The 56,751-nt window shown below is 47.8% G+C and carries 62 protein-coding genes (1 of these 62 only partly in view); 30 read left to right on the top strand and 32 right to left on the bottom strand.

Annotation, left to right across the window (positions count from 1 at the left end; all coding sequences use genetic code 11):
- The 10 genes from motB to ACNA7P_RS02510 form a co-directional block, all read right to left on the bottom strand.
- Positions 1-515, bottom strand: the 5' portion of a protein-coding gene (gene motB, locus ACNA7P_RS02555) for a flagellar motor protein MotB (protein ID WP_416257038.1). 424 nt of this gene lie to the left of the window's left edge; the window shows 515 of its 939 coding nt (coding positions 1-515); the start codon lies at positions 513-515; its stop codon lies beyond the left edge, outside the window.
- Between the two features lie 2 nt (positions 516-517).
- Complete coding sequence (gene motA, locus ACNA7P_RS02550) at positions 518-1,384, bottom strand: flagellar motor stator protein MotA (RefSeq protein ID WP_416257037.1); 867 nt, start codon at positions 1,382-1,384, stop codon at positions 518-520.
- A gap of 158 nt (positions 1,385-1,542) precedes the next feature.
- On the bottom strand, positions 1,543-2,082 hold the full coding sequence (gene flhC / locus ACNA7P_RS02545; protein WP_416257036.1) for a flagellar transcriptional regulator FlhC: 540 nt from the start codon (positions 2,080-2,082) through the stop codon (positions 1,543-1,545).
- Positions 2,083-2,155: 73 nt separating this feature from the next.
- The gene (locus ACNA7P_RS02540; RefSeq protein ID WP_416257035.1) at positions 2,156-2,458 is read right to left on the bottom strand and encodes a flagellar transcriptional regulator FlhD; all 303 of its coding nucleotides are present in this window, start codon (positions 2,456-2,458) and stop codon (positions 2,156-2,158) included.
- A 349-nt stretch (positions 2,459-2,807) separates the two neighbouring features.
- Positions 2,808-3,086 carry an EscU/YscU/HrcU family type III secretion system export apparatus switch protein gene (locus ACNA7P_RS02535; protein ID WP_416257034.1) on the bottom strand — a complete coding sequence of 93 codons (279 nt, stop codon included), beginning with the start codon at positions 3,084-3,086 and terminating at the stop codon, positions 2,808-2,810.
- Entirely contained in the window at positions 3,079-4,050 is a 972-nt protein-coding gene (locus tag ACNA7P_RS02530; protein WP_416257033.1) for a flagellar hook-length control protein FliK, read from the bottom strand. Before ACNA7P_RS02530 ends, ACNA7P_RS02535 begins: the two co-directional genes overlap by 8 nt.
- An 81-nt stretch (positions 4,051-4,131) precedes the next feature.
- Positions 4,132-4,485, bottom strand: coding sequence for a flagellar protein FliT (fliT, locus tag ACNA7P_RS02525; RefSeq protein WP_416257032.1), 354 nt, complete (start codon positions 4,483-4,485; stop codon positions 4,132-4,134).
- A gap of 2 nt (positions 4,486-4,487) precedes the next feature.
- Positions 4,488-4,898 carry a flagellar export chaperone FliS gene (fliS, locus tag ACNA7P_RS02520; RefSeq protein ID WP_416257031.1) on the bottom strand — a complete coding sequence of 137 codons (411 nt, stop codon included), beginning with the start codon at positions 4,896-4,898 and terminating at the stop codon, positions 4,488-4,490.
- Between the two features lie 83 nt (positions 4,899-4,981).
- On the bottom strand, positions 4,982-6,331 hold the full coding sequence (gene fliD, locus ACNA7P_RS02515) for a flagellar filament capping protein FliD (protein ID WP_416257030.1): 1,350 nt from the start codon (positions 6,329-6,331) through the stop codon (positions 4,982-4,984).
- A 197-nt stretch (positions 6,332-6,528) separates the two neighbouring features.
- Positions 6,529-8,283 (bottom strand): HD domain-containing phosphohydrolase, encoded by a 1,755-nt coding sequence (locus ACNA7P_RS02510; protein WP_416257029.1) that lies wholly within the window; start codon positions 8,281-8,283, stop codon positions 6,529-6,531.
- 216 nt (positions 8,284-8,499) lie between these two features.
- Between ACNA7P_RS02510 and ACNA7P_RS02505 the strand changes: the two genes are divergently transcribed.
- The 3 genes from ACNA7P_RS02505 to ACNA7P_RS02495 all read left to right on the top strand — a co-directional run bounded on the left by ACNA7P_RS02505 (position 8,500) and on the right by ACNA7P_RS02495 (position 10,806).
- Positions 8,500-9,297: a flagellin gene (locus ACNA7P_RS02505; protein ID WP_416257028.1), complete on the top strand. Its 798-nt coding sequence runs from the start codon at positions 8,500-8,502 to the stop codon at positions 9,295-9,297.
- 182 nt (positions 9,298-9,479) lie between these two features.
- Positions 9,480-10,370, top strand: a complete 891-nt coding sequence (locus ACNA7P_RS02500) for a DMT family transporter (protein WP_416257027.1) — start codon at positions 9,480-9,482, stop codon at positions 10,368-10,370.
- Between the two features lie 91 nt (positions 10,371-10,461).
- Positions 10,462-10,806: a flagellar protein FlaG gene (locus ACNA7P_RS02495; RefSeq protein WP_416257026.1), complete on the top strand. Its 345-nt coding sequence runs from the start codon at positions 10,462-10,464 to the stop codon at positions 10,804-10,806.
- Positions 10,807-10,837: 31 nt separating this feature from the next.
- Here ACNA7P_RS02495 and fliE read toward each other — a convergent pair whose 3' ends face one another.
- On the bottom strand, positions 10,838-11,173 hold the full coding sequence (fliE, locus tag ACNA7P_RS02490; protein WP_416257025.1) for a flagellar hook-basal body complex protein FliE: 336 nt from the start codon (positions 11,171-11,173) through the stop codon (positions 10,838-10,840).
- 173 nt (positions 11,174-11,346) lie between these two features.
- Between fliE and fliF the strand changes: the two genes are divergently transcribed.
- The 13 genes from fliF to fliR all read left to right on the top strand — a co-directional run bounded on the left by fliF (position 11,347) and on the right by fliR (position 22,603).
- A complete protein-coding gene (gene fliF, locus ACNA7P_RS02485; RefSeq protein ID WP_416257024.1) occupies positions 11,347-13,098 on the top strand; it encodes a flagellar basal-body MS-ring/collar protein FliF in 1,752 nt (583 codons plus the stop codon).
- Complete coding sequence (gene fliG, locus ACNA7P_RS02480) at positions 13,085-14,116, top strand: flagellar motor switch protein FliG (RefSeq protein ID WP_416257023.1); 1,032 nt, start codon at positions 13,085-13,087, stop codon at positions 14,114-14,116. Before fliF ends, fliG begins: the two co-directional genes overlap by 14 nt.
- Positions 14,109-14,864, top strand: coding sequence for a flagellar assembly protein FliH (locus tag ACNA7P_RS02475; RefSeq protein ID WP_416257022.1), 756 nt, complete (start codon positions 14,109-14,111; stop codon positions 14,862-14,864). Before fliG ends, ACNA7P_RS02475 begins: the two co-directional genes overlap by 8 nt.
- A 44-nt stretch (positions 14,865-14,908) precedes the next feature.
- The gene (fliI, locus tag ACNA7P_RS02470; RefSeq protein ID WP_416257061.1) at positions 14,909-16,276 is read left to right on the top strand and encodes a flagellar protein export ATPase FliI; all 1,368 of its coding nucleotides are present in this window, start codon (positions 14,909-14,911) and stop codon (positions 16,274-16,276) included.
- Entirely contained in the window at positions 16,276-16,755 is a 480-nt protein-coding gene (gene fliJ, locus ACNA7P_RS02465) for a flagellar export protein FliJ (RefSeq protein ID WP_416257021.1), read from the top strand. Before fliI ends, fliJ begins: the two co-directional genes overlap by 1 nt.
- 3 nt (positions 16,756-16,758) lie before the next feature.
- On the top strand, positions 16,759-18,081 hold the full coding sequence (locus ACNA7P_RS02460; RefSeq protein ID WP_416257020.1) for a flagellar hook-length control protein FliK: 1,323 nt from the start codon (positions 16,759-16,761) through the stop codon (positions 18,079-18,081).
- Between the two features lie 129 nt (positions 18,082-18,210).
- On the top strand, positions 18,211-18,705 hold the full coding sequence (fliL, locus tag ACNA7P_RS02455) for a flagellar basal body-associated protein FliL (protein WP_416257019.1): 495 nt from the start codon (positions 18,211-18,213) through the stop codon (positions 18,703-18,705).
- A 22-nt stretch (positions 18,706-18,727) separates the two neighbouring features.
- Positions 18,728-19,816 carry a flagellar motor switch protein FliM gene (gene fliM / locus ACNA7P_RS02450; protein ID WP_416257018.1) on the top strand — a complete coding sequence of 363 codons (1,089 nt, stop codon included), beginning with the start codon at positions 18,728-18,730 and terminating at the stop codon, positions 19,814-19,816.
- Positions 19,809-20,276: a flagellar motor switch protein FliN gene (fliN, locus tag ACNA7P_RS02445; RefSeq protein WP_416257017.1), complete on the top strand. Its 468-nt coding sequence runs from the start codon at positions 19,809-19,811 to the stop codon at positions 20,274-20,276. The genes fliM and fliN overlap by 8 nt, the downstream gene beginning before the upstream one ends.
- Positions 20,273-20,743, top strand: a complete 471-nt coding sequence (fliO, locus tag ACNA7P_RS02440) for a flagellar biosynthetic protein FliO (protein ID WP_416257016.1) — start codon at positions 20,273-20,275, stop codon at positions 20,741-20,743. Before fliN ends, fliO begins: the two co-directional genes overlap by 4 nt.
- Positions 20,740-21,498, top strand: a complete 759-nt coding sequence (gene fliP, locus ACNA7P_RS02435) for a flagellar type III secretion system pore protein FliP (RefSeq protein ID WP_416257015.1) — start codon at positions 20,740-20,742, stop codon at positions 21,496-21,498. Before fliO ends, fliP begins: the two co-directional genes overlap by 4 nt.
- A gap of 14 nt (positions 21,499-21,512) precedes the next feature.
- Positions 21,513-21,782 (top strand): flagellar biosynthesis protein FliQ, encoded by a 270-nt coding sequence (fliQ, locus tag ACNA7P_RS02430; RefSeq protein ID WP_416257014.1) that lies wholly within the window; start codon positions 21,513-21,515, stop codon positions 21,780-21,782.
- Positions 21,783-21,811: 29 nt separating this feature from the next.
- The gene (gene fliR, locus ACNA7P_RS02425) at positions 21,812-22,603 is read left to right on the top strand and encodes a flagellar biosynthetic protein FliR (RefSeq protein ID WP_416257013.1); all 792 of its coding nucleotides are present in this window, start codon (positions 21,812-21,814) and stop codon (positions 22,601-22,603) included.
- A gap of 79 nt (positions 22,604-22,682) precedes the next feature.
- On the opposite strand, the gene flgL is transcribed toward fliR, so the two are convergent.
- The 11 genes from flgL to flgB form a co-directional block, all read right to left on the bottom strand.
- Positions 22,683-23,636, bottom strand: coding sequence for a flagellar hook-associated protein FlgL (gene flgL / locus ACNA7P_RS02420; protein ID WP_416257012.1), 954 nt, complete (start codon positions 23,634-23,636; stop codon positions 22,683-22,685).
- 21 nt (positions 23,637-23,657) lie between these two features.
- Complete coding sequence (gene flgK, locus ACNA7P_RS02415; RefSeq protein WP_416257011.1) at positions 23,658-25,262, bottom strand: flagellar hook-associated protein FlgK; 1,605 nt, start codon at positions 25,260-25,262, stop codon at positions 23,658-23,660.
- A gap of 61 nt (positions 25,263-25,323) precedes the next feature.
- The gene (locus ACNA7P_RS02410) at positions 25,324-25,659 is read right to left on the bottom strand and encodes a rod-binding protein (protein ID WP_416257010.1); all 336 of its coding nucleotides are present in this window, start codon (positions 25,657-25,659) and stop codon (positions 25,324-25,326) included.
- On the bottom strand, positions 25,659-26,765 hold the full coding sequence (locus tag ACNA7P_RS02405) for a flagellar basal body P-ring protein FlgI (RefSeq protein ID WP_416257009.1): 1,107 nt from the start codon (positions 26,763-26,765) through the stop codon (positions 25,659-25,661). The genes ACNA7P_RS02410 and ACNA7P_RS02405 overlap by 1 nt, the downstream gene beginning before the upstream one ends.
- Positions 26,766-26,773: 8 nt before the next feature.
- Positions 26,774-27,460 carry a flagellar basal body L-ring protein FlgH gene (locus tag ACNA7P_RS02400; protein WP_416257008.1) on the bottom strand — a complete coding sequence of 229 codons (687 nt, stop codon included), beginning with the start codon at positions 27,458-27,460 and terminating at the stop codon, positions 26,774-26,776.
- 53 nt (positions 27,461-27,513) lie between these two features.
- On the bottom strand, positions 27,514-28,296 hold the full coding sequence (gene flgG / locus ACNA7P_RS02395; RefSeq protein WP_416257007.1) for a flagellar basal-body rod protein FlgG: 783 nt from the start codon (positions 28,294-28,296) through the stop codon (positions 27,514-27,516).
- Positions 28,297-28,310: 14 nt separating this feature from the next.
- On the bottom strand, positions 28,311-29,054 hold the full coding sequence (locus ACNA7P_RS02390; RefSeq protein WP_416257006.1) for a flagellar basal body rod protein FlgF: 744 nt from the start codon (positions 29,052-29,054) through the stop codon (positions 28,311-28,313).
- Between the two features lie 52 nt (positions 29,055-29,106).
- Entirely contained in the window at positions 29,107-30,291 is a 1,185-nt protein-coding gene (gene flgE / locus ACNA7P_RS02385) for a flagellar hook protein FlgE (protein WP_416257005.1), read from the bottom strand.
- A 39-nt stretch (positions 30,292-30,330) separates the two neighbouring features.
- Positions 30,331-30,996 carry a flagellar hook assembly protein FlgD gene (flgD, locus tag ACNA7P_RS02380; protein ID WP_416257004.1) on the bottom strand — a complete coding sequence of 222 codons (666 nt, stop codon included), beginning with the start codon at positions 30,994-30,996 and terminating at the stop codon, positions 30,331-30,333.
- Positions 30,997-31,010: 14 nt separating this feature from the next.
- A complete protein-coding gene (gene flgC / locus ACNA7P_RS02375) occupies positions 31,011-31,418 on the bottom strand; it encodes a flagellar basal body rod protein FlgC (protein WP_416257003.1) in 408 nt (135 codons plus the stop codon).
- Between the two features lie 75 nt (positions 31,419-31,493).
- Positions 31,494-31,904 carry a flagellar basal body rod protein FlgB gene (gene flgB / locus ACNA7P_RS02370; protein ID WP_416257002.1) on the bottom strand — a complete coding sequence of 137 codons (411 nt, stop codon included), beginning with the start codon at positions 31,902-31,904 and terminating at the stop codon, positions 31,494-31,496.
- A 236-nt stretch (positions 31,905-32,140) separates the two neighbouring features.
- On the opposite strand from flgB, the gene flgA reads away from it, so the two are divergent.
- The 4 genes from flgA to ACNA7P_RS02350 all read left to right on the top strand — a co-directional run bounded on the left by flgA (position 32,141) and on the right by ACNA7P_RS02350 (position 34,390).
- Positions 32,141-32,848 (top strand): flagellar basal body P-ring formation chaperone FlgA, encoded by a 708-nt coding sequence (flgA, locus tag ACNA7P_RS02365; RefSeq protein ID WP_416257001.1) that lies wholly within the window; start codon positions 32,141-32,143, stop codon positions 32,846-32,848.
- Positions 32,849-33,013: 165 nt separating this feature from the next.
- Positions 33,014-33,292 carry a flagellar biosynthesis anti-sigma factor FlgM gene (gene flgM / locus ACNA7P_RS02360; RefSeq protein ID WP_416257000.1) on the top strand — a complete coding sequence of 93 codons (279 nt, stop codon included), beginning with the start codon at positions 33,014-33,016 and terminating at the stop codon, positions 33,290-33,292.
- Between the two features lie 65 nt (positions 33,293-33,357).
- Positions 33,358-33,807, top strand: a complete 450-nt coding sequence (locus ACNA7P_RS02355; protein ID WP_416256999.1) for a flagella synthesis protein FlgN — start codon at positions 33,358-33,360, stop codon at positions 33,805-33,807.
- 13 nt (positions 33,808-33,820) lie between these two features.
- Entirely contained in the window at positions 33,821-34,390 is a 570-nt protein-coding gene (locus ACNA7P_RS02350) for a hydrolase (RefSeq protein ID WP_416256998.1), read from the top strand.
- Here the strand turns inward: ACNA7P_RS02350 and ACNA7P_RS02345 are convergent.
- Complete coding sequence (locus ACNA7P_RS02345; protein WP_416256997.1) at positions 34,387-35,238, bottom strand: ion transporter; 852 nt, start codon at positions 35,236-35,238, stop codon at positions 34,387-34,389. The genes ACNA7P_RS02350 and ACNA7P_RS02345 overlap by 4 nt on opposite strands.
- 236 nt (positions 35,239-35,474) lie before the next feature.
- On the opposite strand from ACNA7P_RS02345, the gene ACNA7P_RS02340 reads away from it, so the two are divergent.
- Genes ACNA7P_RS02340 through mnhG form a run of 7 tightly spaced genes read left to right on the top strand, consistent with a single transcriptional unit; the run spans position 35,475 to position 41,490 of the window.
- On the top strand, positions 35,475-38,003 hold the full coding sequence (locus tag ACNA7P_RS02340; protein ID WP_416256996.1) for a putative monovalent cation/H+ antiporter subunit A: 2,529 nt from the start codon (positions 35,475-35,477) through the stop codon (positions 38,001-38,003).
- The gene (locus ACNA7P_RS02335; protein ID WP_416256995.1) at positions 38,000-38,431 is read left to right on the top strand and encodes a Na+/H+ antiporter subunit B; all 432 of its coding nucleotides are present in this window, start codon (positions 38,000-38,002) and stop codon (positions 38,429-38,431) included. Before ACNA7P_RS02340 ends, ACNA7P_RS02335 begins: the two co-directional genes overlap by 4 nt.
- A gap of 11 nt (positions 38,432-38,442) precedes the next feature.
- Positions 38,443-38,790, top strand: a complete 348-nt coding sequence (locus ACNA7P_RS02330; RefSeq protein ID WP_416256994.1) for a Na+/H+ antiporter subunit C — start codon at positions 38,443-38,445, stop codon at positions 38,788-38,790.
- On the top strand, positions 38,787-40,295 hold the full coding sequence (locus ACNA7P_RS02325; RefSeq protein WP_416256993.1) for a Na+/H+ antiporter subunit D: 1,509 nt from the start codon (positions 38,787-38,789) through the stop codon (positions 40,293-40,295). The genes ACNA7P_RS02330 and ACNA7P_RS02325 overlap by 4 nt, the downstream gene beginning before the upstream one ends.
- Entirely contained in the window at positions 40,292-40,765 is a 474-nt protein-coding gene (locus ACNA7P_RS02320) for a Na+/H+ antiporter subunit E (RefSeq protein ID WP_416256992.1), read from the top strand. Before ACNA7P_RS02325 ends, ACNA7P_RS02320 begins: the two co-directional genes overlap by 4 nt.
- Positions 40,766-40,784: 19 nt before the next feature.
- On the top strand, positions 40,785-41,054 hold the full coding sequence (locus tag ACNA7P_RS02315; protein ID WP_416256991.1) for a monovalent cation/H+ antiporter complex subunit F: 270 nt from the start codon (positions 40,785-40,787) through the stop codon (positions 41,052-41,054).
- Positions 41,047-41,490, top strand: coding sequence for a monovalent cation/H(+) antiporter subunit G (gene mnhG, locus ACNA7P_RS02310; RefSeq protein ID WP_416256990.1), 444 nt, complete (start codon positions 41,047-41,049; stop codon positions 41,488-41,490). The genes ACNA7P_RS02315 and mnhG overlap by 8 nt, the downstream gene beginning before the upstream one ends.
- A gap of 103 nt (positions 41,491-41,593) precedes the next feature.
- On the opposite strand, the gene cysK is transcribed toward mnhG, so the two are convergent.
- Complete coding sequence (cysK, locus tag ACNA7P_RS02305) at positions 41,594-42,607, bottom strand: cysteine synthase A (protein WP_416256989.1); 1,014 nt, start codon at positions 42,605-42,607, stop codon at positions 41,594-41,596.
- A gap of 8 nt (positions 42,608-42,615) precedes the next feature.
- Entirely contained in the window at positions 42,616-43,509 is an 894-nt protein-coding gene (gene cysE, locus ACNA7P_RS02300; RefSeq protein ID WP_416256988.1) for a serine O-acetyltransferase, read from the bottom strand.
- Between the two features lie 174 nt (positions 43,510-43,683).
- Here cysE and ACNA7P_RS02295 point away from each other — a divergent pair, with 174 nt between their 5' ends.
- Positions 43,684-44,985, top strand: a complete 1,302-nt coding sequence (locus ACNA7P_RS02295) for an amidohydrolase family protein (RefSeq protein ID WP_416256987.1) — start codon at positions 43,684-43,686, stop codon at positions 44,983-44,985.
- 65 nt (positions 44,986-45,050) lie between these two features.
- On the opposite strand, the gene ACNA7P_RS02290 is transcribed toward ACNA7P_RS02295, so the two are convergent.
- Positions 45,051-45,512 (bottom strand): DUF2489 domain-containing protein, encoded by a 462-nt coding sequence (locus ACNA7P_RS02290; protein ID WP_416256986.1) that lies wholly within the window; start codon positions 45,510-45,512, stop codon positions 45,051-45,053.
- 58 nt (positions 45,513-45,570) lie between these two features.
- Positions 45,571-46,053, bottom strand: a complete 483-nt coding sequence (gene yihI, locus ACNA7P_RS02285) for a Der GTPase-activating protein YihI (RefSeq protein WP_416256985.1) — start codon at positions 46,051-46,053, stop codon at positions 45,571-45,573.
- A 798-nt stretch (positions 46,054-46,851) separates the two neighbouring features.
- Here yihI and ACNA7P_RS02280 point away from each other — a divergent pair.
- Positions 46,852-48,612, top strand: a complete 1,761-nt coding sequence (locus ACNA7P_RS02280) for a DUF885 domain-containing protein (protein WP_416256984.1) — start codon at positions 46,852-46,854, stop codon at positions 48,610-48,612.
- Positions 48,613-48,632: 20 nt separating this feature from the next.
- Here ACNA7P_RS02280 and ACNA7P_RS02275 read toward each other — a convergent pair whose 3' ends face one another.
- A complete protein-coding gene (locus ACNA7P_RS02275) occupies positions 48,633-49,556 on the bottom strand; it encodes a DMT family transporter (protein WP_416256983.1) in 924 nt (307 codons plus the stop codon).
- Positions 49,556-50,218: a ribosome biogenesis GTP-binding protein YihA/YsxC gene (gene yihA, locus ACNA7P_RS02270; protein WP_416256982.1), complete on the bottom strand. Its 663-nt coding sequence runs from the start codon at positions 50,216-50,218 to the stop codon at positions 49,556-49,558. The genes ACNA7P_RS02275 and yihA overlap by 1 nt, the downstream gene beginning before the upstream one ends.
- 174 nt (positions 50,219-50,392) lie before the next feature.
- Between yihA and ACNA7P_RS02265 the strand changes: the two genes are divergently transcribed.
- Positions 50,393-51,037 carry a c-type cytochrome gene (locus ACNA7P_RS02265; RefSeq protein ID WP_416256981.1) on the top strand — a complete coding sequence of 215 codons (645 nt, stop codon included), beginning with the start codon at positions 50,393-50,395 and terminating at the stop codon, positions 51,035-51,037.
- A 264-nt stretch (positions 51,038-51,301) separates the two neighbouring features.
- Here the strand turns inward: ACNA7P_RS02265 and polA are convergent, their stop codons facing one another.
- From polA to ACNA7P_RS02250, 3 genes are all read right to left on the bottom strand, one after another.
- Complete coding sequence (polA, locus tag ACNA7P_RS02260) at positions 51,302-54,127, bottom strand: DNA polymerase I (protein WP_416256980.1); 2,826 nt, start codon at positions 54,125-54,127, stop codon at positions 51,302-51,304.
- 604 nt (positions 54,128-54,731) lie between these two features.
- Positions 54,732-55,955, bottom strand: a complete 1,224-nt coding sequence (locus tag ACNA7P_RS02255) for a DUF945 family protein (RefSeq protein WP_416256979.1) — start codon at positions 55,953-55,955, stop codon at positions 54,732-54,734.
- Between the two features lie 70 nt (positions 55,956-56,025).
- Positions 56,026-56,751: SLC13 family permease (locus ACNA7P_RS02250; RefSeq protein ID WP_416256978.1), on the bottom strand; the 726-nt coding region annotated here is incomplete at its 5' end.

Here is a 56,751-nt window from a genome sequence, read left to right as displayed (position 1 = left end):
CGGCCCATATAAGGGGCTACAGTAGGAGAGCCAATCTCAAACATTGGCCGTTGATCGGTATCCATCATTTGAATGCGCAAGCCTTCGCGGGTTAAATCTAAGCGCATTTGTGCTTGTAACTGCCGCAAAGCTGGATCTGCTTGAATAGCGCGTTCAATTTGCCGTTGGATATTTTGGAAATGCCTACGCACATCGGCCGGCCGCGTTTGCATGCGATAATCGATGCGCATTTGCTCGCCGTCTTGGTGGGCACGATCTGGGCCACCGCCGGGAATAACTCGGCTTGGCGAACCATCTCTAGGCCCACCCATAATCGCCACAGATAAAGGGGTTTGGAAATACTCAGCTACTGCTGCTCGCTGCTCATCATCAGCCATGGAAAGAATCCACATTACCAAAAATAACGCCATCAACGCTGTCATAAAATCGGCCAGCGCAATTTTCCATGCCCCACCATGATGGGCATGAACTACTTTTTTTCGGCGAATTATTATCGGACGATGATCTTCAGCCATACCTACGACTCCGTTGGCTTAGTACCGCGAACATATTCTTCTAGCTCAATAAATGATGGGCGTTCAACTAAATCCAGAGCTTTACGGCCGAACTCAACTGCAAGCTGCGGCGCATAACCGTTCATGCTCGCAAGCAAAGTAACCCGCACACACTGAAGTGATTTTAAGCCCTCGGCAATTTGCCGCTCAATTCGTGTTGCCAGTGGGCTAATAAAACCATAACCCAATAAGATACCAAGAAAGGTTCCGATTAACGCATGAGCAATCATTTCACCCATCACATCTGCCGAGGCATCTGCATAAGTTAGTGCTTTTACTACACCTAATACGGCGGCAACGATACCAAATGCTGGCATCGCATCACCTACTTTAGCGATCGCATCTGCGGGCACATGGGCTTCTATTTCAAAGGATTCAATTTCGTGCAGCATAAGCTCATCGAGCTCATGAGGGTTCATGTTGCCGCTAATCATTAAACGCAAATAATCGGTAATGAAGTTACGCAACATATCATCACTTAATACGGCAGGATGCTCTTGAAACAACGCACTTTCTTGTGGTTCTTCAATATCACGCTCAACGGCTAACATACCATCACGGCGCATTTTATTAAGTAGCTTGTAAAGCAGCGCCATTAAATCCATGTACACCGCTTTGTTGTACTTGGTGGTGGCTTTTAATTTCTTGGTTATGTTAAACGTAGCTTTAATGGCTTTACCGTTATTCGCCGCAATAAATGCACCAACACCGGCACCACCAATCATTAAAATTTCTAGTGGCTGCCAAATCGGCCCAAGTTGACCGCCGGCGAGAGCAAAACCGCCGAATACGGAAAAAATAACAACTAAAAACCCCAACGCGATGAGCACAGGCTACCCCTCAATTATCTACTTCTTTTGCTGTTAACAGGCATTACTACAATGCTAATACTCACCTAATTCCAGCAGCAATTATGATTGTTCTCAGTTTATCGGCGGCGCGCCAGAAAACTTAAGTGCTTATTCACCATTATTCGAGGGTACTTTGCCTACTTGCGCGGGTTTTTTAGCTTGGCTTTACCGGGTTTTCCTGCACGAGAAGGAGGTTGGCAGATACCACACACATAATCTGTATCTGGGGTGTGGGCATGATTAACAAACTGCAATTGGCATTGGTTACACGTAGAAAGTTGAAACATATTGCTTTCAAAAAACCTTAGTAATGTCCAAGCACGGGTTAAACCTAACACTTGCTCGCCACCGGTAGATTCAACATGCTCGTTATATAGGCGATATGCTTTGGTAAACGCAGCCATGCGATCCAGCTCGGGGTGCTCAGCTAAATTCATATAAATTGAGTAGAATAGGGACGAGTGGATATTGGGTAACCATGTCATAAACCAATCGGTTGAGAAAGGGAGTAAACCTTTCGGGGGCGATTCGCCTTTTACTTCTTTATACAGCCGAACCAACCTACCACGGTTCAATTCCACTTCAGATTCTAAAACCTGCAAGCGCGCCCCGAGCTCAATTAGCTCGATGGCCAGCTGTACTTGGTTCATTTCATCTAATAGTTTTTTTTCTGACACGGCTTTTTTACCCTACGCAAGCTTACCTGCAAAAATAGCGGCTAGGCATGCTTAATGCGCATACTTAAACTGGCTAGCGCGTAGATGCCATTAACATTGCTAAGTGAGTTTGCGTAAGCCCTGTTTCACGCTTACTACGCAAAACATGTTGCAGCTGTTCAGCATTATCTGCACACGGGCGAAGCACAAATTGACCTTGAGTAGCCAACCAAGTGATTTCACGAACAGACATCGATGACAATAAATCAGCCATTTCAGAGCCTAGTTTCAACCGAAACATTGCCGCATCTCGATCTTCAGTAAGCATTTTCTGTATGAGTAGTAAATACGCAAGGTTGAGTTCTTGGAACTCTTCCAAAGTTTTTGTGGTTTCCAAAATGCCGATCTCCCGTGTTTCTCGTTAAGAGAAATGGTGAAGCGTGATATGTTTTTTGCAATCATCGCAGGATTAACGTGCTACTTATTATTATTGTTGTTAACCATTTGTTATTGATAACGCGATTCAGTTTGTTCGTCAAGACATGACGCAGCAACTATTTCCATCATCTTTACGCTAACTTTATAAAGCATCGTATCCGATGTGTATGTAGGTGGAAACCCCTGAAAAACGTAAAGATCGTAGGCAATCACTTAAGTTACTGAACCTTTAGTCTTTTCGCCTGTTTGTTTTTTGAGCTAACGAAATCTACAGAGCCGCGATAATAACAGCTTGCAGGCGTTCTGTTCTAGTTTTCGTCTGAATGCGCCACTTCTTGCAACCATATCAATAGTTCAACCAACACTTCGCGTAACGAATCAGGTAAATAATCATCTGGGTTTAAATGCATTAAGAGGCCAACGAGTTCTGGTGCATCATGCACATAAATGTCATGTTTTTTTGCTTCAGCAATAATTCGTTCAGCAAATTCACCATAACCTTGCGCTAAAATTTCTGGTTGTGTTCCCCCAGTTCCATAACCTAAGGCAACAGCACCTCGCCGCTTGTGCCAATCTTGCTTACTCATCGTTTGGCTCCTCACGATTGCGAGTTTCTACGTTCACTTCCGTTAAACCTAGCTTGCTAAGCCGCTCACGCAAAATACTCTCTTTGCCGGCGAGCTTGTGGATCACGCTCTCATCGGCCACGAACAACAAATGCAGCTGTTTCTCGTGTAAATGCACACCCACAGATAAATCACCAAGCCCCTGTACGGAAAGTTCTAGTTCCGAGCGCCAGCTCTTCGCCGATTTCGCTTGGGTTTGCTCACTTTGCTGTCCGGCGCGCGGATCGGCCATCATGGGTTGCAAAAAAAGCGCCATAAAAATGCCTTGCCAGATATCGCCTTCCCAACGCAGCACCGGCGTACTCAACATTTCCAGCTGTTGCCGCACAATGGGCTGCAAAGGCTCCGGCACTGGTGCGCCTATTCCACGTTCGCCGCCGCGCGCAGCGTTATCCGCTTGGCTCGCATGAAATTGCATTTGTGGTTGCTGCTGCAAACGATGCAGTGGTGCTTCGCCACGAAACCATTTACTGAGGGTGGTTTCATAAAACACGCCGCTATTGCGAATGCTTTGCTCAAGCCGCTCATTCAACAAGGAAGGGGTAATTGCCTCACCGGGAAGTAGCAACGGTTGGCCGGGCCGAATCGCCGAGCCCGGCGCTGGATATTGCATAAGCACATCGGCAATCGCTCGGCCAGCATTGGAAAGTGCCGTATAAGTAGAAGTATTTGCTGGGGGTAATGGTTGTAGTTGCTGATAGCTCGCTTGCGCTAATTTGCCACCAGTGCGCAATTGCGGCTGAGTGGCATGAGCTTGCGAGTTGGCTCTTGCATCAAGCCGAGAATCGCTTTGTAGTGCACGCGGCCCTTCACCTGGGTCTACTGCACGCACTGGTTGATTGAGGTTTTTTTGCGCTGTTAAATCGCCTTTGGGGCCCAACACTTGGTGCAGGAGCGTATCGAGCAGAGGGGTAATACCGCTCATATTCTACCTCCTCACATTATCAGTACTGAGTGTGTGCCTTGTTAGCCCGCTGTGCTCATAACATCGTACAATAAGCAAGCGTTATGATAAGTAAGCGTTGTCTACTTTACGTTTTTTAGATGCTGCAGAAAGCATTTTTTCAAGCTCGCTGCGCCGCTGCGTAAGCCGCTCGCGAATCTCTTGATCTTGTTGTAAAAGCGTTGCAAGCAGTTGCAATTTCTGTTGTTGCTGATGCTCTGTTAACATGGCGTCAAGCTCATGTTGCTGCAAACGCTCTACTTCACGAACGTAGGCAACTTCGCTATCAATCAACTTGGTCCAATCGTCTTCACGAGCGTGCGTGAGCATTTCCGCAGAAAAACTCAATAACCGCTTATAGGCTGCAACCACTTCGGTTCCCTCCATTACTGGTTTCAAATACGCCCGCACACCCATCTTTAAGCTCCCTGCCTCGCTGCCGCGGCTTGCTGACCAATTTCTTTCCATGCTGATCCTATATTTTCTAAAAGCGTTGCAGCTTCATCTAGTTTTTGTTCATCATTGTGTAAATTAGCCTTTAAAAGCAACGACGCAACATAGCCATATAGCCCTTCTAAACGCTCGGCTAACTCGCCACCTTTATCTTTATCGAGTGCTGCCAATAAACCGCTATTCACAATATCTAACGCTTTCGATATCGCTTTGCCTTTTTCTGCCATGTTGCCGTTCTGCATGTGCAATTTGGCGGCCTTTATGGCTGCTTGTGCACCATCGAACAACATCGAGATCAGCTGATGCGGGCTTGCCGAAAGCACATTGCTCTCAACACTAACGCGGCCATAGGCTGCTGCTCCTCGCATTGCATACATAACTGCTCTCCTATCTGTGCTTATTCATTTGGCTGTATGGTTCAGGTTCGTGTGCAAGCCAGCAAACCAACTCCGCTCACTTATTAATTACGGCCCAATTGCGCGTTCAAAATATCGAACTGCTGGGTTAAATACATACTGGTTGAGTTCATATTGGCCACCATTGAATCTAGGCGTGCAAACTGAGTGCGGAAGCGATCAATGGTTTTATCAATACTCTCTTCCATGCGCATAAAACGATCATCTAACCTACGCATGCTATCTTGCAGGCCTTTTGTGGTGTTCTTTATTGGGCCATTATCTTGTAATAATTGCTTAATACTTACATCAATTTTACCGCTTAAGCCGCCCTCAGCACTGGTACCAGCAAAAAACGTTGCTAAATCGGTCATGTTGCTGCCGGCGAGCTCCGCCAACTTGCTTTCATTCAGAGTAAGCTTGCCATCCAGGCCTAAATCGATTCCTACATCACGCAGCATGCGCATGTTGCCGTCTTCAACACCCGAACCCATAATGCTGCGCATCCGCGATTGCACGGTACGAAGGGTTGAATCACCTAATAACGAACCATTCGTGCCGCCCTCACCACCAAATCGGGTTAAATCGCCAATCACGGTTTGCAGATTGTTGTATTTCTCCACAAACTCTTTAATCGCCGTTTCGGTTAGTTCTGCATCGCGGGTTATAGAAACCGTGCTCGAGCCTTGTTCTTGTAAATCTAAGGTAACGCCTTGAATGGCGCCTTCAACTCGGTTGCTCTGACTAGTAATGTTAATGCCATTCACATTCAGCATGGCGTTTTGAGCTTCTTGCTCGGTGGCTAAATCAAGAGTTAACTCACCACCTAGCGCACCAAAATCAATATTGGTGATGCCGGCATCTGTGCCCGTTGCCGTTGAGCTCATTACCAAGCGATACGGAGTACCGCTACCATCGTTTACGATTGAAGCTTGCACACCACCATTGGCATTGTTAATGGCGTTACGAATATCCACTAATGAGCTTTGTTCCGGATCGATAGCAACATCGAGCGTATCGCCATTGCCCAAAGTAAAGGAAAGATTACCGCCACCTAAATTAGCGTTTTGATCGGCTACACCAGTGGTTGCTACGCTGTATGCTTCCGCGCGATCAAGTACATTTACTGTATACGTGCCAATAGGGGCTGTAGGGCTTGCGGCTACTGTTACTGCAGAACCAGAAGCGGTACTGGCAACCCCCTGAAACGTTGCCGCTTTATTCAGTTTAGCGGCAGCTTCTTGAAAACTTGATAGTGCGTTCTCAATCCGCCCGTAAGCGGAGATCTTCGCCTGCTGTAATTGCTTCTGCTGCGTAATAGGCTGCAGCTTCTGACGCTCAGCTGCTGCCAACTGATCGAGAAGCCCATTAAGGTCCATTCCTGAACCGATACCTAATGCTGAAATTGAAGCCATTGCGTTACCTTCTAACTAATGTGGGTGTTGTTAACTTTTCGATTTCACAAACGGAATTTCATTAACGCACGTGCAATCAACAGTATAGTTATTTCTACAACACTCTATTTATATTGTCAGCTTTTGCACAAAGTAATTGCTAAAAAAGCTATGCAAAATACAGCTTATTCAATTTATCGGCGCCGTTCGCAAAAACTTTAGAAGTCTGTTTCTAGAACTTCTACCAACTCGCCAAGTGCTTCTAATGCTGAGCCTTCGAGTGGTGCGGGCATATCAAATTGCGGCGGGCCTTCATTCTCAGTAAGTACTACTTGGCGGATATTGCGCCGATCATCCAAACCGGTTACCCAAGCCAATTGATTATCGTTACTGAAGCGCACTAACGAACCCACCGGAATCATGCCGAAATGGCGAATGTAGCGCTCAACCCATTCGTAATCGAACTGGGTTAGATTGTTCAACAGATAGCGATATGCCGTTTCTGCGGTTTGCCCCGCCCGATCGGCTCGAGGCCTACACATCGCATCTACCGCATCGATTACCGCCCCCATCCGTGAAAGCTGCCCGAGATCGGCCGCCTTTAAGCCGTTCGGATACCCGGTGCCATCAAGGCGTTCGTTAATCCGTTCTATTATCCCTTCTTTCACCGCGGCCGCCAGCCATTTACAACCATCCATTTGATGCAGCAATAGTGCTACATGCGATTGCATGCGAATATAGGAATCACGGCTTAACGTACTCGCCTTCCAGAGCGAACTTGGCAGCATGCCCTTGCCCAGATCATGAATCATAGCCGAAGCCACCATTGCCTTCTCTAAATCACGCGGCAGCTTCGTTTGGCTATGCGCCAAATCAATCATACGCACCGCCACACTTAAGCCATGAGTTACCCATTGTGATTCGCGGTGCATACAGCGTAAGGCGAATAAAGAACCTTCGCGGTCGTCTTTTATAATGTCGAGTAATTTATCAGCATGCGCAGAAAGCTGGCTGGAGTTCACCTGCTGGCCTTGCCGCAGAGCTACCATTTGGCTATCCAAGTAGCCAGCAATGCGCGCCATGCGCCTAGCAATTGGTGTGGCATATTTCTCACCTTGCCGCCTACCTAATAAAGCCGCACTTTCTTCTTTCATTTCAAATAGTGGTGAAGGTGTTTTTGAACTGCCCTCGCCAGCATTGCGGGAAGCTTCCCGCTCAATCTCCCGCACAAAGCTCCATAATTGCTTTTCTTGAGCCTTGCTTACATTAGTAAACTCGATACCTACAGTAAGAACCTGCCGATCAGGATCGGTTTTTATATGGCGCACTTCGCCTTCAATTGGGAATTGCGTGCCATCTGGAAAACAAAGATCTAATTGCGATTGCATGCTATTAATTACTTTCGATGCACCATCTAAAGCTGAAAATTCAACCAACGCACCCGTTGCAGAAAGATCTTTTAAATCGCCAATCAACTCTACCGTATGGGTTTCTGTTTCTTCTTGCGCATCTTCTGCTTGTACATCTACCGCTTCAGGTTTGCTGCGTTTTTTAACCGCTTGTTCTGCTCGTAAGCGCACACCTACATCCATACCAATGCGTAAATGTGCTCGGAATGCTGCTCTACGCTGCCGTAAATCCAGGCCGGTGGGCCATGGTGATTTACTAAGCAAACGCCCTTCTTTATCCGTAAATTCGTTCATTTTCATCGGTGTTGAACGAATCATTCCAGCGTGGCTTTGCCCAAGCAGTAAAAACTCCACCCCGCGGCGCAATTTCGGCGCCAGCTCACGAATAGCCGTTAAATCAAACTCCAGATATTCATTTTCTGCCAAGTTTAATAGCACAACCGGAAATGGCTTCGCCTCAGCAGCATTTAATTTAATCTGCGCCGCTCCAGGCTGGGTCATTGTTTCTAGTAAGGCCGCAACCTCCATCTCACTCGAAACCGGCGAATACTCTTCTTCTTGCACGCGTTATCTTCCTTTTTCCATACAGCGCAATTTATGGTTGTGCGCGTTATGTTAATTCTATCGGCATTCGCAAGTAAAACTATAGCTGCGCGGCAGAAAACTTAGCTTTTGAAAGTTTTTTTTAAACTGCGCTAAAGTTTTTTTCCCCAGCACCGATAACTAGGATTGACGGCAGGCAGCACGCCGGCCATTTTTGAAAACAGAAGGAAAAAGACTATGTCAGTAATTAATACCAACATGACCTCGCTGATTGGTCAGCAAAACCTACAGAAGTCTCAGTCTGCACTGCAAACTTCTATGGAGCGTCTGTCTTCAGGCCTGCGTATTAACAGCGCCAAAGACGATGCTGCTGGTCAAGCAATTGCCAACAAAATGACTGCGCAAATCCGTGGCTTAACCCAAGCACAACGGAACGCGAACGACGGTATCTCTTTAGCACAAACAGCTGAAGGTAACCTAAACCAAGTAAACGACAACTTGCAACGTATTCGTGAGTTGGCCGTGCAAGCACAAAACAGCACAAACTCTGCTACTGATATCGCTTCTTTGCAAGCAGAAGTAGACGAGCGTTTAGCTGAAATCACGCGTGTTGTTGAACAAGCTGAATTCAACGGTATCTCGTTGTTTGACCCAGCAGAAGACTTCACCTTACAAGTTGGCGCCAACGATGGACAAACAATTACCATCGCATCTGCTGATTTAGCTTCAGCTGCATTTGATATCGCTGCTTACGATTTAGAAACTGGCGATCTTGCAACGCTTGATACTGCAATCTCAGCAGTTGACGAAACGCGTTCTAAGTTAGGTGCGGTGCAAAACCGTCTTGAATCTGCAATCGACAACATTGCAACTACTGTTACTAACTTATCAGCTGCTCGTTCACGTATCGAAGATGCAGACTACGCAGTAGAAGTTTCTAACATGACCCGTGCACAGATTTTGCAACAGGCTGGTACTTCAGTACTTGCGCAAGCAAACCAGGTGCCACAGTCAGTTCTTTCTTTACTGGGTTAATTTTCTCTTTAAAGCATACAAAAGCGCCTACGGGCGCTTTTTTGTTGCCTGCAAGCCAAGTTCTTTCGCGCAGCCACTTTGCATCTCGTTAGTAAAACTTATCTGCCTTGCTAGCCCTTCTGCAATTGCTTCCACAGCCCCACTCTTTATAATCGGTACAAAGCCTTTACTTCCGAGTACCTATGCCTAAGCAACACCTGCATGCAGCATCTGAACATATCAGCCGCGGTACTATTTTTATGCTACTGGCAGTATTTTGCTTTGCCTTAATGGATGTGGCAATGAAGCAACTCGCTGGGCACATGAGTTCGATGCAAGTGGCATTCTTTCGTGGGGCTACTTCACTGCCATTTGTGCTGGTGTGGGTAATAATGAATAATCGCTTACAGCGCATTAAACCGAATCGCTGGAAGCTCCATGTGCTGCGCGGTGCGGTGAGTATTTTGTTCTTAATTTTAACCGTTATTACCCTACGAGAACTGCCGCTGGCAAATGCCTACGCCATCTTTTTTGTGGCCCCGCTCATTATTACCTTACTATCAGTGCCACTGTTAAAAGAAAAAGTGGGCATTCACCGTTACAGTGCTGTTGCGGTTGGTTTTATTGGCGTACTGGTAATGCTGAACCCAAATGCCATGGGCTTTCTATCCTACGGGGTAATCACCGGCCTGGCGGCCACTTTGGGCTACAGCATAGTAATGATTCTCGTGCGCATTATGCACCGTACTGAGCATTCGGAATCACTCATGTTTTTCTTTGTATTAAGCCTCACCATTGGCTGCGGGTTCTTTGCGCTGTTCGATTGGCGCCCCATTACTTTAAGCGATATGCCTTGGTTATTTGCCCTTGGGTTTTCCGGCGCTATTGCCCAGTATCTGCTAACGGAGGCCTATCGATTGGCCCCGCCTTCGGTGCTATCTTCGTTTGAATACACAGCCATGATTTGGGCCTTGTTGCTTGGCTATTGGCTGTGGGGTGAGTGGCCTGGTGCGGGTGTATTAGTAGGTGCCGCAATTGTAATTGCCAGTGGTATCTATATCAGCCATAGGGAAGCACGGCGCAAGCAGCATTAAGAAACGGTTATAAATTGTGCTAAAGTTATTTTGCTTGCTACCGATAATAACTCTAATAACCGCGTTTTCGTGCGCAACAGGGGCATTTATTATGACAAATCCAATCGGCGAATTATCCAACAATTGGGCGGCATCATTTGCCGCCTCCGAAAAGCAACGCTCTGATAAAGTAATGCAAAACTTGCCTGCGCAGAAAGGCGAAGTTGCTGCGCGCGAAGTATCTGAGCAAGAATTAGTGCCGCCACTGCAACAGATTAATGAAGTGCTAAACCCGTATGGCGTGCAGTTCGAGGTTTCGCAGGGCCAGCCTGTAGTAGTGCAGATTATCGATACCAAATCCGGTGATGTGATTCGGCAAATTCCTTCTGAAGAAGTGTTGCGCGCTGCCGAGCAGCTAGCAGATTTTCGCGGTGTGTTGTTTAACAGCGAAGCCTAAAGCGGCTTCGCTAGTTTTATGAATGTGTAGGCTACACATTCATATTCATGATTTCTTTATACGCATTCACCATACGATTCCGCACCTGCACACCCATCTCAAAGGCAATTCCTGCTTTTTGCGAATCAACCATCACATCATTTAACGAAACCCGCGGATCACCCATTTGAAAGGCTTCTGTTTTCGCAGCTGAAATTTGCTGCAAATCATTGATGCGATTAATAGATGCTTTTAATTCATTGGCAAAGCCTGTGGGCTGGGCACCATTATTTGCTGCAATTGGCTTTGTATTCGCGGCCTGCCCCGCAGCTTGGGTTTGCAACGCCTGCATTTGTTGTAAAGCTGATTGTATTCCGGCAACACTCATTGAAAACTCCTACCCATACTTGATTGGCACAAAGAATAGCAACCTGTGGCAAATTCGAATGCTTTAAATAAAGCAAAAAAAGTGCCTTTTTTGCTCCTTTGTTTGCGAAATAGCCCGCCATAATGTCATCCATGAAAAAACCCTTTAACGCACACTAATTACGCAAAGAGCCCATGGAATCGACATTGAACCCGCAAAGTAACGCCGCAGCAGCTGCACCAGCGCAACAAAATCAGCTGGATAAGTTGTTGGGCTTAATCCGTGGCAATTCACTGCTGCCCATATTAATTGGTGGCGCGGCGTTTATTGCCGTAGTGGTTGCCTTAATCATGTGGGCCTCTACCCCTGAATATCGCGTTTTATATAGCAACTTAAGCGAAGCCGATGGCGGCCGCATTGTTGCAGAGTTAGAAACGCAACGCGTGCCTTATCAACTATCCGCTGGTGGTACGAGCATCTTAGTACCTAGCAATCAAGTGCATCGCATTCGTTTGGGTATGGCCGAGCAAGGCTTACCCCATGGCGGCAATGTTGGCTTTTCTATCATGGATAGCCAAGCGTTCGGCATTAGCCAATTTGCCGAACAAGTAAACTTTCAGCGAGCATTAGAAGGCGAATTAGCCAGTTCCATGGAATCGCTTGGCCCCGTGAATCGGGCGCGGGTACATTTAGCCATGGCCAAGCCTTCGGTGTTCGTGCGGGATCGGGAACCGGCCAAAGCATCGGTTATCTTGAATTTGCATACAGGCCGTTCGTTAGGCGAAGGCCAAGTGAACGCCATTGTGCATATGGTTTCCAGTTCGGTACCAGAGCTCACCGCAGAGAATGTTACCGTAGTTGATCAACAAGGCAATTTGCTTTCAAACAGTGGCCAAACAAGTGATTTGAGCGGCACTGAATTAAGTTACACAGAAGAAATAGAAGGCACCTATCAACGCCGCATCGAAGAAATTTTAGCGCCAATCTTAGGCCGCCAAAATATTAGCGCCCGCATTACTGCACAAATCGATTTCTCACGTGTTGAAGAAACCTCTGAGCGTTATAGCCCGAATCAAACTCCCGAGGCTGCTGCCGTACGCAGTATCCAAAGCAACCTTTCCTATCAAGGTGAAGGGGAGTTTATTGGCGGCGTGCCAGGTGCACTATCAAATACACCACCCGGCATTGTTACCGCACCTATTGAAACACCTGCTGAAGGCGAAGAGGCCGGCAACGGCGCCACAAATAACGGCAACCGCAATGTGCGGCAAGATAATATTGTGAACTATGAGGTAGATCGCAATATCGCCCATATCCAGCACCAGCGCGGCCGCTTGCAACGCTTATCAGCGGCGGTAGTGGTGAATAATCGTTCTGGCATAGATGAAGAAGGTAATCCGATTACCATTCCGCTCGATGAAAATGAACTTGCCCAAATTGATCGGTTGGTTCGCCAAGCCATGGGCTTTAACGCCGAACGGGGTGATCAACTCGAAGTAGTGAATAGCCTCTTTATCGCCAGCGCCGATCCATTAGCAATCGAGCCACGCGAATGGTGGCAAGAACCGGATATGCAGCAACTTTTAATAAGTGTTGGCCGTTACGTGCTTGCAGCACTGGGTATTTTGCTAGCGTATTTATTGGTATTACGGCCCATGATTAAGCGCCGTTTCGTGAAGGTAAGTGAAGAGCAGGCAGCCGCGGAACTCGCTGAAGAGAAACAAACCCGCCGATTACGCGCAGTAGTTGGCGACGACGATGATGCTATTGAGAAAGGCAAAGACGAAGACGTTGATACCATGACCTTTAACTGGCCGAAGAAGAAAAATCTTACCGCCTATGATGAAGCATTGAAGAAAACTCAAGAAATAGCACGCCAGAAGCCTCGCCAAGTAGCGCGTATTGTGCAGAACTGGTTACAGGAGGATGAGCATGTCCGAGATTGATCGCGCCACTGAAGAGCGTAACAACTTCGAGAACATGACCGGCTTGCGGAAAAGTTCGATTATGTTGCTAGCGCTGGATGAAGATACTGCGGTAGAGGTGTTTAAACACTTTACGCCGCAACAAATTCAACGCATCAGTAAAGAAATGACACGCTTGCAGAATGTTTCTCGCAATGAAATACGCTGGGTGCTGGAGCAATTCCATGAGGATTTATCCAATGCACCACCCGTGGATGAATACGATGGCTACATCCGTTCTGTGCTTACCAAAGCGTTAGGCAGCGAGCGTGCCTCTACATTAATTGAAGATGTACTGGATCAGAAAGCCGGTAACTACGGTATTGATGCGCTGAACTTAATGGATGTGCCAGAAGTTGCTGAACTGATTCGCGATGAGCATCCGCAGATTATTGCTACCATTCTTATTCACCTCGATCGCCAGCAAGCGGCTGGAGTGTTGGAGCTCTTTGAAGAGCGCTTACGCAATGATGTTGTTTTACGGGTAGCCACATTTACCGGCGTTCAGCCGGCCGCGTTACAAGAACTTACCGAAGTACTTGGCGGTATGTTGGATGGCCAGAACTTGAAGCGCAGCAAAATGGGTGGCGTAAGAACAGCTGCCGAGATTCTCAACTTAATGAGTGCTGGCCAAGAAGATACCGCACTCGAGAATATTCGTGCTTACAACGACGAATTGGCGGCGAAAATTATCGACGAAATGTTCTTGTTCGAAAACCTTATCGATCTCGACGACCGCAGCATTCAAGTATTGCTTAAGCAAATCGATACCAATGTATTGGTTATAGCCCTTAAAGGCGCCGAAGAAGAGCTGGTGGATAAGTTTTTACGCAATATGTCGCAACGAGCTGGCCAATTGGTGCGCGAAGAAATGGAAACCCGCGGCCCTGTGCGCTTATCGCAAGTGGAAGCCGAACAGAAAGCAATTTTGGCTATCACTCGCCGCCTCGCCGATGCCGGCGAAGTAATGCTAAGCAGCGGAGACGATACCTATGTTTAAGCCTTTTTCTACTGCAGACCTTAAATCTGAGCACGAAGATCTCTCAGAAACTAAGGTTGTGCCTGGAGAAAAATGGCGGAAATGGCAGCTTGAGCAATTGCCTTCGAAAGAACAGCAACAAGCTCGGCTTGCTGAAGCCGAAACCAAAACCTTCGTGCGTGATGCAGAACTAACGAAGTTGCGGGAAACCGCACGCCAAGAAGCGTGGGAAGAAGGCTTTACGGAAGGCAGCAAAAGTGGTTATGAGGCCGGATACAGCGAAGGCCTTGCCGCAGCTAAAGCCGCCGTAGAAGCAGAGAAGCAACAGCAAATTGCAACAGCAGTAACACCAATTCAAAACCTAGCCAGTGCTTTTAGCGAAGCGCTGGCTGAGTTAGATGAAGCCGTAGCAGAGCAACTGGTTAAATTAGCCTTCGATACCGGCAACCAATTAGCTCGCGATCATCTTGATGCGAACCCAGAGGTGGTACTAAAGATTGTTCGTGAGCTTATGCATACCGAACCAACCTTCACCAACAAACCACGCTTGTTGGTAAACCCAAACGATTTCTCGCTAATCGAAGAGCATTTGCGGGATGAGCTACAGGCAGCGGGATGGAAGCTGGTTTCCGACGATCGGTTAAGCCGTGGCGGCTGCCGGTTGGTAAGCCAAACCGGTGAACGTGATGCAAGTTGGGAAAGCCGCTGGCAAGCATTAGCAACGAAAATGCTAGCTAACGAAAATAGCACTACAGGAGATAGCGAATGAGCGAAGCTGTAAGTGCCAACACCAAGCAAGAAAACCGCAACGGGCTGCATAATCGGTGGCAACAGGCCCTAGCTGGTGCCCAGCAGCAGGTAGCGAATGTACCGAGCTTCCAAACCAGTGGCCGAATCGTAAGAGCAACCGGCATGGTACTTGAAGCCGTAGGCCTGGAGCTACCCTTAGGCAGCGCTTGCCAGATTGAATTGGTTGCTAACGGTACGCAAAGCAATGATGCAAGTTTTGCCGAGGCAGAGGTGGTGGGGTTTTCTGGTGAACGTTCGTTCTTAATGCCACTTGTAGAAATTCATGGTTTAACGCCGGGCGCGCGCGTGTTTCCACTGCAGCATAGCTCGAAAACTGGCGGCCGCCACTTTCCGCTAGGGGCGAGCCTCTTAGGTAGAGTGGTAGATGGTAATGGCCGGCCGCTCGATAATAAAGGTCCATTAAACGAAGCCAAAACTGCGCCGCTTGCTATGCCACAACTGAACCCGATGCTGCGGGCTCCCATTGAAGAGCCAATCGATGTGGGTATTCGCGCCATTAACGCACTGCTCACGGTTGGCCGTGGCCAGCGCATGGGCTTATTTGCCGGTTCAGGGGTGGGTAAATCGGTATTGCTGGGCATGATGGCACGCTTCACATCGGCCGACGTTATTGTGGTGGGCCTAATCGGCGAACGGGGCCGTGAAGTACAGGATTTTATCCAGAATATTCTTGGCGAGCATGGGCTTGAGCGCGCAGTTGTAGTTGCGGCGCCGGCAGATACCTCGCCACTGCAACGGTTACAAGGCGCCTCTTACGCCACTCGGCTAGCGGAAGATTTCCGTGATCAAGGGTTAAACGTGCTGTTAATCATGGATTCGCTTACCCGTTATGCCATGGCGCAACGGGAAATAGCCCTCGCTATTGGTGAGCCACCCGCAACCAAAGGTTATCCGCCTTCGGTATTCGCCAAACTACCGGCACTGGTTGAACGCGCCGGTAACGGCTGCAAAGGTGGTGGTTCAATTACCGCATTTTACACGGTACTTACTGAGGGTGATGACCAACAAGATCCAATTGCTGATTCAGCACGTGCCATTCTGGATGGCCACATCGTGCTTTCGCGCGCGCTCTCCGAATCTGGCCACTATCCGGCAATCGATGTGGAATCCTCCATCAGCCGCGTAATGACTTCGGTAGTAAGTGATGCACAACTACAAAGCGCGCAACAGTTTAAAAAGCTGGTGTCTGTTTATCAGCGCAACCGCGATTTAATTAGCGTGGGTGCGTACAGCCCAGGCCATGATCCAGTATTAGATAAAGCGGTGCAAATGTACCCGCAATTAGAGGCCTTTTTACAACAAAGCCATACTGATGGCGCCAGCGCAGATGCATCAGTGCAGGCCTTGCAACAAGTAATCGGAGGGATGTAATGAGCAGTTCGAACGCACTTGATACCTTAACCGATTTAGCCAGAGAAGCTCGCGACAAAGCGGGGCAGTTGCTCGCAAGTGAGCGCAATAATGAGCAGCAAATTCTAGCGCACCACCAAATGTTGGTGGATTACCGCGCGGAATACGCCGTGCAATTGCAGCAGTTAATGCTGCAAGGCATAGATCCGGTAACCTTATATAACTATCGCCAGTTTTTAATGTCGTTGGATGAATCAATTCAAAAAGCGAGCCACGCATTACAACAGCAATCAGGGTTAGTAGATAAAAGTAAGCTCAGCTGGCAACAAAAACAGCAAAAGCTAACCTCGTTCACTACCCTAAATGATCGCCGCACTAGCGCAGCACAAACAGCGTTAGCGCGCAAAGAGCAGCAGCAAACCGATGAATTTGCTAATCACCGCCGCGCGAATAGCCAAACCAACCATTTACGGTTGATTACTAGCGGTGAAGAGGATTAACCCATGTTGAATATGATGCTTTTAAATGCCACACCCAATTCAGTAGCGCCTACTGGTGCCAGTGATGGCAAGTTCGGCACCTTAGATAATAGTTTCGCCAATCAGCTGCACGCACAGTTAAAGCCCGCACAGCAAGCTGGCGATACTAGTAATGGTATGAGCAAAAAAAACGGCAATCAGCATACGCCGCAAGAAGTGCTGATTGCCCAAACAAACCGTAACCTTGGTGATTTAGCAGAGATTCAGCCGGAACCACGCACAGATACATTAATAAACCTTACTGGGCAGCCTCAAGATAACCTAGCTAAGCCGCTAGAAGTTGGTGAACACTCACTTCACTCAGGTGGCCATGCACAATTATTGCAAGAAATTGCCGAATCAAAACAGCTCAGCGCAGCTATGCAAGGTAACTCGCGGTTAAGTAACTCTCTGCTAAGCAATGCTTCACAAGGTAATTACCTACAAACGAACAGTTTGGTGCAAAACGGCGCCGCCACAACTGGCCTCTCGCAAAATAGCCAAGCTTTGGCAGCGGCGAATGCTAGTGGGGTTGTGCCAGTTGCCTTACAAGGTGCCTTACAAGGTGGCGAGCTAGCTCACAAAGTAAAGGCAGCAAAAGAAAGTGAAAATGTGCGGGCGAGTATGCCGCCAAATGCAATTCAGGCCTTTCAACATCGTGCGCAGCTACAACAGCAAGCAATAAACCCGCAAGCGCCCCTTGCTGCGGTGGTGCCGGTAAAACAAGCCATGGCGGATAACCAAACTAATGCCATGCAGCAAACAAATATGGCTCAGCCATTGGGTTTAGAAACGAATACCAGCAGCAATAATTTAGCCAGTATGCCGCAGAGCATGCAAGCGAACGGCGCTATAAGCAACCCATTAATAAGTGCCCCGCTCGCTTCGGCTGGTTGGCAGCAGCAGGTTGGCCAACAAGTAGTGAACATGCACTTGCGCCAAGATAATCAAATCGCGCTGCGCTTGCACCCTGCAGAGCTTGGCCCATTAATGGTGAACTTGAAGATGGATGAGCAAGCCGCATCGCTGCAGTTTACCTCGGCTAATCCTCAAGTGCGCGCGGCTCTTGAGGCTGCCATTCCGCAGCTGCGTGAATTACTGGCCGAGCAAGGTATTCAGCTAAACGATTCCAATGTAAATGATGGCCAAGCGCAAAATAATCGCGAGCAACAAAGTGAGCAGCAGGGTTCAGATTCTAGCGGGCTGGCCGATAACTCTGAGATAGCCGCTACACAACAAGACCTAGAACGCCAAGAGCAGCGGCTCGACATTCAGCTCGAAAATGGGCAAATTGACCTCTATGCCTGATTAAAATCAGGTTTACGTTCGCAGATACAGGTTAAACTGCGAATATAGGCTATCAAAAACCGTTTTCTTCGCGGTTCGATAGCCTAACATTAGGGGCATAATCAAGCATCGGTAATATAAGGTAAGAATATGGCAAAGCCACAACCACAAAAAACAGATAATAAAAGCACCATCATTTTGGTTCTAGTAGCCTTAGTGGTGGTGATGATTGCAGCTACCGCTGTGAATACTTGGCTGCTTTTAGATACACGCACTGCTGCCCACGCAGCCTTGCACGGCAATATGCCAGAGCAAGAGCGGGTACGTGAACCAGTATTTGTAAAAGTAGACCCGTTCACAGTAAACCTGCGCAGCGATCAGTTTGGCCCGCGTTTACTGTACGCAGGCATGACCTTAGAAGTTCAAGATGGCAGCAGCAAAGATACCTTGATGAGCAACATGCCGCAGGTGCGCAGCCGCTTATTAGTATTACTATCGGGTTTGGATGCCGAGCGTATTAGTACCGCCGATGGTAAAACCGCATTAGCAGAAACAATTCGCACTCGTTTAAGCGAACCTTATGCGAATTCAACTGCTGAGATTGAAATTTTTGATGTGTTGTTCACTGAATTTATTGTTCAATAACGAAGAGTGCAGATAAGTAATTATGGCCGCTGATAAACCCCTATCACAGCAGGATATCGACCAATTACTTGGTTCGGTAGCCAAGCAAACGAAATCTGGCGATGAGATGAAAACCTCCTCGCGCAAGAAGCGTTCGAGTGGGGTTAAACAACGCAGCGTTGATGAGCGGCCGTTTGATCCCGGCTCGCAGCACCGCGTTGTTCGTGAGCGCCTGCATACCTTAGAAATTATTAACGAGCGCTTTGCTCGGCAATTCCGCATGAACTTGTTTAACTTGTTGCGTAGAAACGCCGATATCTCGGTTGATACTGTACGTTACCAGCGGTTTCAGGACTTTTCCGATAGCTTGCCTACGCCAACAAATTTAAACATTATTTCTATGAAACCTCTGCGCGGCTCTGCGCTAATCGTGTTTCCGCAAAACATGGTTTCGATGATTGTAGAGAACTTGTTTGGTGGTGATGGTCGTTTCATTACACGTAATGAAGCGCGAGAGTTTACCGGCACCGAACAGCGTATTATTAATCGCGTGTTAAATCTTGCCATGGATGCCTACCAAGAAGCGTGGCGAGCGGTATTCCAGCTTAAAATCAACTACATACGCTCGGAAATGCAGCCTAAGTTCGCCAGTATTACCAGCTCTCCAACGGAAATTGTGGTAACCACTACCTTCCATTTGGAAGTGGGTAGCTTGGATGCGAATTTCCAAGTTTGTATGCCGTACTCCATGATTGAGCCTCTACGTGACCGCCTCACTAATTTACGAGCAGATGCCTCGAGTGCCACTGATAAAGCCTGGCGAGAGCGTATTACTCAAGAACTGCAAGCTTCTGACGTAAGCCTAGTTACGCAATTTTTAGAAATTCCGGTGCGGTTGCCGCAGGTAATTTCACTCAAGGTTGGTGATGTGCTGCCAGTAAACTTGCCAAAAACCGTAACGGCAACAGTGAGTGGCTTACCAGTTTTAGAATGTGAATACGGTTCGGTAAATAATCACCGAGCATTGCGAGTACGCAAAGTTTTAGAGAATCATGCGGTGCCAAGCCCATCGAATATGGACAATATAGCCGTAAATCAAGCCGCAGCTTTTGAGGAAGATAACGATGACTGATGAGAAAAAACCACAAAACGATGCGGACGCAAACGCAGAACCAAGTACAGCGGATACTGCTGAAAACGCAAACAGCGAGCCTGCAAAAGGTGATCCGTGGGCCGATGTGTTGCAAGAAGAACAAGCAGGAAACGTAGCAAAATCTGCAGGCGATCAAGTGTTTAAGCCACTCGAAAGCACGAACCGCAGCACCGGCGCCGGTGATTTGGATATCATCATGGATATTCCAGTGAAGCTTAGCGTTGAGCTTGGCCGCACGCGCATTACTATTAAGCAGCTGCTAGAGCTCGCGCAAGGCTCGGTAGTGGAACTTGAAGGGTTAGCCGGTGAGCCAATGGACATCTTGATCAATGGCTACCTTATAGCCCAAGGTGAAGTTGTGGTGCTCGATGATAAATACGGTATTCGGATTACAGAGATTGTAACCCCTGCTGAACGTGTGCAAAAACTGAATCGATGAGCGCTGCAACAACCAACACCGCTGCCGAAGCCGCTTCCCAAGCGAATAATCTTGCCGGTGGTGAATTTGTATCCAGCCTCACCCTACTAGGCAAGGTATCTGCAACACTGATTTTTATCATTGTGCTGATTCTTGCTTGTGCGTGGCTGTTTCGGCGCATTGGCAACGCTTGGTTACCTAAAACTGCCAATCGAATTCACGTGATTACCAGCTCAAGTTTGGGTGGCAAAGAACGAGTTGTAGTGGTGGATGTTGAGGGCAAGCGCTTAGTTCTTGGAGTTGGCCCTGGCTCTGTAAATTGTTTAAGCGCAGCAGAAATCCCCGCAGGTGAGCATACAGAAGGCGAAGCTGCGGATGCGGAAAAAGCAGCGATAAGCAGCCCATTTGCGCGTATCTTCAGTAAATACGCGGTAACGCCCGGCAACAAGCAACAACACATAGCAAGCAAAGGGCGAGAGCAAACATGACCAACAAAACCCCGCTTAGTTTGCTGTTAATTATTGTGAGCGCCATGGCGCTCTTTTTGCCAGTTGATGTGATAGCGCAAGAACTTCCAGCCATTACTAGTGTCACTGATGCCGATGGTAATCAGCGCTGGTCGGTGCCGTTACAAACGCTGCTACTGCTCAGCAGTATGGCGTTTATTCCTGCCGCGCTGTTAATGATGACCAGCTTTGCACGGATTATCATCGTGCTGGGTTTATTGCGTACGGCAATGGGTACTCAATCGGCACCACCAAACCAAGTGTTACTCGGTATCGCTCTATTCCTCACATTCTTTATTATGTCGCCGGTGTTGGCGCAAATCTATGAAACAGCGTGGGTGCCACTGAGTGAGGATGTTATTGGCTTTCAGGAGTTCTTGCCGTTAGCCGCAGAGCCTTTACGTGAATTCATGCTCGCGCAAACACGCCAAGATGATCTGGCTTTATTTGTACGGCTAGCCGATATTGGCCCTGTGCAAGGCCCTGAAGAATTGCCGATGCACGTGCTAATTCCTTCATTTGTTACTAGTGAATTGAAAACTGCGTTCCAAATTGGCTTCACGATTTTTATTCCATTTTTGATTATCGATCTCGTAGTAGCGAGCGTGTTAATGTCGCTCGGTATGATGATGGTACCACCGGCTACAATTTCACTACCGTTTAAGTTGATGCTATTCGTATTGGTAGATGGCTGGCAGCTTATTATTGGTTCACTTGCTACAAGCTTTTACGTGTAGGTGGGAGGTATGCTATGAACCCAGAACAGGTAATGACCATCGCCTATCAAGGTATGCGTGTGGCGCTGTATTTAGCTGGCCCGCTGCTGCTTACAGCGCTACTGATTGGTTTAGTGGTAAGTTTATTCCAAGCCGCCACCCAAATTAACGAAATGACCCTTTCTTTCATCCCAAAGATTCTTGGCGTAGTGATCATGCTAGTTGTTATTGGCCCTTTCTTGTTGCAGCTGATTATGGATTACACCATCGAGCTCTTCACTAATATTCCACTTATGGTGCAGTAGCATCATGCCAGCGCGTTTCCGGCTTAACCATGATTGAAGTTACCTTCCTGCAGTTACAAGCCTGGGCCGTTGCCTTTCTTTGGCCATTCTTTCGTATTACCAGTTTCATGGTATCTGCACCTATCTTCGGCCATTCTCGGATACCTGCGCAATTGCGTATTGCTTTTGGCGCCGCATTAGCCATTGTAATGGCAAGCCTTATTCCGCCGATGCCAGATGTGCCCCTATATTCTTGGGCCGGCTTTGGCATAGTGGTGGAACAAGTGTTAATTGGTATCGCGATGGGCTTGGTAATGCAGATTGCTTTTGCCGTAGTAATGGCTGCTGGTGAGTTTATCGGCCTGCAAATGGGTCTCGCCTTCGCTACCTTCTTTTCGCCTGATAGTGGCGCTAATACGATGATTTTATCGCGTATTTTGCACGCATTTACGGTGTTATTGTATCTTGCGCTAAATGGCCACTTAGTAATGCTCGAAGTAATTGCCTTCTCGTTTCAGCAGCTACCTATTGGCACCGCAGGCTTGAACTTGAATGCGTTTGCAACCTTTGCGCGCTATGGCGGAGTGATTTTTTCATCAGGGATTCTACTAGCGTTGCCAGTATTTGGCGCGCTACTGATTATTAACTTAACCTTGGGGATTTTGAATCGTTCAGCACCCCAATTAACAGTATTTTCAATTGGTTTCCCACTCTCTCTTACCATGGGCTTGGTGCTTATCACGCTACTTACATCCCAGCTTGGTACCTTCGTGCAAGCGCTATTCGCCAACGCCCTCGAATTTATTGCTTTAATGCTCGAAGCGCTGGCACCGCTGGGATAGTTGGTGGGTTGGCAATCTAAATATGGCTTGCAATTGCGCTTCTTGAAAGAGTTTCAAACCGCTCAATTTTGCCTGCTGATTAGCGTAGGTAGTTAAATAAACTCAACCCTTTAATATCAACAAAGGCCTTCTGGGCCGCTTGTAAGCCCACCATGCGGAGGCTGTAATCAGAAGCGGCTTGCACGTAATCCAAATCTACTAGATCTGACATTTGTTGCTCATAGCCTAGCTTCCGATTGCCCGCCACTAAATCAAGCGTATCTAACTCGTTTAGGCGCGCGCCAAGAGAGGCCCGCTTCGTAAGCATATTATCTTGCGCGTTATCGAGTTCAATCATGGTGTTGCGCATCGCGTCTTTACGTTCTGCCAATGTAAGCCCGCTAGTGCCGTTCATAACAGCAATAGCATTTTCAAAAGTAGCAAATAAGTTGCTATTCGCAGGAGTGCCGTCTACTAATGGACGCGCATTAGATAACGAGGTTAAGAATACATCGTTGCCTGTATGGCCCACTTTCATCAGCCGATCGCCATCTACTCGTTCTTCACGAATATCTGGGCTACCGTTAAATTCTACTTCACCAGCACCATTTTTAACGAATGGTGATTCCCCATCACGGTACCCACCAAACACATAGCGGCCGGTGCCATCGGTTGAATTGGCGAGGCCGATTAGGCCCTCGTAAATGCCTTCCAGCTCGCTACTAATAGAGATTCGATCGATATCACTCATGGTATCGCTAGAACCCTGGATCATCAGTGTTTTCGCTCGCGTTACCATATCGTTTACGCTATTCAATACACTTTCTTGTTGTGAAAGGCTATTGCGCACACTTACCCGCGCATCCATATACTGTTGGTTTACCGCTAACGATTGCTGCACACCTACGGCACGCGCAGAAGCTTGCGGATCATCGGAAGGATTCACCACGCGGCGGCCAGTAGAAAGCTGCTCGCCTACTTTCATAAACTGCGCTTGCTGCCGATTCATCGACGATACGTTCTGATCAAATATGGTAACGGTACTAATACGCATATTCTGCCCTTATCCTATTATTTAACGCGCAATGGAAAGTATGGTTTCGAGCACCGTCATGCCGGCCTCAATTACTTTCGCATTCGCTTGATAATACTGTTGATAACGCACCAAGTTCGCGGCTTCTTCATCCAGGTTTACGCCTGATTCAGATTGCTGCAACGCTTTGAGTTGTGCAGTTAACCCCTGTTGCGCCGACATATTCGCGTTTACAACAGCATTGCGATTACCCGAATCACTTACAATCGCACCATACGCTTGGCTAAAGCTGGCATTGCCGCCAACTACGCGAGCAGATTGCAGGTTTTGCAGTGCAAGTGCATTGCGGTTATCACCAGAATCATTGGAAGCTGCTGCGGCAATATCCGAAATATCGGTGATAAGCACATTAAAATCTCGGGCGGCACGTTGTACAGGGTTTACTCGGAAACGATCACCAGCTTCAGGCGTGCCATTAATTGCAACTTGTACACCGCCAAAATTCAGGTTGCCATCGCCATCCGGTGCAATCGTTTGGCGTTGTCCGGTTTCGCGTTGCGTAACCAACCAATCGGTACCATTAAAGGTAAGATCCCAGGAGCTTGAGCTAAGTTCGTTCAGATCAGTAATACTCACATCCATCGAAGCATTACTATTATTATTCGCGTTACTAAAGCTGCTTGGGGCACCAAAGGAGAAGAAATCACCACCGGCTTCGCCTGCTAAGGTTATACCTTCACGGTGCTGCTCATTAAATGATTGCGCCATCGTAATCGCTAGCTGGCCCAGTTGGCCTTGGATTTTATCGAGGTTTTCGCTGCGGAAGCTCATTAAGCCACCTAGCGCACCTGAACGGAACTGGTTTTCTCGATATTCAAGCAAATTATTCGAACTATCGCGATAGGCTACAACAATGCGCTCAGGATCTGCGGCCGAGGCTACAGCTTCAAGTGTGAATGCTTGATCACCAGAAACAAGCGGCTGGCCGTTACCGATAGATACATTGTAGGCGCCACCATCTTGCACCGTTACCCGCGCATCTACCCTGCTGCTTAATTCAGCAACTACTTGATCGCGTTGGTTCAGCAAAGAATTCGATGGTTGCCCAGTAGCCGCTACCGATAAGCTAATTTCTTTATTCAGATTGGCAATTTGGCCCGCTAGCTGATTAATTTGCGCTACTTCTTGACGAACGCCACCGTTCACGGTGCGCTGCAGTTCGTGCAAATAGTTATCAAAAGAGCGCATTTGCGCGGCCATGCTACTCGCGTTGCCTAACACGCCTTCGCGCGCGGCAGGCTCAGCAGGGGCGCCGGCTAAATCACCGAGCGAACCGAAAAATTTCTGCATCAACGGCGCTAGGCCGGCATCTGCATCAGCGAGCAAATTATCAATTTGGTTTGCTTGGGTTTTATAAGCCTGCAACGAGGCAAGGTTGCCGTTAGCGCTATTTAAGCGCTCAGCAACAAACCGATCAAACTGCCGGTTTACTGCGCCCACTTCTACGCCGCTGGTTTTCGATTCGCCCAACACCACTACTTCACGGTTGAAGCCTGGTGTGTATACGTTTGCGATGTTGTTACTGGTAGCGAACAGCGAGGTTTGCGCTGCGTTCAATCCAGTAATGCCGATATTCATTATGCTCATTAATTCTACCCTTTAGCTGCTAGAAGGATTATCGGCAGCATCGGAAAATTCTTAAGGGAAATTAGGGCTTTTTCAAAGGCCCTTGTTGAAGTTGTTGCACCAACTGATCAGCTAACCCCATACCCCGTGTAGCAAGGTGTCGGGAGAGCTGCTGATCGTACATTCCCTGCATTTGCTGGGTTTGGGAAGAATCAAATAATTCAGATTTGCCGGTAGCATCGCGCATGCTTTGCATCATCATGCCAATGAACACCGCTTCGAACTCTTCTGCGGCTTGCCGTAAACCTGCATCGCCATCAACACGATTGGTGGCTTTAATTTGGTTCAAGCCTTGCACGTCCATCGCTAAACGCGCTTGGGTAGTGTGCATCGCTGGATTTAGTAAACCATCACTCATTAAATAATCTCCAATTCTGCACGTAACGAACCCGAAGCTTTTAATGCTTCCAAGATTGCCATTAAATCTGCAGGTGTAGCACCTAGCGCATTTAAAGCATTTACTACTTCCAGTAAATCTGCACCTTCCACTACATTTAATGTGCCGGCATCTTGTGAGATTTGAATATCGGTATCCGTAGTAACTACGGTTTCACCTTGAGTAAATGGCAGTGGCTGGCTAACCCGTTGGCGAGTATCGATAGAAACGGTAAGGTTGCCATGGGCTACTGCGGCTTGTTGCAGGCGCACATTACCATTCAGTACCACAGAGCCGGTGCGTGAATTCAATACCACGCGTGCTCTGCCGGTATCTGGTGTTACCGTTACATTCTCTACCCGCGCCATAAACCGCACCCGAGCATTTTCATCTTGCGGACCATATAAACGAATCACGCGGCCATTTACTGCTTCCGCAGTGCTATTGCCAAACTCTTGATTAATACGATTCACCACCCGTTCTGCCGTGCTGAAATCGGCCTGCTTGAGATGTAATTCAAGTTCGCCGTTGGCGCCGCCCATCATAAGCGGTACTTCGCGCTCTACAATGGCACCACGAGCAATACGCCCAGCCGATTGGTGATTAATGGTTTCCCGGCTACCACCACTTTCCGCGCTAGCGCCAGCAATTAGCAGGTTACCTTGCGCAATCGCATAAATTTCACCATCAGCACCCCGTAAAGGGGTCATTAACAAGGTTCCGCCACGCAAACTGCGCGCATTACCTACCGATGAAACGGTAATATCGAGGCGTTGGCCCTGCATAGAAAAAGGTGGTAAATCGGCCGTTACCATTACCGCTGCCACGTTACGCAGCTGCATATTGGTGCCCGGCGGAATGGTAACGCCCAGCTGTGAAAGCATGTTGGTTAAACTTTGCCCAGTGAAAGGTGCTTGCGTAGTTTGATCGCCGGTACCATCAAGGCCTACAACTAAGCCATAGCCAACCAATACGTTATCGCGTACACCGGCGAATTCAGCTAAATCTTTCAACCGTTCAGCGTGGGCAGCAGGGCTCAGTAGTAAGGTAATGGCAAGGATAAAGCTTACAAATAATTTTTTCATCATACTCACCATTACATTGGGCTAACCCAGTTGAAGAACCGTTGCAGCCAACCCATGCGTTGCGCCGTATGGATATAGCCATCGCCAATATATTCGATTCGCGCTTCCGCTACTTGGCTGGAAAGCACAGTATTTTGGCCAGTAATTGAGCGCGGATTAATAATGCCGGAGAAGCGGATATATTCGGCACCACTATTGATAGCGATTTGCTTTTCGCCACGAACCCGTAAGTTGCCGTTATGAATCACCTCTAGCACTTGCACAGTAATCGTGCCTTGAAAGGTGTTATTGGCGCTGGCCGAGCCTTGGCCCATAAAATCACTGTTCGAACTTACATCGAACCCCATATCGGCTAGGCTATCGAGGAAATCCGGCAATGCCGCTAAATCCATACCAATATTACTACTTCGTGAAGTGGTCGCTTGGTTGCTTTTCGAGGCACTTACTTGCTCTTCCACCAAAATCGTTAGAATATCGCCTACCATGCGCGGCCGACGATCTTCAAACAGTGGCGCATAGCCCCGCTGCGCTTGGAAAATTGAACCATTTGCTTCTGCAGGAGCGCGCTCAGGCACCAAAATTGGCTCTGGCTCACTCACCACAATAGGCTTTGGTGGCGCTGAACAGGCGGCAAGCGCCAAGGTTACAGCGCACAGCAACAAAGCTTTACTTGCTAGATTGCGGCTAAAATGAACCATTTTCTTCTCCTACTAAAGCGTACGCATCATATTCTAAGGTGCAACTGGGCTATCTATAACTGGGTAAGCCGCGATAACATTTCATCACTGGTACGCAGCGCTCGGCTGTTAATTTCGTATGCGCGCTGGGTTTGAATCATGTTCACCATTTCTTCAACCACGTTTACATTCGAAGTTTCTACATAGCCTTGGAACAATCTGCCAGTACCGTTATCGCCTGGCGAGTATTCATTACGTGGCCCAGACGAAGCTGTTTCCCGGTACAAGTTGCCGCCTACTGCTTCTAAGCCGGTATCGTTAATGAAGGTTGCTAAGGTAATTTGGCCCACTTCATTTGGCTGCGGGTTCCCTGGTGTAGTAACCGATACAATGCCATCTTCGCCAATGGTAACGCTAAGGGCATTGGCTGGAATAAAAATACCCGGCTCTAGTGGATAGCCACTTGCAGTAACCATTTGGCCGTTTTCATTTAATTGAAAGCTACCATCACGGGTATAGGCTACTTCGCCATCTGGCATCAAAACTTGAAAGAAGCCCTTGCCGTTAATCGCCAAATCCCGCGAGTTATCGGTTGATACCAAGCCACCTTGGGTGTGCAACCGTTCAGTTGCCACAGGCCGCACGCCGGTACCCACCTGCATACCCGAAGGTAAGCGATCTTGGGCATTATTCATGGCCCCTGGTTGGCGCATATTTTGGTACAACAAATCTTCGAATACAGCCCGTGATTGTTTGAAGCCCGTGGTATTCACGTTGGCCAAGTTATTGGTAATCACGTCCATCTGGAACTGTTGTGCTTCTAAGCCGGTTTTGCCGGTCCAAAGTGATTTAATCATCTGCTATCTCCAATCTAACCTTGTACCGACAGTAAGCTGTTCGCACGTTGCGAATTCTCGTCGGCAGTAGAAATTACTTTCATTTGCATATCGTATTTGCGCTGGTTACTAATCATTGCCACCATCGCTTCTACTGCACTCACGTTACTGCCCTCTAACGCGCCAGTAGCAATTTTGGCATTTTCATCACGTGCCAAAACGCCACCATCTACCGGCCGAAACAAGCCACCTAAGCCGCGTTCAAGCTGATTTGCGGTGCCGTTTACTACTTTTAAGCGATCAATTTCAGCAAGCTCGGTAGAGCGAGCACCCTCACCTTTCATGGTGATCGTGCCATCGTCGCCGATGGTGATTTCAGCGCCCAACGGAATCACGATAGGGCCGCCGTTACCGAGTACTGGCCTACCTGCACTCATTAACACGCCGTTACCATCTACGTTCAGATCGCCCCGGCGCGTATATGATTCGTTGCCATCTGGCCCTTGCACCGCTAACCACTGGTTATCACCCATCGCCACATCGAGTGGCCGGCCGGTAGCGTTAATAGGGCCTGATTTTGCATCAAACATTGGCGTAGAGCCTACTACTGCCGTGCGCGTAGCAAACGCGCCCGGCCCTTGAATCGGCACTGAACGCACCGCACTTAACTGTGCCCGAAAACCACTGGTAGATACGTTAGCGAGGTTATGATTAATCACCGCTTGATCATCTAGTGTTTGTTTGGCACCGCCCATTGCGGTGTAAATCATTGGATCCATGGTTTCGGCTCCTAGCTCAATTTATGCGCAGCAACGCTGCCATGCTAATGAATTAACGTAAGTTAACTGTTGCTTGTAATACTTCATCTTGCGTTTTAATACTTTGCGCGTTGGCTTGGTAATTCCGCTGCGCCATGATCAACGCCACTAACTCTTGGGTTAAATCTACGTTCGATTGCTCAACTACTCCGGAAGCGATATTGCCGAACTGTGCTTCGCCAGCAATACCCAAAATAGCAGGGCCTGAATCGGCAGTTTCTGCCCACGAGTTATCGCCAGCAGGGCGCAAACCTTCCATATTACGGAAGGAAGCTAACGCTACAGTGCCCAATACTTGGCTTTGCTCGTTGGTATAAGTACCCACAATGCTGCCATCTTCTTCAATTGCTACACGCACCAATGTTCCTGAGGTGTAACCATCTTGTAGCAGGTTGTTAAGCTCGAATTCATTCGCAAACTGAGTAGTACCCTCAATATCCATAGCCACGCTCATAGGTTGCGCGCCACCACCTGGGTTAAAGGTGAAGCCATCGAGGCCCACTACATTGTCGAGTACACCGTTGGTATTAAAGTTTACTGTGCCTACTTCTGGCGCCAGCTCGCCATTACGCCCTAAACGAACTTCCCACTGATTGTCAGCAATCTTCGTAAAGTACATTTGGGCATTAGAACGGTTACCAAGTGAATCATAAACCGACACGGTGTTCGCATAGTGGTAGGAATCAGGATCCGTAGCATTGAACGGTAACACGCCACGATCAATGTTCTCTGAGCGTGCATCTACGTTTAAGCTAGCAGCAATTTCGGTGGTTTGATTGGCCTGCAAACCACCCGAAGGCACCCGCAATTCGCCCGGTTGACTGCCCACCGCGGCACCTGCACCATAGCCAGTTAATCGAGCGCCAGCAGCGTTGGTTAAATGGCCGTCGTTGGTCATGGTAAGCTGACCGTTACGCGAATACATTACTTCGTTGCCTTGGCTGAAACGGAAGAATCCATTACCGGTAATCGCTAAATCGAGTGAGCGGTTGGTGGTTTCTAAGTTACCCTCGTTAAAATTCTGCACAATAGCGGCAACGCGTGTACCTAAACCGCCTTGTGAATCAGCATATACATCAGAAAACTGAATACCTGAACTTTTAAAGCCTACGGTTTGCGCGTTAGCAATGTTGTTACCAACAACGCTTAGATTCTCGGCTGCTGCACGCAACCCACTGAGTGATTGTGAAAAACTCATTATTTCTCTCCTAAATTCAACCTAAGATGTTGATATTATTTATACAACTTGCCGAACGTCAGTTAACTTCACTGGTTCAAAAATGCCGCCTAAATCGAGCCGTGGCCCGTCTGGATGGCCCATACTTACTGCAAATACTTGTGCGTAGTTAAAACTCTTAAATGGCACGTTTCTGCCATCTTGTTGCGCTTCAATTTGAAAACGATAAGAACCATCGGCTGCCATTGAGCCATCGCTCAACTTGCCATCCCATTCAATGGAGTGCATGCCAGCATTCATTTTGCCCATATCAAGCGTGCGCACTACTTGGCCATTGTTATCCACAATGTTTACTTTCACGCTTTCTGCCGGGCGGTTAAATTCAAATGCAAATGGGGTTGGCACCCCATCACCCACCAATATGCGTTCGCCGGGCACTAACACCGCTTTGCCAATTAGTGCGGTAGCCTGCATAAACTGGCCTTGCTCGATCTGGCCATTAATGCCATTCATGGTTTCGTTGAGTTGCTCGATACCACTTACCGTATTAATTTGCGCTAATTGCGAGGTCATCTCGGCATTATCCATCGGATTTAGCGGATCTTGATTGCGTAACTGAGCAACCAACAGGGTCATGAAGTTTTCCCGCATTTCTGCGCTATTCGCTTGCCCACCTGGCGTTTGCCCATTTACTGAATTTAATACTGATTGATCAATTGTATTCATATGTTAATCCGCCCTTAACCTTCGCCAATGCTGAGTGTGCGCATCATTAGCTGCTTGCTGGTATTCATCACTTCCACATTCGCTTGATAAGAACGCGATGCGGAGATCATGTTCACCATTTCCGCTACCGGATCTACGTTCGGCATTTGTACATAACCATCGGCATTCGCAAGTGGATGGCCTGGCCGATACTCCAAACGCCCTGGCGTTTGCTCTTCGATTACTTCGCGTACTTGCACTCCGCCTACTGGCTGATTGCCCTGCAGCTTACTTGCAAAGATTACTTGCTTAGCACGATAGGCTTGGCCATCGGGGCCAGTAACACTATCGGCATTCGCCATATTGCTTGCGGCTACATTCATGCGCTGGGATTGCGCCGTAAGTGCCGAGCCGGAAATATCAAAAATACTAAACATACTCATTGTTGTTGCCTCGTTATTATTCGGGCCATACCTACACTAAATTCGTTTTACTGTGGTTGCATTGTTCTGGTTGCATTACTCTGGCTGCATAGCAGAACGCAAACTACGAATGCGGCTATTCATAAAGGTTAAGCTGGCTTGATAGCGCACTGAGTTATCTAAAAACCGGCTCCGCTCTATATCCATATCTACTGTGTTGCCATCTAAGCGCGATTGCGCCGGAATACGATATTGCAAATTATCTACCTGCGGACCACTCGAGCCTGGGCTACCCATATGCCCTGCTGAAGTTCGCGCTAACTCAGTAGATTGCGCTCGCCCTTTGGTAGCTGCGTGTTGCAGTTCGCTGGCAAAATCAAAATCTCTTGCCTTGTAGTTGGGGGTATCCGCGTTCGCTATATTGTTCGCTAACACCTGCTGGCGTTGATCACGAAGATTCAACGCTTCTTGGTGGAACTGCAGTGTGCCGGTTAATTTATCGATCATGCGCTTACCTATTTATTTGTTTGGGCCGAGCTGGTTAATTTATGTACAAGCCAACATTGGGAAACTTCGGCATCATCAAGATTACGTGCCATGTTGTCGATTCAATCGATGGAAAAAAGCACTTTTTGATCCTTATTTCTTCGGTTTATAACGCTCTATCACTTCTATAATGATGCTCGCATCATTACTTTAATCGAGCTTTGCTGGGGCTTAGCAAGATGAATTTAGGTATCGGAATGTTTGTTAACAAGTTGTTTTTAATTGTTTTTCTTAGCGTACTTGGCGCTGCATATTGCAGCTCGCCAGCACATGCGCGATCAAGCAATGATGAGAATCAGCAATTAATACGTGCGGTAGAAAGCTTTCTTTACCAACAGGCAAGCACTACAACAACAGAAGTAATGATTGCAGTAACGCCACCCACTGCAAGTTTTGGTGTGTGCATTAACCCAGAACCTTTCTTCCCCAATGCCAATCAGCGAGCTATTGGCCGCGTATCGGTTGGCGTGCGCTGTGGTGAAGCCGGCGAGCAAGTGCGTTATGTGCAAGCACAAGTAGCTGTGCTGGGGAGTTATGTAGTGGCGGCCGCAGATTTACCCAGCGGTGCAATTTTATCGGCTAGCAATTTACGCATGGCACAGGGCGATATTGCACGGCAACGCCAAGCAACCTTCAGTAGCATCGAATCTCTGGCAGGCATGGTAGTGCGCCGCAACTTAAGAGCCGGGCAAGTTATTCACGAGCAAATGGTGCAGATTCCGCAAATCATTGGCCGCGGCGATAATGTAGCTATTATCGTTGAGGGCAGTGGCTTCTCGATTCAGCGCGAGGGCACGGCCATAGATGCAGGCGGTATGCATGAAGAAATTCGAGTGCGTATTAGCAATCGTGAAATCGTTACTGGCCGAGTAGCGGCACCTGGCAAAGTGGTGCTAATACCTTAGGGCGTACCGCAAGATAAATGGCACGAGTGAAAACCCCTGTGTTAAAATCTCGTAAACAGTAAAAACAATGCGCGAATTGGCTGCTTTTTAGCCGGTTTATTGCTAAAGTTTTTATTCATTGTGCCGATAATCGTTGTATACCCACAAACACCTAAGGGGAATGTTTTGAAAATCAATGGCATGCAGCCTTTGCCCGTATCGAACCAGCATGAGCAAAGCAAAACATCGAGTAAAAGTTCAGCTGCGGCAACGAGCCAAACGCCTGCGGCGGGCCCTGCTGCGGTTACTCACTTTAGCCAAGCGCTAGAAAACACCAGCCAAGATATTGATATGGCGCGGGTAGACGAGCTTAAGCAAGCTATTCGCGATGGCAAGTTGGACATTCGTGCCGACAAGATTGCCGACAGCCTTATTGATAGCGTTCGTGAGATGCTTGATCAATAAGGTTTACGCCAGTAAGGTGCCCGTAGAGCGGGCGCATCGCCCAGCAGTTTAAAAGGCAAACCAGCATGAGTTTACAGAATCACTTGCAGCAGCAATTAGAGCGCTTAAACGAAATGGTAACGCTGTTGCGAAGCGAGCAAAGCTTGTTGGGCGAAGGTAAAATTGATGGTGAGCGCCTTACCGAGCTCGCGCAACGCAAGCAAGCATTGTTTGCCGAATTAGAACAATCTGAAATTTCCCGCCGTAATGCCCAACAAAAGCTAGGTTATAGTATGAACCGCGAAGGTGCCGAACAAGCCGCAGCGGATGCTGGCTGTGAACCGGTATGGCAAGATTTAATTGCCACCACAGAGCAAGTGGCTAATTTAAATGTTCTCAATGGCCAACTTATTCAACACCGCTTACAACACAATCAGCAAATGCTGAATATTCTTCGTGATGCCGCAGGGTCAAGTTTATATGGCCCAGACGGCCAATCGAAAAAATCGATTCCCCGAGTAAATTCCAAAGCCTAGCAGGGAGCTTGCCATGAGCACGTTTGCCCACCAGCGCCACACTATTTCTCGCGATCATAGCGTATTGCTTACCATTGATATTCAAGGTCGTTTAGCGCCCGCAATTCATGCCGCCGATGATCTCATTGCCGCCGCCGATAAACTACTGCAGGTTGCAGCAGAGTTGCAGGTGCCGCGGGTTTTTACTGAGCAATATCCACAAGGTATCGGTACTACTGTTGCCGCATTGCAAACACATCTTGCGCAGGCCACATTATTCGAGAAAATTCACTTCAGTGCTTGCCGAGAAAGTGATTTCAGTAGCCACATCGCCGATTCAGGGCGGCAGCAACTTGTGGTGATGGGTACTGAAGCTCATGTATGCGTTCTGCAAACTGTACTCGATTTACTCGCAGCCGATTACCAAGTGTTTGTTGTTGCGGAAGCGGTAGGCTCTCGCCATCCCGCCAATAGAGAGTTAGCGTTACAGCGCATGGCCGCGTTGGGCGCGCACATTGTAAGTGTAGAAATGGTTATTTTTGAATGGTTAGAGCAAGCCGGAACCGATACATTCCGGCATATATCGAAAACCTACATTCGCTAATCTTCAGTGCCTACTTTGCTATTACTCGTAGCCAACACATGTGCATGAATCGCACCAATCTGCTCCTGCAGCTCTGCTACATGCTCACGTAGCCAGTGAATATCAGCTGCCTCGCCCTCTCCTGATTCTAAAGACAGTGCTGCACTCTCCTTTTGCATTACTTCTAACACGATACCTATCATCATGTTTAAAAAGATAAAGGCACTGAGAAAAATAAAGCTAATGTAATACAGCCAGCTCCACGCATGTACTTCCATGGTTTCGTACATAATCGAGGTCCAGCTTTCAAACGTGGCCACACGGAACAGAGTAAGCATCGCCGTAGTAATATTTTCCCAGTAAAACGGGTTGATATCGCGGAAGATGAAGCTGCCCACTGCACCGTAAATATAGAAAATGATAAACATGAACAAAGCTACATAGCCCATGCGCGGCAATGCCTTTAAGAAGGCGTTCATCAACATGCGCAGTTCAGGAACAATGGATACCAAACGTAATACTCGGAATACGCGCAATAAACGGGCAAGTAATATGCTTTGCCCGCCATCTACAGGTATTAAGCTCGCCACCACAATCACAAAATCGAAGATATTCCAGCCGGATTTAAAGAAGTTTACCAAGCGCCGCTCAGCCAGCATGCGAATGGCAATTTCTACCACGAAGAAAATGGTTACTGCCCAATCGAGCACATCCATAATGCGCGTAAAGCGTGTGGTTTCTTCGTAGGTTTTTGCTCCCACTACAAGGGCAGAAAACACGATAATCACTACCACTACCAGCTCGAACACCTTATTACTACGTAAACGTTCAAAAGCGGCTTGCCAGCTTTTGTAATCACTTTTATCCATTTCGCTGTACTACCTTAAAAGAAATGAGCCGAAAATCTGCGGCGCATTCTAACAGCTAAATAGGCACTACCGAAGCGCTCAAATTTCGTGTGTAAGCCGTTAGAGTGGGCTAAATTTCAGATACTTCGCGTCGAGTTCACTTCACTGGAATTCATTATTTGTGCTAAATTAGCAAATCCGTTCGTATAGAATTGCGCTAACTTATTGATTTTTTGTTGGGCTGAAGAGGAACAAGCATGCAACTCGCCGTATTGGTGATCTATCTTGCAGCATTATTTACGCCTTGGTTATTCGTGCGTCATCAACATCGCACTGCGTATTTAATGGCATTAGTACCAGCAGCACTAACCGTTTGGTTTGCGATGCACATTCCTGAGGTTGCCGCTGGCGCAACTTTAGTACAGGAGTTCCAGTGGGTTCCTGGATTAGACATCTCGTTTACCATGGTGCTTGATGGTTTATCGTTGATGTTCGCATTACTTATATGCGGTATCGGTACCTTTGTTGTGCTCTATGCAGGCGCCTATCTAAAAGGCAATGCAGCGCAGAATCGCTTTTTAGTGGTATTACTGGCATTCATGGGTTCAATGCTGGGCTTAGTGCTAGCTGATAATCTCATTACCCTGTTTGTATTTTGGGAACTTACCAGTATCACCTCGTATTTGTTGATCGGTTTTAATCACCAAAGCGCAGAAGCCCGAAAGGCGGCTTTGCAAGGTTTGATCGTTACCGTGGCCGGTGGTTTAGCCTTGTTAGCTGGCTTCGCCATGCTGGGCATGATGGCCGGCTCCTTCTCTATACAAGAAATACTGAGCTCTTCAAGTGCCATTAACCAGCACCACCTTTACAGTGCGATGCTCATTTGCGTATTGTTAGGCGCATTTACCAAATCTGCGCAATTCCCATTCCATTTCTGGTTGCCCAATGCAATGGCAGCGCCAACGCCAGTAAGTGCTTACTTACACTCTGCAACCATGGTAAAAGCGGGAATTTATTTATTAGCTCGGTTGCAACCTGAGCTAGGTGGCACGCAATTATGGATTGTAGTGCTTACTACCTTCGGTGCGGTAACCATGTTTACCGGGGCATTCATGGCCATTCGCAGTACCGATTTGAAGAAGCTACTGGCCTACTCAACGGTAATGGCGCTGGGTACGCTAACCCTGCTATTAGGAATCGGCACTGAACTTGCCATGCTAGCGTTTGCAGCTTATTTGCTTGCCCACTCCTTGTACAAAGGGGCTCTTTTTATGCTGGCCGGTATCGTAGATCACGAGGCTGGTAGCCGCGATGTTACTGAGCTTGGGGGTTTACGTAAAAATTTACCCCTTACCGCATTGTTGGTGGGTGTGGCGGCACTTTCACTCGCGGGTATTCCGCCTTTATTCGGCTTTGTTGCCAAGGAATTATTACTCGAATCCATGCTAGATGGCGCCTTCCATAGTTTCATTTATGTATTGGTAATGGTTGCTTCTATCTTTGTTGTTACCGTGGCTTCGGTGATTGCCTTACGGCCTTTCTTTGGCGCCTTCAAAGCACCGAAAGAGCGTGAAAAAATTCATGAGCCACCATTAGCAATGTTAATTGGCCCAGTAATATTAGTTATTCTTTCTTTACTCGCAGGGTTAATGCCCGCCCTTGCTGGCGGCTGGATTACCCAACCAGCATCAAATGCGGTTGCAGGCTTCACTGTAGAAGGCTACTTAGCCCTTTGGCATGGTTTGAATTTGCCACTCTTGCTTTCAGCCATCAGTATTGCGGTAGGTTTAGTACTGTTTAAGTACTGGGATGCTGTGCGCAGCAGAATGAAAGTGCTAGACCCCCTTGTGGCGCGCGGTCCGGAACGCGGTTACTTCTGGTTTATGGATGCCATTGTGTGGGTGGCCGAGTGGCAAACCCGCAAACTGCAAAATGGTTCTATGCGTAACTATATGCGCACCATTGTGTTGGTATTTGTAGGCGTTACCGGCTTCACCCTCATTACTCGCTATCAGTTGCATTGGAATTGGGATGTAAGCTTGTATTTCCATGAGCTCATAGCCGTGGGTATCTTGGTGGCTGCAGCTTGCGCGGCATGTTTAACCCATTCGCGGTTGGGTTCGGTTGCGGCAATGGGCGCTGTAGGTTTTAGCGTGGCGTTAATCTTTATTCTATTTAGCGCACCTGATTTAGGTATAACGCAAATACTCATCGAAACGCTTACCGTGATTCTACTTGTATTGGTGTTGTTCCGATTACCGAGCTTCTCGAATATCTCTACCACGCGCGAGCGTATTCGTGATGCTGCAGTAGCGCTGCTTGCCGGGGTGCTAATTACCTTCCTGATCATGATCACCATTGATGTGCAGCTCTTCGAACCGATCTCTGGCTACATGATTGAGAACAGCTATCCGCTGGCGCACGGCCGCAATATCGTGAATGTTATTTTGGTTGATTATCGTGCACTCGATACCTTAGGCGAGATATTTGTATTAGCGCTTGCCGCCATGGGCGTTTACGCGATGATTAAATTCAACCCAGAAACATCACCTGGCGCAAACCACTATGCCGGTACGCTAATTTTGCCGAAGAAAGAGCTGAACGAAAAAGACATCGTGCATTCGCTAGAAGAGATTCATCAGAAAATGCTGGAAGAGCAAAATATTGTAACCGCAAGCTCTGATAACGATAGCGATGATGAAGAGGATGAAGATCCCTATACCATCGATCGCGATGAACAAAATGGCGAAGACCAAGAAAGTGATAATAAGGAGCCCCGCTCATGATGAAACCAGGAACGCTGATATTGCATGCGGCGGCACGGTTTTTAGTGCCGCTCCAATTGCTATTTTCAGTTTTTTTATTACTTCGTGGCCATAACGAACCCGGTGGCGGATTTATTGCTGGGCTGGTTGCTGCGGGTGCCTTTACGCTCTATCTATTTACCTTTGGTTCGGCAGTAACCCGCGATTTAATGCGTGTAGACCCGCGCAACTTGATTGGTGCTGGCTTATTTATCGGCATGATTTCAGTATTTCCCGCGGTGTTACAAGGCCAACCATTCTTAACCGCACAATGGTGGCCGGTAATGTTACCAGGCGGCACTGAAATTAAGTTATCCACTCCGCTAATTTTTGATATTGGCGTGTATCTCACTGTGTTCGGCTCGGTAATGCTCATGATGATTGCATTAACTGAAGCTGAAGAACGCTAACGGAGGCAGAAATGGAACCAATTATGGCCATTGCGGTTGGCCTCATGTATGCAGCCGCAATTTACATGATGTTGCGGCGCAGTATTGTAAAGCTAGTAATCGGCTTAATGCTGCTATCGAACGCAGCCAACCTGTTAATATTTACCTCTGCCGGCATGACCAGAGGCGCGCCACCGTTAATTCCAGAAGGATCTACAATTCCCGATGGAATCGTGGCCGATCCGTTGCCGCAGGCACTGATTCTAACCGCAATTGTAATTGCATTCGGGGTACTGGCATTTGCCGTAGTTCTGATTCACCGGGCGTATAACATACTTCGTACCGATAACTTGGACCAGATGAAGGATACCGATACGTGAGTTTTGCAGTAGGATTACCCATTGTTGTTCCACTACTTACCGGTGCGTTATGTGTAATGTTCTGGCGTTACAACGCCATTCAACGCGCTTTATCCTTGGTGGGCAGTTTAGCGATTTTAGCAGCAAGTATCTGGTTGCTCGTAAGTGTACTGAATGAAGGCCATGTAGTAATGCACATGGGCAACTGGGTGGCGCCATTTGGCATTACTTTAGTTGCCGATATGCTGAGTGCCATTATGGTGGTTCTCACCGGCATGATGGCCGTGGCAATTGCGATTTATTCATTGGCCTCTGCTTCCCCTAGCCATGAGCGCTTCGGCTATTATCCGCTAATGCATCTGCTGTTAGCGGGTGTATGTGGCTCGTTTCTTACCGGCGATATTTTCAACCTATACGTATGGTTTGAAGTAATGCTGGTGGCTTCGTTTGCGCTACTCATCTTAGGTGGTGAGCGCGCGCAGATGGAAGGTGCGGTTAAGTATGTAACCTTAAACTTGGTTTCATCGGCTATTTTCCTTAGCGCAATTGGTTTGCTATACGGCCTAGTTGGCACCTTAAACATGGCCGATATCGCAGTGAAGCTAGGTTCTGCAGAGAACCCGGGCTTAATTGATGTAATTGCGGTGATGTTCCTTATCGCCTTCGGTATTAAAGCGGCTGCGTTTCCATTGTTCTTCTGGTTACCCGCTTCATATCACACCGGGCCAGTGGCCGTATCCGCATTGTTCGCGGGCTTACTTACCAAAGTAGGTGTGTATGCGTTGTTCCGCGTATTTACGCTGATATTCAACCAAGCACCTGAGTTTACTCATGAGTTACTGCTATGGGTAGCCGCAGGTACAATGCTTACCGGCGTGCTCGGCGCAGCAGCGCAATTTGAGTTCCGGCGCATACTCTCTTTCCATATTGTGAGCCAAATCGGCTATATGATATTGGGTTTGGCCTTATTTACACCACTCGCCCTGATTGGTGGGGTGTTCTACATCATGCACCACATTATCGTGAAAACGAATCTGTTCCTGATTAGTGGTATCACCCACCGATTACTCGGCACTTATGATTTAAAGAAGCTCGGTGGCATGTATAAAGCGCGGCCATTCTTAAGCGTGCTGTTTCTGATACCTGCACTATCATTAGCTGGTATTCCGCCACTATCCGGGTTCTTCGCCAAATTCATTATTATTCGCGCCGGTGTAGAGGCTAGCGCATGGGTAGTAACCTTCATTGCGCTACTGGTGGGCTTACTTACCCTATACTCAATGATTAAGATATGGGCAGAAGTATTCTGGAAGAAGTTACCGAAAGGCGTGGATGATACAGCGCTAACCGCCGGAAAAACCTCGGGCTCGTTAGTAGTGTTGTACATTCCGGTTGTGTTACTCGGTGCCTGTACCTTATTTATCGGTTTGCATGGCCAGCCGATTTACGAATTCGCCGAATATTCGGCACAGCAATTATTGAATCCGCAAGGGTATATTGATGCTGTGCTAGGAGGTGGCCAATGACAGGATTTATGTGGAACCTGCTGCTCGCAATCACCTGGGTAGTACTTACCGGTGATGTAGGTGGCATCAACATCTTATTCGGCTTATTGGTGGGCTATGCAGTACTTGGTATCATGCAGCGGCAAATGCCTTCGTTACGCGGTTATACCCGCCGGCTGCCGCGCTTATTGCGTTTTTTGGCGTTTTTTGCCAAAGAGTTGGTAGTGGCGAACCTAACCGTAGCGTTCGATATTATTACCCCGGTATGGCACATGAAGCCAGGTGTAATTGCCATGCCACTCGAGGCCAAAACCGAGTTAGAAATTACTATGGTGGCCAATATTATTTCACTAACACCTGGCACCCTAAGTTTGGATGTTTCCGATGATCGCCGGGTGTTGTTTATCCACGCTATGTTCTTAGATAACGAACAAGAACTACGCGATAGTTTGCAAGATATGGAGCGCCGGGTTCTTGAAATCCTGCGCTAATCCAGAGGAGTAGCGTTACGTGGAAATTATTTATTTGATTGCATTCGGCTTGCTCAGCGTATCGATGCTGCTGATTTTTATCCGCTTGTTAATAGGCCCTAGCTTGCCAGATCGAGTTGTGGCCCTCGAGTTACTAGCAACAGTAGTAGTAGCAATGGCGGGTACCTATGCCATCTTTACCGATCGTTCCAGTTTTATTGATGTTGCGATTGTTGGCGCGCTAACAGCGTTTTTGGCCGCCATTGGCTTTGCCCGATTCTTAGAACGTGGAGGCCCACGCGATGATTGATACCGTTGTAAATTGGATTATTGCACTCTTTATGCTTACCAGTGGCATCTTCACGCTGGTAGCCGCCATTGGTATTTTACGCTTACCTGATTTGCTTACGCGCATGCATGCCAGCACCAAAGCAGGTGCGCTTGGTGTAGCGTTAATGATGATTGCGGTAATGCTGCATTTTGGTGATTTAGTGGTAATGGCCAAGGCGCTTGCGGTAATTATGTTTATTTTAATTACCGCACCGGTTGCAGCTCATGCTATTGGCCGAGCTGGTTACTTTGTTGGCGTGCCAATTTGGGTAAACACCGTAAAAGATGAGTTGTTTAACCGTTACGACGCCGATACCCACCGCTTGCGCAGTGGTTTAGAAACCGAAGAAGAATTAGAGGCGATGAAAACCGCCACTAAGGACAAGCCGCGCATTCGGGTAACTACGAAAAAGTAGCTAGAAAACATTACTTGCAAACATTACTCGCAAACATTAAAAATCCCGCGCGATAGCTTTTATCGGCGGGATTTTTTAATCGCTCGAAGAGGCTACCATTGCCTTACGGCTCTAGCTCCTGCTCAGTGAAAATATCTTTAAATAACGGTGTGCTCAAATAACGTTCCGCCGAGCTTGGCAAAATCACCACAATATTTTTGCCTTGGTATTCCGGGCGAACCGCCAACCGAGCTGCAGCCACTACTGCCGCACCCGAAGAAATACCGGCTAAAATACCTTCTTCACGCATTAAGCGATGTGCCATGGCATAAGCTTCTTCATTACTAACTTGCTGGGTGCCAGTAAGTAACTGCAAATCTAAATTTGCCGGCACAAACCCAGCGCTAATACCCTGAATTTTATGCGGTGTATGCGTAAGCTCTTCGCCGGCAAGGGTTTGTGCAATAAGCGGTGAATCAGCCGCTTCCACTGCCCACATATGCACTTCTTTGTTCTGCCCTTTATTTTTTTTGCCAAAATACCGCGCTACCCCGGTAATGGTGCCGCCGGTACCTACACCCGCAACAAAAACATCTACATTACCCTGCAGGGCTACATCAATTTCTGGGCCTGTGGTGCGCTCATGAATTGCCGGATTCGCTGGATTATCAAACTGCTTTAAATACACGTACTTTTCCGGCTCCGCCGCCATCATTGCAGCTATTTTCGCTTGCGCGCCTTTCATGCCATTCTCTGCCGGCGTTAACACGATGTCAGCGCCCAGCGCTTTCATTAATTTACGCCGCTCTAGGCTTGCAGAGCGCGGCATTACAATCGTAATGGGGTGGCCTTTGGCCGCAGCAACAGAGGCTAGGCCAATGCCGGTATTGCCCGAGGTTGCTTCAATCAATATCTTGCCTGGCTGCAGCAAACCATCTTGTTCAGCTTGTTCGATTAAGCTCACGCTAATCCGATCTTTTACGCTGCCGCCTGGGTTGCGGCTTTCAATCTTCGCAAACACATTGGCTGCTGCGCCTGAAGGAAGCACTCGCGAAAGCTGCACTAGCGGCGTGTTGCCGATACTTGCAGCATTATTCGTAAACACCGGATTCGGAAAAATTATGTGGCTATTATCCATACTACATCCTATTTTTTATCAGCGTCGCTTCGCGATTTGCTCTTGGCTTTTTTCGCACTACTCTTCGCACGTGCGCTTGCATCTGCCTCTGCGTCGGGCGTTGAGCGCTGTTCCGCCGCCGCTCGCTCGGCAGCAACGAAATCATCGGTTTCTAATTCTATTTTTGGCACATCACTGCATACATCACCGCCCATGCGGTTGATTGCTTTACACATTTCTACCACGCGCTCATCTAGCACATGCATATGGTCTAGCATGCGGCCGATAGAGGTTGCCACTGGATCAGGATTGTCCGTAGATACTGCGTACGCATCAAAACCATACTTTTTGGCGATGGCCTCACGCTTATCTTCTACATGGTTGCGATCATCGTTTGGCGGTTGTGGCTGGCTCGCCACGATACGGCCAGGAATACCCACTACGGTTACCCCTGCTGGCACATCACGCACCACCACCGAGTTCGAGCCTATCCGGGCATTCTCGCCAATCTGTAGTGGCCCTAATACTTTAGCGCCAGCGCCGATCACCACGCCATTTGCCAAGGTTGGATGGCGCTTGCCAGCTTTCCAGCTGGTGCCACCTAAGGTTACCCCGTGATAGAGCGTACAATCATCGCCTATTTCAGCGGTTTCACCGATTACTACACCCATACCATGGTCAATAAAAAACCGGCGGCCAATGCGAGCACCGGGGTGAATTTCCACACCGGTAAGCCAACGTGCAATCGTGGATATCCACCGCGCTAACCAACGCAAACGCAACTGCCATAGCCGGTGGCTTATACGATGTATCCAAATCGCATGTAAACCAGGATAGTTGGTGAGCACTTCAAAGAAGTGCCGTGCGGCTGGATCACGTTCATACACACTGGCGATATCTTCCCGAATACCTCGGAATAACATAGGCGAATCTCACTGCAGGTAAGAATTTACTTTCTACTAATTTGGTGCTTAGTATAACGGTTAACAAGGGGATTGGTGAAGGAAGCTGACAATAATCCTACGCAGGACGCAAAATAAACGGCGTAATTGCAAAAAATAAGGCGCCAATACACCACAACTGTTGGGAGAAACATCATGCAACACCTCGTTCGAAAGCTCAGTATCACAGCGGCACTGATTACCGGCATGGCTGCCAGTAGTATCGCCGCCCCGGATACACTTATTCATGCCGGTCGGTTGATCGATGGTACCGATAACGCAGTGCAAGAAAACGTTACGATTCGGGTGGCAAACAACAAAATTACCGCCATCGAAAGTGGTTTCACCCGCGCCAGTGCCAACGATACCGTAATCGACATGCGGAATGGCACAGTGATGCCAGGTTTTATCGATATGCATACGCACCTTACCTCGCAATCTGAACCCGGTTCATACATGCATCGCTTTACCATGCGCGAAGCTGATGTAGCCTATCGTGCGCAGCACTTTGCCGAAATAACCCTTCAGGCTGGTTTTACCACGGTGCGTGATTTGGGCGATAGTTTTGCCGTGAGCGTGGCATTAAAGCGCGCTATCAATGGCGGTACCGTGATTGGCCCACGTATCTATACTGCTGCTAAATCTCTCGCTACCACCGGTGGTCATGCAGATCCAAGCAATGGCATGCGGCCTGGCTTAACGGCAACCCCCGGCCCAATGGAAGGTGTTGTGAATGGTGTAGATTCAGCACGCCAAGCTGTTCGAGCCCGATATCAGGAAGGCGCGGATCTAATCAAACTTACCGCAACAGGTGGTGTATTAAGCCTCGCAGCGAGTGGCGATAACCCGCAGTTCATGGATGATGAGCTAGCTGCTATTGTTGCCGCAGCGCACGATTATGGCATGCGTGTTGCCGTGCATGCGCATGGCAAAGATGGCATGATTCGCGCTATTAAAGCGGGTGTAGATTCCATTGAGCATGGCACCTATATGGACGATGAAGTATTCGCGCTAATGAGAGAACATGGCACTTGGTATGTTCCCACCATTACCGCCGGTCGCAGTGTTGCCGATAGAGCAGAAATTGAAGGGTATTTTCCAGAGCAAGTACGCGCGAAAGCACGCACTATTGGGCCGCTCATTCAAGGTACATTTGGCCGTGCATACGCAGCTGGAGTAAACATCGCCTTCGGTACCGATGCAGGTGTATTCGATCATGGCGAAAATGCCCGTGAGTTCACCTACATGGTAGAAGCTGGCATGCCGCCATTGGCCGCTATCCGCTCTGCTACTATGTCGGCAGCACGCTTACTAGGCGCAGATAATGTTATCGGCAGTATTGAGGTAGGGAAATACGCAGATATCGTTGGCGTACAAGGTAATCCACTAGATGATATTGAGCGCTTGAAAAGCATGAGCTTAGTAATGAAAGATGGCGTGGCATACCGCCTGCCCTAGCCGCTTCGGCATGCGCAACGGTAACTCGCTTTTTGGCGTAAATAAAACTGAGTAAAAAGCGCGCCTTATGAACGGGCGCGCTCTTCTTTTACCCAGGCAATCAAGGTAATAACGTCTGTTTGAATGCCTTCTTGTAATTCCACCTCATAAGCTTCTCGTTCACGATCAAGCTTGCGAATCTCCTGTTTCGGATATTCCTTTCTTGCCTCATGGGTGGGCATATGCTTAATACGCTCGTACATTTCGTGAATCACCGGCCAACGAGCCGCGAAATCGTTCGCTTCAGCATTTGGCAAGTTATCCAACAATACGGCGATACGAATACAGCCCTCCGAGTATGGGCACTGCTCTTGTTGCATCGCTTTGGCGATAGTTTCAATGCTTTCATGTAAGTAATGCATGCGCTTACGTTCATTTTTCGCAAGCGCTTTACTCTGTACCCGCACTCTCGCCAGTAAAATCCCTGCATAGATACTTAATGCAGCAATTACCACTATTCCAACTATTATAAAAATCCAGGTAAGCAAAACGATCTCCTATTACCACATCCGTAAGATGTTAACGCTCACTAACAAATCTGCGCTATCAGGACGAAACATCTTCATCATCGAGAATATCACTCTCGTTAAAATCATACTCAAAATCATCGTCATCTTCGTCTTCAGCATCTAAATCAATGCCCAGCTGTTCAGCCAACTCTTGGTACCGCGCTAATTGCACATCTACCCATTGCTGATCTGCTTTCTTCAAAATCTCGCCATTTTCCATTTGCTCTAACAGCGTTTGTAAGCGGCTATTGTTCTCTAGTTCCGCAAACTCTTGCTTCGCACTCTGCGGCTTCTTTGCCACCGTAAGCGGCACGGGAGTTTTACTACCCACACGGGCATCACCTTGGGTGCGCACTGATTCCGCTTGGTTTTGTTTTTGCTCGCCAGAATATCGGCTTCCGGCTGCCCGGCCTTTGCCTTTTTCTTTCTGCTTAGGCGTGGATACGCTTGGGGTAGGTTTTCGATCAGCTTTTTTTGCTGCTAATGGCCCAGATTTACGGGTTTTCTTCATTCGAGTCATGCTGGATAGGCCTTTCAATGGTATTACGAGAGTATCTGTAGATCATAGCCCATATTGGCCGGAAGCGAAATCGCAGGCAATAAAAAAGGCGATGAAAACCATCGCCCTGATTTGTATCTCGCGCACCCCCCAGGGTGAAGATGAGATTGATTATCGCTTATTCCATATGCTTTTTATTTTTATTCCGTATAACCCCACTTCTTTTTATCTGCACCTTACTAGTGCAACTTTTTATCAGTGAGAAATTTTTTCCTGCTTGATGTTAATGCTTATGGTTAAACCAATTGTTTAACCAATGCTAACTATGATGTAAGCGCGTATTGCTATCCCAAAATATTTTTTATTATTATTCTTATTTGTTGTTCTTATTTTTTGTTTTTAACTTACTGTTGGTTCGCTTCTTAGCGTTTTTATTATTCCCTTTTACTACTGTCTTGCTCAGCATTATTTACTGGGAAGATATCACAGCTTTGTAACAATTGCCTGATATTCTATTTAATATGCATTACTCTATTATTTTTCTTATTTGCTAATGCTTAGCCCTTGCTGATTGCGTTCCTCACGGCAAACGCAAGGAGATAACGGCGTTAAGATTACGTGAATGAGATGGTTTCGCAACAACTTTCTTGATCTAAAAAAATATTTTTTATGCTTTTAAGTGATAAATGTCAACAGAAATATTATTTTTGTTATGGTTTTTATTCCATAAAGCGTAGTAAAAGCGCGCTGTAATGGCTGGTAAAGCATCCCCATAGTATGCAAAATGGGTGTACTTTTTGTATTACCGAGGAAAATAGCATGCGCATTAACCCGCTTTTTGCCGCCATCGCTTGCTCATTAGTGCTACTAACGGCATGCCAAAGTGCGCCAGAATCCACTTCAACAACTGAAGCAACTACTCAACAGGCCAACGCTCGTTTCACTGAACTTGCAGATGCAGCATGGAGCTACGGAGCCAACCAAGATCGAGCAACGTTGCGAGATATTAGCCCTGCCGCGTTAACAGAGCGCTACCAAGCGCGTCTGAACTTCTATGAAGAAATAGAAAGCATTAGCCCAGAATCATTAACTGAAGAAAATCGCATCAACCGCGATATGATCTTGTATGCATTACGCAACATGCTTTCTGATTACGAATTCAACATGTACCTGCGGCCCCTTACGAATGAAACCGGCCCGCACAACCGTATGGCTGGTATTGCCAACAGTATCCGCATCAATCGCGCAGAAGATGTAAACACCTATTTGCAGTTATTGCAGCAGGTTCCTGATTGGTTAGCGCAGCAAACGGAACATATGCGGCAAGGCCTTGCTATCGGTATGGCACAACCTAAGGTGGTGTTGGCAAACTTCCCTGCGGGGGTTGAAGCCTACGTAACCATGGATCCCACCGAAAGCGTGTTCTATCGCCCAGCGCGAGAGGCGCAAAATCGTTTAGCGGATGAGGTTTTTGCTAATCTTGATTTAGAGTTACAAACGTTAATTGCTACCGTGGTAAACCCAGCATTTATGGATTTCCATGATTTCTTAGTAAATGAATACATTCCGAACGCACCCGATGATATTGCGGCTACCAACCTACCGAATGGCGAGGCGTTTTACGCCAATCGAGTAAAACATTACACCACCTTGGATATTAGTGCCGAAGAAATCCACAATATCGGCCTCGCAGAAGTGGCTCGTATTCGCGCTGAAATGCAGGATGTAATTGACGAAGTAGGCTTTGAAGGCTCGTTCGCAGAATTTATTCATTTCCTGCGCACAGACCCGCAGTTCTATGTAGATACGCCGGAAGAGCTCCTAAAAGAAGCAGCATATATTGCCAAGCGTGCCGATGGCGCGCTACCGAAACTCTTTAATCACTTGCCTCGCACGCCCTACGCGGTAGTGCCGGTACCGGCAGAGATCGCGCCAAACTATACGCAAGGGCGCTATTCTGGCTCTAATCGTGATGATGAGCCAGGTGAATACTGGGTGAATACCTACGCATTAGATACACGGCCGCTATATGAACTTGAGGCACTTACCTTGCATGAAGGCGTTCCCGGCCATCATTTACAGATTTCACTGGCAGCAGAAATGGAAGATATGCCAGGATATCGGCGCTCTACCTACATTTCCGCATTTGGTGAAGGTTGGGGCTTGTACGCTGAATACTTAGGTATCGAGGCAGGGTTCTATCAAGACCCTTACAGCAACTTTGGCCGTTTAACTTATGAAATGTGGCGGGCAGCGCGCTTAGTAGTAGATACGGGGATGCATGCGTTCGATTGGAGCCGAGAGCGCGCGGTAGATTTCCTAGGCAGTAATACGGCGCTTTCACTGCACAATGTGAACACTGAAATCGATCGTTACATCAGCTGGCCTGGGCAAGCGCTATCGTACAAGCTTGGTGATTTAACCATTAAGCGGTTACGGGCAGAAGCTGAAGCGGCGTTAGGTGAAAACTTTGATGTACGAGAGTTTCATTACCAAGTGTTGCGTAACGGCAGCATTCCATTGGCAACCTTAGAGAATCAAATTCATCAGTGGATTGCCGCGGAATTAGCCGAAGGCTAACCCGCTCTCGCCTTATTCCTTTATAAGCCCGGCTTTATGCTGGGCTTTCTATTGGCCAACCAAACACCGAACAAAATTAACCCCATACCGGCAATTTGGAATACACCGATACGTTCGCCGCTTAATGCGCCTAGGGTCATTGCAACTATCGGAATCAAATAGGTTACCGAACTCGCAAATACGGTAGTGGCAATTTGTACAAGGTGATTAAACAAGATGAGCGCCAGTGCGGTACCCAAAACCCCTAGTACCACCACCGCAGCTAACGAGCCCCACGCCGCGGAACCTTCAAGTTTCGCACCTACCTCACCGGGCCCAGCCAAATACCAAATTGCTACCGGCAGCACCATTAGCAAGGAAACCCCGGTAATAGTGAGCGGGCTTTGATCTGGCAAATACGTTTTAATCAGGTTTAGGTTGGCGCCATAGCAAAACGTAGCCAGTACAATAAACAAAGCGTAGCCATTTAAAGTGAGCTGCCCAGTAGCATTTAATAACACCAACATTAACGTGCCACATAAGCCAATCAATAAGCCTAATACTGTGCGGCCGGTAACCCACTGGCGAAAAATAACGGCACCAATAATCAGCGTAAACAGCGGCGTGAGTGCATTTAAAGCACCAGTTACACCACTATCGATCCGCGTTTGCGCTAGGGCAAATAAGAATGCTGGCAACAAGCTTCCGGTGAGGCCCACAGAAAGGATTACTGGCCATTGCCTGCGCCGCACACGGGTAATGCGCACAAGCGCAAAGGGGGCGAGAAATGCGGCCGCTGCAGCCAAACGAATGGCGGCTACTTCAGTAGGGGTAAAGGTTACCAAACCCACTTTGATCAGCCAAAACGAGCTCCCCCAAATTAACGCGAGTAAAAATAGTTTTGCCCAAGTGCTCGGTGCATACTGCTCATTCACCAACGGGTGTTTCAATAACTCTTGGGTCATTAACTCTCTGGCTCATCGGCGTTAGGTGCTGGGGTGTCATCATTTTCGGTTACCAAGGGCATGGCATACCATTCATGCAGCTTTTTCTCGAGCTCGGGTAAACCCGATTTATTCAGTGATGAAAAGGTAATAATCGACACATCCCCGCCAAAACCGGGAATCGCTTCTTGAATTTGCATCAACGTGGCTTTGCGAGCACCGCTTTTTAATTTATCCGCTTTGGTAAGTACTACCAATACCGGTAAGTTGCTCTCTACGGCCCAATGAATCAGCTCTTGATCAAGATCTTTCATTGGATGGCGAATATCCATCAACACTACTAAACCGCGCAAACAATTGCGCTTTTCCAAGTACTCGGAAAGCGCTTCTTGCCACTTCATTTTCATTTCCAGCGGCACTTTCGCGAAACCATAACCGGGTAAATCGATTAATCTGCGATTATCATCCAAACTAAATACATTGATCTGTTGCGTGCGCCCAGGCGTTTTACTTATACGCGCCAAGCCTCTTTGTCGTGTAAGCACATTCAGGGCACTGGATTTTCCAGCATTCGAACGGCCGGCAAATGCTACTTCCAAGCCTTCATCGGCAGGTAAATGGCGTATATCCGGGGCGCTTGTAACAAATTGCGCGTTCTGAAAATGCAGGGTGCTAGTACTCACATTAAACCTCAATTACTCAGGAAGGACGCACATTATGAACGATTCACGCTATATAGCCAACCATGATCGGTGATTCAGGCATTTCATCATAGCGAGAATCGTGTAAAATAGGACCTTGAATTTTCCCGGGCTATGGCCCAGCCGAATACAAAAAAGATACAGAGAAGAGAGATCATGAATAAACTCGCGATTCTATGTGGTTTGATGTTGTTCGCCAGTGGCGCAGCAATGGCCTCCGGCTCGAACGAGCGCCTTACTGGCGATGCCGAAGCTGGCCAAGAGAAATCCGTTACCTGTGCGGCATGCCATGGGCAAACGGGAAACAGTGCTACTGGTGATTTCCCTAACATTGCTGGCCAGCACAACAAATATCTGGTGAAGCAGTTAATGGATTACCGGTTAGGTGCGCAAACTAACGGTGAAAGCGGCCGCCACAATATATTAATGGCAGATCAAGCCATCAATCTTAGCGACCAAGATATTTATGATCTTGCTGCTTTTTACTCTGCGCAAGAACATGCGCTGGGCTCTGTAGACGAAGATATCGTTACTGAAGCACAACGCTTATTCCTTGGCGGTGATACAGAGCGCGGCATTACTTCGTGCGCAGCTTGCCATGGCCCAGGCGGCTTTGGTATGGGCTTAGCAGCATTTCCAATGTTACAAGGCCAACACGCAAAGTATACTGCAGACCAACTGAAGCAGTTCCGCTCCGGTAATCGTAACAATGATCCAAACGGCATGATGCGCGACATCGCTTCACGTTTAACCGACCGTGATATCGAGATTCTTTCGCAATACATCAACGGCCTTTACTAGAAATAGATTGCCGGAAATAAAAAACTGGCAACAAAAAAATAAAAAGCCCCAACCAAAAGGTTGGGGCAAATGATGTCCAGGGAAAAACATCTTGGGAGAGCAATATGCTCACTTACTATGAGTTGCCCCTGCATTGAAAGTTCAAAAATCTTTACAGAAAAAATCGTATATAAAACAAGAAGCTCCTAAGAGCTCTTTGTTATTGCCCAAATATTTCGGAACTCTGCACTGCGCAACGTTATGATTAGTAATCAGCAACGCTACTTAGTGTGCTTCATCCCAGTTGTCACCCACGCCGGCATCAGCAATTAACGGTACATCTAAACTTACCGCTTGCTCCATAATGTTCACCAGTTTAGCAATATAGTGGGCCTCTTTGCCTTCGCGTATTTCGAATACCAGCTCATCGTGCACTTGCATGGTAAGGAATACATCGCCTTCGGCCACATTACCTGGCTCTTTTAGCCACTGCGCTACATCTAGCATTGCTTTCTTAATAATATCCGCAGCAGAGCCTTGCATTGGTGCGTTAATCGCTGCACGCTCCGCCGCTTTTCGGCGCATACCATTACGGGAGTTAATTTCCGGTAGATACAAACGCCGGCCACAAATGGTTTCTACATAGCCATGTTTTGCCGCCGTTTCCCGAGTGCGTTCCATATACTCTTGCACCCCAGGGAAACGCTCGAAGTAAACATTCATATAATGCTGAGCATCGCGCTGTGGTACATGTAGTTGCCGGGCTAAACCAAACGCCGACATGCCATAAATCAAACCAAAGTTCACCGCCTTCGCGCGCCGCCGTTGCTCGCTGGTAACCTCTTCCAGTGCCACACCAAACACTTCTGCTGCAGTGGCTTTGTGAATATCGCGGCCACGGGCAAAGGCTTCCACCAAACCCGATGATTGCGAGATATGCGCCATGATGCGCAGCTCAATTTGGCTATAATCGATTGCTACAATTTTATAGCCATCAGGTGCAACAAAGGCCTTACGAACACGCCTTCCCGCCTCATTTCGAATTGGAATATTCTGTAAATTCGGATCGGTAGAGGAAAGCCGGCCAGTAGCGGTAACAGCCTGATGGTAAGAGGTATGAATGCGGCCCGTGCGCGCTTTAATCATGCGCGGAAGCTTATCGGTGTATGTTGATTTTAACTTCGCCATACCGCGATGGCGTAAAATAAGCTCGGGTAATGGATAATCTAGCGCCAGCTCCTGCAATACTTCTTCTGCGGTAGAAGGAGCGCCTTTTGGTGTTTTCTTTTTTACTGGTAAGCCAAGTTGCTCAAACAAAATCGTTTGTAGCTGCTTGGTAGAATTCAGATTAAATGGTGCACCCGCGAGTTCAAACGCATCTTTCTCAATTTCTGCTAGCTCTTTGGTTATTTCAGCACTTTGCTTGCCCAACTGATCAGCGTCTATTTTTACACCATACCGTTCCATCATTGCCAGTACCGGAATAAGCGGTAACTCAATGTCGCGCAGCACATCAATTAAGCGCCCTTCATTTTTTACCCGCGGCCACAATACTTCATGCAAACGCAGCGTTACATCGGCATCTTCTGCGGCGTAAGGCGCGGCCTGCGCAATCGGCACCTCATCAAAACGCTTCTGCTTCGCGCCCTTGCCCGCTACCTCTTCATAGGCGATGGTTTTGTGCCCTAAATGAGTGAGCGCTAGGGTATCCATATCATGGCGTGAGCTAGTGCTATTTAGTACATAAGATGACAACATCGTATCATTCAAAATCCCGCGCACATGAATGCCATAGGTGCGGAAAATGTGCATATCATACTTAATGTGCTGGCCAATTTTTTTCGGCTTCGTATCCTCCAGCAGCGGTTTCATTTGTTCAAGCACCCAATTGCGCTCTAGTTGCTGAGGGCCATCTAAATCTTGATGGGTTAACGGCACATAAGCTGCTTCACCGGGGGCTGTTGCAAAAGAAATTCCTACCAGTTCCGCATCCATGTAATCCAGGCTGGTAGTTTCAGTATCAATTGCATAATACTCAGCATTCTCGAGCTTTTGTAACCACTCGGCAAATACGCTTTTATCGGTGATGGTGATGTATGCTTCACGATCGATTGGCGGAAAACTAGAGCTGCTATCACTCTCTTTATCTACAGAGTTTGGCGCCGCCGCGGCTGCCGCCACCACTGCGGTTTTACCGGCGGGCTTGCCTTTGTGCTCTGGCGCATTACCGTTCTCTAATAAATCGGCAAGCCAACGGCGAAACTCGCATTGCTTATATAGCTCAGCAAGTTTGCTATCGTCTGGTTCTGCTAAGGTAAGCTCGGCAGGCTGCAAATCCATTGCTACATCGAGCTTAATGGTTGCTAGCTGCTGTGAAAGTAGCAAAATCTCTTCATGCTCGCGGATTTTCGCTGGCATTGATTTCGCCCCGCGAAAGCTTAATTCAGCTAATTTATCTGGATTTTCTAACATTGCCGCAATACTGCCCATTCCTTGCAGCATCGCCAGCGCCGTTTTTTCACCTACGCCGGGCAATCCCGGAATGTTATCTGAGCTATCACCCATAAGCGCAAGAAAATCAATCATCTGATCTGGGCGCACACCGTATTTCTCCGGCACTGCTTCTTCATCAAGCACGGTGTTGGTCATGGTGTTAATTAAAATCACATGCTCATTCACCAACTGCGCCATATCTTTGTCGCCAGTACTAATTAAGCACGTGCGCCCTTCTGCTGCGGCTTGCTGAGCCAAAGTACCGATTACGTCGTCGGCCTCAACCCCTTCTACTGAGATCAGCGGCAAGCCCATTGCGCGAATAATGTTATGCAGCGGTTCTATTTGGCTGCGTAAATCGTCTGGCATTGGCGGACGGTTCGCTTTATACGCCTCATACATATCGTTGCGAAACGTAGTGCCCTTAGCATCAAACACTACCGCCATGTGGGTAGGTTCAAACTGTTTTAACAAGCTACGCAACATGTTTACCACACCGTAAATAGCACCGGTTGGCTCACCTGCAGAGTTGGTTAAATGCGGTGGCGCATAATACGCACGAAACAAATAGGAAGAACCATCAACCAATATAAACGGCTGCTTCGGGATACGTTGCATAATTAATAAACCTAGTTGTAGAACAGCAAAACTCGAATGAGATAAGAATGCCACAGGGCTAGCAGACAGGCCAATTTTGTCGGTTAAAAACCAATACTTTTTTCTGGGCTAGGCTCTAACAACCTGTGGATAACTCTGTGGGGAAAAGCTCCGCCTGCCGTATACTCGTAACGATGAGTAGCAGCATGCAAATTCAGTAAATCATTGATATAACGCGAGAAAAGCAGGTCTCGTACAGCCTATCATTGTTATTTTTAGCTTTAATCCCAATTGTGGAAAGTTATTTATACTTCCTTGTCGAAGTGGGTATTTACATTGCCTACTTCTCAAACCATCTTGCTTGTATCAGCCCTTCTGTTACCGCAACACTCATTGCGCACATATGTGCTGGAGGGAATGAATGCCGAAAGAAAAACCGTACGCGATGTCGCAATCGGGTCAAGTAGATTAGCACACTGAATAACCAATACCAGATCAAAATTCGATCTTTTTTAACATTTTTTGATCTGAAAATTAGCTTCTTTATACTCGTATTTGTAAGTGCTGAATTTACAAAAGAAAAAGGCCGAGCGAACTTGCTCGGCCTTGCGAATACATTGATCAATTATTGCATCTGGCTCAGATCAAGCAACTCGCCATTTACCCATACTTCATTATTACGGAACTCTAACTTCCATGGCAATGGATCGGTAGAAATAGCCATCGCCATCAATTGCAACATTGGCGGTAACTCTGCAAAATTCATTTCAATGTGCGCGTATGGCATTAAATCTGTGCCTAACACTAACGTTTGCCGCTCTGCTGCACTTAACTCCCGTAAATCTAAGCTAAGTACGCCATTCGAACGCAAGCTTCCCCAGCTTTCGGTTTCGGCCTCAAACGTGTTTAACCGCAAAGTAACCAGTTCACTTTGTAGCGCCGCGCGCACTACGCGTTCTTGCAAATCGCTATCAGGCGTATGGTGTGTATTGGATTGCATAAACGCTTCCAGATCCCGGAACGCCTGATAATCAATACCCTCGAGTAGCCACTCGATTCGGCCAGACCCTCGAACTGCTGGCTCACCATCTACTTGTGCTATCGCAAATGAGCCCTTCGCTTGTAACTCATCGTCTTTGCGCAACACTTCAAACGTGTTACGAATTCCTTCGATAGTGATAGGCTCTGCAAAGTCTGGCAGGTTAAGTGCAACCGAATCTATGCTGAAGATACCCGCATTCGAGAACATCTCGCCATGCAAATTACGGGTATCGCTGCTCATATTAATACCCGTAATTACCGCATGATTTCCCTCTGCACCTTTAAAGGTAAATTCCGGCGCATTTAACAGCACACGCACATCCTCACCGGCCATAATTAAAGCCGATTCTGAGGCCTTCGCATGAAACACCAAACCAGATGCAATCTCATAGTTCAGTTCAGGCATCAAATAACGTACCCGTAAACCACCTCTACTTACTACACCTTCCGAAGTTAATGGCTGGCCTGCGAATAACGCTTCACTGGCGGTGTGCTCACCAAGTTGGAAATCACCCGTACCGCTCCATTTAGTGTTTAAAAAGCCGTACCGCAAATCGATGGTTTCGGTGTAAATAACGGCACCCATATCTGGAATACCGGTATCGGCAGAAACGTTTAGCAACAGCGTAGCGCTACGCGCGCTTTGATCTTGCCAAAGCGCTTCAACCTGTGCGTTTTCTTGCCGCTCCATCTCCACAACCAAATTTTCAATGGCATTATAAGTGGCCTGTTTCGTGGTAATTACTCCCACTACATACCCCACTACTACCACCGCGATCGCTATAACCGCAATAATTCCCTTGCGCATATCTACTCCCAATTTCAAATATTAAGTTACATTATGATAAAAATATTAGCCTAACAGCACTACCCGTAAATTATAAAGGCCAGAAATATAACAATGCAGGCACAGCCACTGCGAATACCACCAGAGTTAACGGCAAGCCCAGCTGCCAGTAATCAGCAAATTTAAAGCCCCCAGGCCCCAAAATTAAGGTGTTATTTTGGTGCGCAATCGGTGTTAAGAATGCACAGGATGCGCCCACAGCAACAGCCATTAAAAAAGCATCTGGGTTGGCGCTTAATTGGTTTGCTGTGCTTATAGCTACCGGACACATTACCGCGGCTGTGGCAGCATTATTCATTACACTGGAAAGTAGCGTTGTGATAATTAACAGCATTGTTAGTATTATCGCGGGGCTGCTATCGGCGAGAAACAACAGGCCGTAATTCACCAAGCTATCTGCAGCACCGGTGTTTTCCATTGCCATCGCCACTGGAATTAATGCGGCCAGTAACACCACTACCGACCAATCAATGTTCTCATACACTTGCCGCAGTGGAATAACTTTTAACACCATCACCGCAAACATACCGGCTGCGAATGCTACCGCAGCCGAAGTAACCCCTGTTGCTGCTAAGCTTACCGCACTAATCATGATGCCCGAAGCGTACATCGCTCGACGCTTACTTGGCACGCGCACCGTGCGCTCAGCAAGAGGTACACAACTATAATTAGCCGCAAATAGCGCTAACGCTTCGGCAGTGCCCTGCATTAACAATACACTACCCGATTGAATCTTGGTTTGCCGCAAACGATTAAC

The sequence above is a fragment of the Aliidiomarina sp. genome, from assembly GCF_047920995.1.
In the GTDB taxonomy this organism is placed as follows: Bacteria; Pseudomonadota; Gammaproteobacteria; order Enterobacterales; family Alteromonadaceae; genus Aliidiomarina.
This window is presented reverse-complemented; position numbering and strand designations above follow the sequence as displayed.

Excerpts from the sequence above, each read along its gene's own strand:
- fliS (WP_416257031.1), bottom strand. The coding sequence starts at position 4,898 with ATGTATGCAATGCGAGGAGCAGCAGCCTATGGCCGCGTTAGTGTTGAG.
- ACNA7P_RS02255 (WP_416256979.1), bottom strand. The coding sequence starts at position 55,955 with ATGCGCAAGGGAATTATTGCGGTTATAGCGATCGCGGTGGTAGTAGTG.
- ACNA7P_RS02335 (WP_416256995.1), top strand. The coding sequence starts at position 38,000 with ATGATGAAACCAGGAACGCTGATATTGCATGCGGCGGCACGGTTTTTA.
- ACNA7P_RS02295 (WP_416256987.1), top strand. The coding sequence starts at position 43,684 with ATGCAACACCTCGTTCGAAAGCTCAGTATCACAGCGGCACTGATTACC.
- ACNA7P_RS02280 (WP_416256984.1), top strand. The coding sequence starts at position 46,852 with ATGCGCATTAACCCGCTTTTTGCCGCCATCGCTTGCTCATTAGTGCTA.
- fliL (WP_416257019.1), top strand. The coding sequence starts at position 18,211 with ATGGCAAAGCCACAACCACAAAAAACAGATAATAAAAGCACCATCATT.
- flgC (WP_416257003.1), bottom strand. The coding sequence starts at position 31,418 with ATGAGTATGTTTAGTATTTTTGATATTTCCGGCTCGGCACTTACGGCG.
- fliG (WP_416257023.1), top strand. The coding sequence starts at position 13,085 with ATGTCCGAGATTGATCGCGCCACTGAAGAGCGTAACAACTTCGAGAAC.
- cysE (WP_416256988.1), bottom strand. The coding sequence starts at position 43,509 with ATGTTATTCCGAGGTATTCGGGAAGATATCGCCAGTGTGTATGAACGT.
- fliO (WP_416257016.1), top strand. The coding sequence starts at position 20,273 with ATGAGCGCTGCAACAACCAACACCGCTGCCGAAGCCGCTTCCCAAGCG.
- ACNA7P_RS02320 (WP_416256992.1), top strand. The coding sequence starts at position 40,292 with ATGACAGGATTTATGTGGAACCTGCTGCTCGCAATCACCTGGGTAGTA.
- fliE (WP_416257025.1), bottom strand. The coding sequence starts at position 11,173 with ATGAGTGTTGCCGGAATACAATCAGCTTTACAACAAATGCAGGCGTTG.
- ACNA7P_RS02505 (WP_416257028.1), top strand. The coding sequence starts at position 8,500 with ATGTCAGTAATTAATACCAACATGACCTCGCTGATTGGTCAGCAAAAC.
- fliP (WP_416257015.1), top strand. The coding sequence starts at position 20,740 with ATGACCAACAAAACCCCGCTTAGTTTGCTGTTAATTATTGTGAGCGCC.
- ACNA7P_RS02410 (WP_416257010.1), bottom strand. The coding sequence starts at position 25,659 with ATGAGTGATGGTTTACTAAATCCAGCGATGCACACTACCCAAGCGCGT.
- polA (WP_416256980.1), bottom strand. The coding sequence starts at position 54,127 with ATGCAACGTATCCCGAAGCAGCCGTTTATATTGGTTGATGGTTCTTCC.
- flgA (WP_416257001.1), top strand. The coding sequence starts at position 32,141 with ATGTTTGTTAACAAGTTGTTTTTAATTGTTTTTCTTAGCGTACTTGGC.
- ACNA7P_RS02345 (WP_416256997.1), bottom strand. The coding sequence starts at position 35,238 with ATGGATAAAAGTGATTACAAAAGCTGGCAAGCCGCTTTTGAACGTTTA.
- flgD (WP_416257004.1), bottom strand. The coding sequence starts at position 30,996 with ATGAATACAATTGATCAATCAGTATTAAATTCAGTAAATGGGCAAACG.
- cysK (WP_416256989.1), bottom strand. The coding sequence starts at position 42,607 with ATGGATAATAGCCACATAATTTTTCCGAATCCGGTGTTTACGAATAAT.
- fliQ (WP_416257014.1), top strand. The coding sequence starts at position 21,513 with ATGAACCCAGAACAGGTAATGACCATCGCCTATCAAGGTATGCGTGTG.
- ACNA7P_RS02340 (WP_416256996.1), top strand. The coding sequence starts at position 35,475 with ATGCAACTCGCCGTATTGGTGATCTATCTTGCAGCATTATTTACGCCT.
- flgB (WP_416257002.1), bottom strand. The coding sequence starts at position 31,904 with ATGATCGATAAATTAACCGGCACACTGCAGTTCCACCAAGAAGCGTTG.
- ACNA7P_RS02265 (WP_416256981.1), top strand. The coding sequence starts at position 50,393 with ATGAATAAACTCGCGATTCTATGTGGTTTGATGTTGTTCGCCAGTGGC.
- flgK (WP_416257011.1), bottom strand. The coding sequence starts at position 25,262 with ATGAGCATAATGAATATCGGCATTACTGGATTGAACGCAGCGCAAACC.
- flgL (WP_416257012.1), bottom strand. The coding sequence starts at position 23,636 with ATGCGTATTAGTACCGTTACCATATTTGATCAGAACGTATCGTCGATG.
- ACNA7P_RS02405 (WP_416257009.1), bottom strand. The coding sequence starts at position 26,765 with ATGATGAAAAAATTATTTGTAAGCTTTATCCTTGCCATTACCTTACTA.
- fliR (WP_416257013.1), top strand. The coding sequence starts at position 21,812 with ATGATTGAAGTTACCTTCCTGCAGTTACAAGCCTGGGCCGTTGCCTTT.
- ACNA7P_RS02475 (WP_416257022.1), top strand. The coding sequence starts at position 14,109 with ATGTTTAAGCCTTTTTCTACTGCAGACCTTAAATCTGAGCACGAAGAT.
- ACNA7P_RS02330 (WP_416256994.1), top strand. The coding sequence starts at position 38,443 with ATGGAACCAATTATGGCCATTGCGGTTGGCCTCATGTATGCAGCCGCA.
- ACNA7P_RS02530 (WP_416257033.1), bottom strand. The coding sequence starts at position 4,050 with ATGAGCGGTATTACCCCTCTGCTCGATACGCTCCTGCACCAAGTGTTG.
- ACNA7P_RS02390 (WP_416257006.1), bottom strand. The coding sequence starts at position 29,054 with ATGGATCCAATGATTTACACCGCAATGGGCGGTGCCAAACAAACACTA.
- fliM (WP_416257018.1), top strand. The coding sequence starts at position 18,728 with ATGGCCGCTGATAAACCCCTATCACAGCAGGATATCGACCAATTACTT.
- ACNA7P_RS02355 (WP_416256999.1), top strand. The coding sequence starts at position 33,358 with ATGAGTTTACAGAATCACTTGCAGCAGCAATTAGAGCGCTTAAACGAA.
- ACNA7P_RS02350 (WP_416256998.1), top strand. The coding sequence starts at position 33,821 with ATGAGCACGTTTGCCCACCAGCGCCACACTATTTCTCGCGATCATAGC.
- fliJ (WP_416257021.1), top strand. The coding sequence starts at position 16,276 with ATGAGCAGTTCGAACGCACTTGATACCTTAACCGATTTAGCCAGAGAA.
- fliF (WP_416257024.1), top strand. The coding sequence starts at position 11,347 with ATGGAATCGACATTGAACCCGCAAAGTAACGCCGCAGCAGCTGCACCA.
- ACNA7P_RS02400 (WP_416257008.1), bottom strand. The coding sequence starts at position 27,460 with ATGGTTCATTTTAGCCGCAATCTAGCAAGTAAAGCTTTGTTGCTGTGC.
- mnhG (WP_416256990.1), top strand. The coding sequence starts at position 41,047 with ATGATTGATACCGTTGTAAATTGGATTATTGCACTCTTTATGCTTACC.
- flgE (WP_416257005.1), bottom strand. The coding sequence starts at position 30,291 with ATGAGTTTTTCACAATCACTCAGTGGGTTGCGTGCAGCAGCCGAGAAT.
- yihI (WP_416256985.1), bottom strand. The coding sequence starts at position 46,053 with ATGACTCGAATGAAGAAAACCCGTAAATCTGGGCCATTAGCAGCAAAA.
- ACNA7P_RS02495 (WP_416257026.1), top strand. The coding sequence starts at position 10,462 with ATGACAAATCCAATCGGCGAATTATCCAACAATTGGGCGGCATCATTT.
- fliN (WP_416257017.1), top strand. The coding sequence starts at position 19,809 with ATGACTGATGAGAAAAAACCACAAAACGATGCGGACGCAAACGCAGAA.
- fliT (WP_416257032.1), bottom strand. The coding sequence starts at position 4,485 with ATGGGTGTGCGGGCGTATTTGAAACCAGTAATGGAGGGAACCGAAGTG.
- ACNA7P_RS02275 (WP_416256983.1), bottom strand. The coding sequence starts at position 49,556 with ATGACCCAAGAGTTATTGAAACACCCGTTGGTGAATGAGCAGTATGCA.
- ACNA7P_RS02535 (WP_416257034.1), bottom strand. The coding sequence starts at position 3,086 with ATGAGTAAGCAAGATTGGCACAAGCGGCGAGGTGCTGTTGCCTTAGGT.
- flgG (WP_416257007.1), bottom strand. The coding sequence starts at position 28,296 with ATGATTAAATCACTTTGGACCGGCAAAACCGGCTTAGAAGCACAACAG.
- ACNA7P_RS02500 (WP_416257027.1), top strand. The coding sequence starts at position 9,480 with ATGCCTAAGCAACACCTGCATGCAGCATCTGAACATATCAGCCGCGGT.
- fliD (WP_416257030.1), bottom strand. The coding sequence starts at position 6,331 with ATGGCTTCAATTTCAGCATTAGGTATCGGTTCAGGAATGGACCTTAAT.
- ACNA7P_RS02460 (WP_416257020.1), top strand. The coding sequence starts at position 16,759 with ATGTTGAATATGATGCTTTTAAATGCCACACCCAATTCAGTAGCGCCT.